This window comes from Campylobacter sp. TJR-1 (assembly GCF_032840035.1).
Lineage (GTDB): Bacteria > Campylobacterota > Campylobacteria > Campylobacterales > Campylobacteraceae > Campylobacter > Campylobacter fetus.
The window spans coordinates 57,672-115,342 of record NZ_JAWIZX010000006.1 but is presented as its reverse complement, the minus strand read 5'-3'; the positions used below and the strand labels follow the sequence as shown (position 1 = coordinate 115,342).

Below are 57,671 nucleotides of genomic sequence, written 5' to 3'. Positions count from 1 at the left end.
TTATAGCTTATGAGCCTATTTGGGCTATCGGCACTGGAAAAAGTGCTAATTCTGTTGTTATAACAGATATTTTGGATTTTATATCTACAAAAACAACTGCGCCGCTGCTTTATGGTGGAAGCGTAAATGAGAAAAACATATGCGATATAAAAGCTATAAAAAACTGTAACGGAGTTTTGGTAGGAACTGCAAGCTGGGACGTAAAAAACTTTATAAATTTGATAAAAGCTTAAATAAAAAGGAAAAAACAGTGGTAATGAACGGCAAAAAAGGACTTATAGTCGGTGTAGCAAATAAAATGAGCATAGCTTACGGTATAGCAAAACAGTGTAAAGAGCAAGGTGCGTCTCTAGCTTTTACTTTCGTAAGCGATGCTATCAAAAAGCGCGTGGAACCAATAGCAGCTGAGCTTGGAAGTTCACTTGTATATGAGCTTGATGTAAACAATAAAGAGCATTTAGACTCATTAGCAAGTAAGATAAAAGCTGATTTTGAGGGTATCGATTTTATCGTTCATGCTGTTGCTTACGCTCCTAAAGAAGCCTTAGAAGGCGAGTTTATAGATACTACGAAAGAAGCCTTTGACGTGGCTATGGGTACTAGTGTGTATTCGCTTATAAGCCTTACTAAGGCTGTTCTGCCTGTGCTAAAAGAAGGCGGTTCCGTGCTTACTTTGACTTATCTTGGCGGGACTAAATTTGTACCGCATTACAATGTAATGGGAGTTGCAAAAGCGGCTCTTGAGAGTAGCGTAAGATACCTTGCGCGTGACCTCGGAAAGAAAAATATCAGAGTAAATGCTATATCAGCAGGTCCTATAAAAACATTAGCTGCTAGTGGAATAGGCGATTTTAAAATGATACTTAAATGGAATGAATGCAACGCACCGTTAAAAAGAAACGTTAGCATAGATGACGTTGGCAAAAGCGGAATGTATCTTTTAAGTGACCTTGCTAGCGGTGTTACAGGTGAAATTCATTACGTTGATGCAGGGTATAATATAATGGGAATGGGCGACGCCGTAGTAGGCGAAAACGGCTCTACGGTTCTTGCGTGGGATGAATGCAAAGAATAAGCTAAATTCATAGCTAAATTTATAGTCAAATTTGAGTAAATTGCTTAAATTTGACTATCTGCTTTTACTTAAAAAAATCACAAATATCACAATCAAAAAGTTTAGAAAGTTTAAAAAGATGAAGCAAGTTAAAGTGCTTTCCATGAGCATTGTTTTCCATATTGGCATAAAATCCACTAGAAGCTTGACCTATACTAAGAGCAGTTTCAAGCTGACTTAAACCAAGATTTTGTCTTATTCTTTTTACATTTTTTGCTACTAAATCAAAAAATTCTTCATTTTCTTGCTCGGTTGTTACTTCTGGTAAATTTAGCATTATTATTCCTATAGAAAACTTTTCTATAAGTTTAATTAGTATATAATATCTTTACAATCTGTTATAGAAATCATTTCTATAGAGATAATTTATAAGGAGAATATATGGAAACTAGTAGTTATTTTACACTATCAGAACAATTACAGATAGCTATAAAAACTCTTCAAAAAGGCAATATAGAAAAGTATTCAGATGTTGCATTGCATCTGTGCAAGAAGCTTTGCAGACTTTATATTAATGAATTAAAAGATCTTATGGGTCATAGTTCATATAATTTAGATTATAGCGATCAAAAATTATTTCACGATTTACATAGTATTGATGATAGTAGTGAGTATATAGCAACTTTGGAGATTTTTGCTGAGTTTGCTAATGAGCTAGAGAAAATAGATGAAAATTCAATAAGTGAAAATAATCAAATTTTAGAAAAATATGGTACAGAATGGCTAAAAAAATCAATTGATGATATGAGTTTAATCTCTGATTATATTGAAACATTAAGGAAAAAAGCATGAAAAAAATAATATTTTATCTGCTTAGCATGATTTCTTTTGCTTTCGCAGATATTTATAATGAGATCGAAAACAAGGTTTTGCAATTTGTCAAAAACGATGAATTTCTTTATAAAGATGAAGATGAATTTGGTTTTAAAATAGAAAATAAAGATGAAGTTGCTATATTTAAAATAGAAAATTATGTGGATAATGAATTCAAACCTCATAGTGATATTTTAAATTTAAAACTATCAATAATAAATAAAAAAATAAACAAGATCAATCCGAAGTCTATCGCATTTGATGAGCTAAGATTAAATAAATTGGAATTACAAAATGAAATTAATAAGCTACAAGAAAACCGAGCAAAACTAAAAAAAGATGCTAGTGGCGAGTATTATAAAAAAATTTCGCAATGGCCCATAAGGCAGCTTTCGGTAGTATAGTTCCTATAGATCACTCCAGCCCGATTAAAGATTATACAACAACTGGTGCATTTTTGGATGGATATTATAGTTTTTGTATGTATATTTTTATGTGGTCTGATTCATTACATAATAATTTTAAAGAAAAGAAATATAAACTGAATTATACTGAATTATTTGATGCTAATACTTTAAAAAGGATTGCAGAAGAAGAGGGTGGGTTTAGTTATGTGTATATTAAATGTCTATCATATCACTTTAGAGACATGATTGTAAGAAATTTCTTTATAATTTTATCTCTTATAACTTACATTTTTGTAGTGGCATTGATAAATAAAAAAATTAAATCTAAATATCCAAACAAAAATAATTAGTAGTCATTTTTTATAATCTCAGGTTCGCCAAAAAGTCTTGAAAGCTCTTTTATATTTGATTTCAAAGCAGAGTTTTCATCGTTTTTAATATTATCTAAGCTAATTTTAGCTGGCTCTTTTGCTGGTGTTTGTGTGTTTTGCAAATTTGCTTCTAAATTTGTGGGTTCTACATCGTTTTTACTTACTTCCAAATTTACAGACGTTGCTAAAAGCTTTTGCATACCGCTAGTTACTTTTTCTTCGACGCTTTTTGGCTCATCTGCTTTTTTGATTTGGATTTTGGCGTCTTTGCCAAATATTTTTCTAAGAATTTCTAAGATTATTTTAGATGATTTTCTTAAAATCTCTTGATTTTGGCCATTTGCATTTGAACTTAAAATCAAAGAATTATCACTAAAATCCACAAACTCTATGCACTCATCAAAGCACTTTCCAAGCTCATAATCTCTATCATAAATCCCAGCTACAAACATCTCATAAGGAGATTTTTGGGCTGGTTTTTGAGGTATTATTTGGGCTGGTTTTGGTGTCAAAACGTTGCTTATGGATATCGGTTTTGGAGCTAAATTTTCATTGATGGCGTCATTTATATCTGTTAAATTAAACGCTTCAAGCATCATAAAAAGTGCTATATACAGTGTAAATTCCGAGTCGCTTCCAGATCCTAGCATACTTTTTGCTTCAGATAAAATTCTGAAAAATCTCTCAAAAATAAGAATCGAAAATTCCGAGTTTTGATTTATAAATTTATCTTTTAAATTTATTATAAGTTCGTCTATTATAAGTTCGGCGTCACTCCCGCTTAACTCTTTTAATAAATTTAAAAGAGCATTTCTATCTCTTGAAGCTACTATCGATAAAACTTCTTCTATCTTTGATGGATCAAGCAGACCGAGCATATCTGCTACTGCTTTTTGCGTCACGAATTCGTGAGAAAATATTATGGCTTGATCAAGCAAAGTAAGGGTATCTCGCAAGCTTCCGGATCCACTTCTTGAAAGAATTTCTAGTGCTTTTGGCTCAAATTTTATGCCCTCTTTGTTCATTATGAACTCAAGATGTTTTAAAATATCATGTTTTGATATCGGTTTAAATCTGAAATGCTGAGTACGCGATAGTATGGTGGCAGGTAGTTTTAAAGGATCTGTTGTAGCTAATATAAACTTTACATATTCAGGCGGTTCTTCAAGTGTTTTTAGCAGAGCATTGAACGCTTCTCTAGTTAGCATATGAACTTCATCAATGATAAAAATTTTAAATCTAGCACTTGAAGGAGAGTATTTCGTATGTTCTATAAGCTCTCTTATATCATCGATTTTTCTATGACTTGCGGCGTCCATTTCTATAATATCTAAATGTCGCCCCTCATTTGCCATTACGCAGTTTGCACATACTTCACACGGATGAGATCCAATACCTTGTTCGCAAAGCAGAGCCTTAGCAAAGATTCTAGCGCTACTTGTCTTACCGCTACCTCTAAGTCCGGAAAATAGGTACGCGTGTCCTATTCTTCCTGAGTTTAGAGCGTGAGATAGACTATTTGCTACTATATCTTGACCAATTAGCTCATCAAAGCTTTTTGGACGGTATTTTAGTGCTAAAGCTTTCAAATTTTAGTCCTATTCGTTCATTATACTAAGAAGTTCTTTGTTATCTCTCGTTTTTAACATTTTTGAATATAAAAATTTAAGTGCTTCTATATCATCCATTGTCGCGATAATATTTCTTATAGCCCATATTTTACCAAGATCATCTGGTCCTTGAAGAAGTTCATCTTTTCTTGTTCCGGATTTAAGTATATTTACAGCCGGATAAATTCTTCTATCGCTGATAGTTCTATCAAGCACTATTTCACTATTTCCGGTACCTTTAAACTCTTCAAATATCACATCATCCATACGTGAGCCGGTATCTATAAGGGCTGTTGCGACTATGGTTAAGCTTCCACCGTTTTCTATATTTCTTGCTGCTCCAAAAAATCTTTTTGGCTTATGCAGCGCGTTTGCATCTACTCCTCCGCTTAGTACTTTTCCGCTACTAGGAGTGACCGTATTATAAGCACGCGCAAGACGAGTTATGCTATCAAGAAGTATAACCACGTTTTTCCCCATCTCTACTGAACGTTTTGCCTTTTCTATGACTAGCTCGGCAACTCTTACGTGATTTATAGCCGGCAGGTCAAAAGTAGAGCTAAATACCTCTCCTTTTACTGAGCGTTGCATATCGGTAACCTCTTCTGGACGCTCATCTATAAGAAGAACTATTAGTTCCATCTCGGGATGATTTCTTGTTATACCGTGAGCAAGCTCTTTCATAAGCTCTGTTTTACCTGTTCTCGGAGGAGCTACTATAAGACCTCTTTGACCTTTCCCAATAGGAGTAAATAGATCCAAAACACGCCCTGTTAGTTTCATAGGGTCATATTCGAGTTTTATTTTTTCATTTGGAAAAAGCGGAGTTAGATTGTCAAAAAGTGGTCTTTCTTTTGCTTCTGCTATGGATTTGTAATTTATCGCTTCTATTTTTAATAAAGCGTAATATTTCTCTTGCTCTCTTGGTTCTCTTACTTGTCCGGTAATGATATCTCCTACTCTAAGAGCGAATTTTTTAATCTGGCTTTGGCTTACGTATGTATCGTTTGCCGAATCGCTTAAATTCGCATCAGTAGCTCTTAAAAATCCGTATCCGTCACCTACTATTTCTAAAATTCCTGTAAATAATATAAAACCGCCTTGCTTTGTTTGAGCCTTTAAAATTTCAAAAACAAGCTCTTGGCGTCTAAATTCTCGTGGATTTTCAACGCCGACTTCATTTGCTATGGCTACTAAGCTATCAAGATCAAGTTGTCTTAATTCTTCAATTTTATATCCATCAACTGGAATGTGTGTACGAGTGTGCTGTTTTTTTGCACCCGACGAACTTTGGTGGGATTGGGCATTATCTTTATTTTCCATTAAACCTCTTTAAATTTGTGATAATATGCAGTCACAATGAATAGTAATTATGTAGTTTTAATACTGGGATTTTATACAAAAATTATAAACTTGTCAAGATCATCAGTGCAATTTAAATTTTACAAGCGTTTATAAATTAAGTATTTTTCTTGTAAAATATTTTTTATTAATTATGATTAGATAAAAAAGGAATTCGATATGAAAATACCGACCTTTGATATAGGAATTACTAGTATTTGCTGGTATTTATGTGAGCAAAATGATAAAGAGTATAGGATGATCGATTGCGGCGTAAGGATATAAATTCTCTCCAAAATTCAAAGAAAAAGTTTTGGCTATAAACCGACTTTTATAGTAAGCACTTTTATACTAGTGCTTTCAAGCCTAGTTTTTTACGACTTATAAACACTCTAAAAGATAAATTTATATCATTCAAAAGCGGTATCATACTACCGCTTCGCTTTTATCTAGTAGCCTTTGCTATTTAAATCAGCGTAATTTTCACAGCCAAGTTGCGCTCCCATATCACAGTCTTACCGTATAGCTCTTTTGCTTTTGATCTATTTTGTTTCACGCCTTTACCGTTTTCATACAAAAATCCAAGACCAAAGCAACCACCAGTATCTCTGGAGTCGCAAGACTTTTGATATAGCTTTGCAGCCTTTGTGTAGTCTCCGCTTCTATACGCCTAAACCCGTCTTAATTGTTCCCAGCCATAGCCACTATGGCTAAAGCGACCAAACCAAAAATGATCCTTCTCGCAAACTCTCCTTTTTTTGTTTTGCTATTTATAATGCGTAATTAAAGTAAATTTAAACTTTATTTCATATAAATTTATATTTTAGTTATTTTTTAAAAGACATAAAAAGATAAAGCGATGACAAATATTAGATTCACATAAATTTATGCATTATTTTATACCGATTTTTAGCCTTAAAACTTTCTTTTTTAAATTTATTTGTGACAAAAATAGAACAAATTATATATATTAAGCAATATTTTTATATAATCAAAACAAATTTAAAATATGGACTTTTATGGGTAATTTTGTCTGTTTGCATTGTAAAGGCGAGTTTGATGATAGCGGAGCGATAAAAGATAATGATGGGTGCGAGTTTTGTTGTAATGGCTGCAAAAACGTATATTCGTTTTTAAACTCAAACGGTCTTGGCGAGTTTTACGAGAGACTTGGTAGAGAAAAACACATAAAAGCTTCAAACCAGACTTTAAGCGAAGAACCGTGCAAAAGTTTTTATAAAAATTATGTTAAAAGCGATGGTGGATTTTGTGAAATTTATCTTATTATAGAGGGAATTCACTGCTCTGCTTGTATCTGGCTAAATGAAAAAGTCTTAGCTCATACCGATGGTATCATAGAAGCAGAGTTAAACTCGGCTACAAATAAAGCTCATATAAAATGGGATGACAATACAGTAAAACTTACTGAAATTCTAAATAAAATAAGAGCCATAGGATATAATCCGATCCCATACGATCCAAATAAAGCAGAGCTAAGAGCTAGCACGAAGCGTAGAGAATTTTACGCAAAAATGCTTGTCGGTCTATTTTGTACGATGAATATAATGTGGGTTGCTATCGCTTTGTACGGTGGATATTTTAGCGGAATGAGTCAAGATGTGAAAGATATTTTGCATTTTGCCGAGTTTGTTTTAGCAAGTCCTGTTTTATTTTATACCGGAAGTGAGTTTTACCGCTCAGCGTGGATGAGTTTGAAAAACAGAAGTGCCTCTATGGATCTAAGTGTCGCAGCAGGCGCATCCATAGCATATTTTTACTCCGTTTATGCTATGCTTTTTAGGCAAGGCGAGGTATATTTTGACTCAGTAGCTATGATAATAACTTTTGTTTTTATAGGGAAATTTTTAGAAATTGTTAGTAAAAAGCGTTCAATTGATAATTTAGATAGTCTAAGCTCTATGCTAGTTTCTGAAATTTATGTAAAAAATGGTAATGATTTCGAGCTAAAAGATGTCAATGAGGTAAAAGAGGGCGATATTGTAATGGTTCGCCCGGGCGAGAGAGTTCAAATAGACGGCGAGATTTTAAACGGAGTTGGGAGTTTTGATTATTCTAGTCTTAGCGGCGAGAGTGCGCCTATACTGTTAAAAACCGGAGACAATATAACAAGCGGCGTCATATGCGTGGATGGAAGTGTCGAGTATAGGACATCTAAAAGTTTTGAAAGCTCGGTGTTAAGCAAGATAATAGCTCTACTTGAAAAAGCTAGTTTCAAAAAACCGCGCATAGAGGAGTTGGCAAATCAAATTTCGGCTAGATTCTCATTTGCGATATTAGCGCTTGGATTTGCTACTTTTTTATTTTGGTATATTTATTTTGGAAGTATTCCAAATGCCGTTGTTGTAGCTGTTAGCGTCATCATAATAGCTTGTCCGTGCGCTCTTAGTCTCGCTACTCCTGTTGCTACTTTGATTGGTTTAGGAGTAGGACTGAAAAAAGGTATCGTTTTTAAAGAAGCTAGAATTCTGGAGAGTTTGGCAAAGTGCGAATGCGTGGTATTTGATAAAACAGGAACGCTTTCAAAGGCAAAGTTAAATTTGATAAAAGCTACTAAATTTACCGAATTTGATCAAAATCTTTTGTATTCGCTTTTAAATGTTTCTACTCATCCTGTTAGCGTTGCTTTAAAAAATAGTTTAGACGGTAGTATTTATCAGCTTAGCGATGTGAAAAATATATTAGCGCGTGGAGTAAAGGCTAAATTTAAAAATATATCTTTAGCCGGAGGGAGCAGTGAGTTTATGCGAGAATTAGGATTTGGGGAGTTTGAGAGTGAAAGTTTGAGTTATTATTTTGCTATAGACGGTAAAGTAGCTGCCTCTTTTGAGCTTGCCGATGAATTAAGAGACGATGCAAAAATCGTGGTAAATGATCTTATAAAATCCGGATATAAAGTAGTGATGTTAACTGGAGATAAAAAAAGCGTAGCTAACAAAGTCGCAAATGAACTTGGCATAAGCGAGTTTTACGCAGAAACGACTCCTATTGAAAAGTCACGTATTATCAAAGAATTGAACAATAATATGCAAGTCGTGATGGTTGGCGACGGTATAAATGATGCTGTAGCTTTAAGTAGTGCTAAAGTAGGGATTTGCCTTGGAGGCGGAGCGCAAATCAGTGTTGAAAAAAGTGATGTCGTACTTCTAAATGATAGCTTAAAAAGCTTGAAAGATGCTCTTGATATTTCTAAATTTACATTTAAAACAGTAAAGCAAAATCTTGGATTTTCCCTGTTTTACAATGCTATTACCATTCCTCTTGCTATGGCCGGTTTTATTATACCTTTGTTTGCGGCTTTATCTATGTCTTTTAGCTCTATCATTGTCGTTTTAAATTCTGCTAAAATAAGAATTAAATTTAAAGGATAAATATGGGAATGATAATAGCCATTATGCTTGGGATTTCTACTTTGCTTGGAGCGCTTGCTCTTTTTGGATTGCTTTGGGGGATAAAAAATAGACAATTTGATGATTACGCTAAATTTTTAGACGGTACAAAATATGATAGCGAAGATACGTTAAATGATGCTTATAATATGGAAAAAAGACGAAATGAACTGATAAAGAAAAAAGAAGCGGACGGCTATCGTCCGCCTGATTAAGACTTATTTTAGAGTTGAGATATAGTCATTTACCGCCGCCATATCTTCTTCGCTTAAAGTAGCCATTTGACCTTTCATTATGCCGCCCATTCCGAATTTGCCTTTGCCTGCATTTAGAGTACCTGCTTTATACTCTTTCATATCAGCAAGTCTAGTAGCTGCATCAACTTCAGTCAATACCGGAACTTTATTTAAATATTTTTTTTCAGCTTTTAGACCATGACATGTTGCACATTTTTTATATATTGTTGCACCATCAGCTGCAAATGCACTACACGCAAATGCACCACACGCTAAAACTAGTAAAAAATTTTTCATTTAATATCCTTTAATTACAAAATATCGGTAATTATAATAATAAAAGACTAAATTTTGGATTAATGATAAATTCAATATGTTAATTTATAAAAATAAATTTGTATTAAATTTAGAATAAATTTATACAATAGTATAATAAATAAGATTTAGATATTTATATATTATTAAATTTTAATAATTAGAATTTAGTAGATATAAAATTATTTAAAAGGATTATAAAAATATTAATGAAAAGGTGTATATGTATAGTTGCAGCATCTGTGTTGCAAGTTTGTGCCGTAAGCGATCTTGAGCTTATAAATGCACAAAGCGCTTATGATGACGGGATTACTGGTAGCGGTATAAAAGTAGGCATTATAGATGGCGCTGTTAGAAGCGATCACCCTAGCTTATCTGGTAAGTTGATTGAACAAATTTACTCAAAAGATAAGTATGGGGCTTATACGCCTGATTTTACTATCGATACTCACGGTAGTCACGTGGCTGGAATTATGGCAGGAAAGTATATAAATGCTTCAAATCCTTACGGAGTAGCCTATGATGCTAGTATTTATGCTGCGCAGATAACGGGTCATAATAACATAGGTACTCTAACTCCTCCAAATATATATGACTTTTTTGTCGATAAAGATGTTAGCGTTATAAACAACAGCTGGAATGCAAATATGTATCCGATAGTAAGTATGCAAGGAAGTACTTATTACGTGAAATCGCTAAGCTCTAGGGATGCTAATTTTTTTATTCGTCAAGCTTATGGTAATTCAAAACCATCTGAAAATCTATCAAGATTATCAAGGGATAAAAACACCTTAGTTGTTTTTGCTGCCGGAAATGAGGGGATTGTTTCTCCCGGTCTTTTTGGTACGCTTCCTTATTACGATGAGTCTTTTCGTTCGTGGTTAGTAGTCGGTGCTTTAGATAGTGCTAATATATCAAAAGATAGCAACGGAAAGATTATTATAAACTCTAAAGGATCTCCGGAATTTAGCAACGGACTAAAAGGAACGCAAAATTACTCTTTGGTTGCACCAGGAACGAATATCAATAACGTAAATTCTCCATATATGATACGACCTTCTTTTGGTAGAGTCGATAGAAATCTTTATACCAAAAAAAGCGGAACTTCAATGGCTGCTCCTATGGTAAGCGGTGCAGCGGCTTTGGTTGCCCAAAAATTTCCATTTCTAAACGGTAAAGAGATAGCCGATGTGTTATTAAGCACGGCAAATAGAGACTACCAAGCCCCAAAAGTCGTCATAAAAGAGACTAACGGTCTTGATAGCGATAGAAATAGTCCGTATTTTGACACTAAAAGAAATTATTATGCTATATTTTATATAGATAACCCTATACCAAGAAAAGATGACGGAAGTATCGATAAAGATCAAATCAACATTGATTTGATGAGTGCTGGTTATGACAGAGCGTTAGTTGCGGGATTATCGCAACTTAATAATATCAAATATCCTACTTTGTCATCTCATGTATTAGTTGATGGTGGATACGCCGCAGTATGGGAGATAAAAAAAGAAGATATGTTTGGGCAGGGAATTTTGGATGTTAAAAAGGCAATGGGTGGATTATCCGTTCTTGATGCAAATCGTTTAAGTCATAGTGATATCGTTCAAAATTACAAACAAGAATCCAGCGCCGTGTATTATAAATTAGATACTAAAGGAATGGATGCAGAATTTAGCAATGATATCTCGCAAAGAAAATGGGATAGTTCAACTCACAACGCCGGCGCTTTAAATTTACCTATAGGGCTTGCAGATTTAAATGTTGGATTTATTAAAAACGGAAACGGAGTATTGAAATTAACCGGAGAAAATAGCTATTTAGGTGCAACTATCGTTAGACAAGGTGGCTTAAATATCTCTAAAAGAGCCGACCAAAGCGGAGGATTTATATCAAGCAATGTATATGTAGAAAATACAGCTAGTCTTAGCGGCGATGGAGTAATCGATAGGAATTTATATAACGATGGTATAGTAAGACCGGGAAATCAAGATTTAAGCGATTTAACAGTCAATGGAACTTATGAACAAAGTAGTGCTGGCACTTTGCAGCTGGATTTCGGAGACAAGAAAAACTCAAAGCTAATTGCTGCCAATTATAATATACAAGGAAAACTTGAATATATACCTCTACCTGCTTTTTATACTAGCGGTAGTTATGTTAGTATCGATTTAGGCGGATTAAAAGCGCATTTAAACGATTTTTCAAATGTTGCGGTTGTCGGTAATAACGCTATAAATTTCATAGCGGTTTTAGATGAAGATAAAACTTCTATAAATAAACCAGATCTTCCACAACTAGATATAAATGAGCAAGATAAAGATAATGCCGCAGATCAAAAACCAGATCAAAATCCAGATCCGATTTTGCCTGAGCCTGATAAAGATCCAAATCCGAGTAATCCTGTTCATCCTATAGAGCCGGCTCCAAAACCGTCTGATAAAGAAGATAATATTTCTGGTCCGACGCAAGATGAAGTAAATAAACCGGATCAAAATCAAGATAAAAATCCGGATTCAAATAATAATTTAATTGTAACTCCTACCGTAAAACCAGATGCTTATAATAGACCAAATAGCGATATCGGTGCTGCTTTAAGAGAAATTCGTTCTATGGCAAATTTAGATAAACGCTATAAGGATTATTTTGCTTTTTTAGATAATGCGGATTCAAAAAACTTTGATAAGGCTTTAAAAACTATGGAGTCTATAGATTATATGAGTAACACGGCTCAAATAGTTAACGGACATCATCAATTTAATCAAAACAGTATGCTTTTTGCGTTAAATCCTACTTCTCAAGGTTTAAGTTTAGCTCGTAATTTTGAAACCGAACCGATTTTGTTAGCCTCTTTAGCCTCGGATATAGCTATTGATCTTGGCATAAATTCATATGATGAAAAGCGCTATATTTGGTATATGAGTCCTAGTTATAAGAAGATTAACGGAGATAATTATAGCGGTAAATCATATGGTCTTAACTTTACTATAGGGGCAAAACCAAGCGATAATTCGCAGTTAACTTTTAATACTAGTTATTTGGAATCTAAGTTAAATTTTGAAGATTCGAATTCTAAGAGCAAATATGTTAATTTCGGCTCAAATTATATTTTGGATTTAGATAGCGTAAAAGTCTTAAGTGGAGCTAGTTTAGGATTTGGGCGCAATACTATGCAAAGAGGATTGTTGGGTAGCAGCGAGATTTTAAGCGGTAGTTATAATAACTTTTTAGCTTCGGCCGAATTTGGTTTGGCAAAAGATTTAAAAATAAACTCATTTACCATAACTCCGCTTTCGTATTTTAGCTATAGTTATATTTTTCAAGACTCTTTTAACGAGAGCGGAAATGTATTTGCGAAATCTTATGACAAAATCAGACATGATAGCACGTCTATTACCGCCGGAATTAATCTATCGTACGATTTGGATAAATTTGATGTTAATACTAAGCTTTCTGGATTTGTTATTTATGAGTATAGATTGAGCGGTAAGGATCTGAAAAATAGAGTTAAATTTAGAGATTTTCAAAATCAAACTTTTACTCAAAGATATGCTTTAAATAGAGATCTTGTATATTTAGGATTTAGTTCGCAGTTTGATTATACTAACTCATTTTTTATGCGTTTTGACCTTATAAACGAGATTGCTAAAGATCAGTATAATTTTAATATTTTAGCAAATTTAGGTTTTAAATTTTAAAAATTAGTTTTTAGATTTAATTAAATTTAAAAGAAATAGCAGGATTATCCTGCTATTTTGAATTATTTTAATGTTGAAATGTAGTCATTTACCGCAGCCATATCAGCTTCGCTTAAAGTAGCCATTTGACCTTTCATGACACCGCCCATTCCAAATTTACCTTTACCATCATTTACAGTGCCTGCTTTATACTCTTTCATAAGAGCGAGTCTCTCAGCAGCATCTACTGTGGTAAGTACAGGAACTTTGTTTAGATAGCTTTTCTCAGCTTTTTGACCATGACAGGCCTTACATTTGTTAAATATAGTAGCACCATCAGCCGCAAAAATAGAGGTAGTTCCTAAGCCTATTGCTAGTATAGCTAAAATTTTTTTCATAATTTTTCTCCTTAAATAAAAATTTAGTATTTGAAATTATAAACCCGATAATATAATCAATAATAAACAAGAGTATCGTATTTAAAATAAATCATAAAAATTTAATGTAAAATCGTGTAAAATGCACTTTATGAAAAAAATAAAAGCGGTTTTTTTAGATAGAGACGGAGTTATAAACAAAGACTTAGGATATGTTAGCAAAATAGATGATTTTGAGTTTTGTGATGGTATTTTTGAAGCTTTGCGCGGATTTTTGAAGCTCGGTTTTGCGCTATTTATAGTTACAAATCAATCTGGCATAGGAAGAGGATATTACACTAGTGATGATTTTTTAAATTTAACTAAATTTATGCTTGATGAATTTAAAAAAGAGGATATTTATATAAAAAAAGTATATTATTGTCCTCATTCTCCAGAAGAGAACTGCGATTGCAGAAAGCCAAAGCCAGGTATGATTTTAAAGGCTTTGAGCGAATTCGACATAAATTTAAAAAACTCAATTATGATAGGTGATAAAAATAGCGATATGTTAGCCGCAAACTCCGCAGGCATTAATAATTGTTATTTAATCGGTGAAACTAGCAGCCTAAAAACTGCTTTAGACGTGTATAAGTTAGTATTTAAGGAATGTATATGAAAATAGTAGTAACCGGAGGAGCCGGATTTATCGGTTCAAATTTAGCCAAATATTTTATGAATGATAATGAAGTTTTGGTTGTGGATAAATTTAGAAGTAATGAAGTTTTTAGCAATGGAAATTTAAAAAGCTTTGGGCATTTTAAGAATTTAATCGGCTTCAAAGGCGAGATTTACTGCGGCGATATCTGCTCTAAAGATACTTTAAAACAGATAGAGAGTTTTAACCCAGATGTTATATTTCACGAAGCAGCCGTCTCAGATACTACCGTGAGCGAACAAGACGAGATAATAAAAATAAATTTAAACTCGTTCAAAGATCTATTAGAAATAGCTAAAAACTGCAGTTCAAAAATGATATACGCAAGCAGCGGCGCCACATACGGTAATGCTCCAAGTCCTCAAACCGTCGGACGTTTTGAAAATCCCGGAAATGTTTATGGCTTCTCTAAATTGATGATGGATGAGCTAGCTAAAGAGTTTTATGCTAAGTTCAAAACTCATATCGTTGGACTTAGGTATTTTAACGTATATGGCGGAGGTGAATTTTTCAAAAACAAAACCGCATCTATGGTTTTGCAGTTCGGACTTCAAATTTTAAGTGGTAAAACTCCAAAATTATTTGAAGGTAGTGATAAAATTTTAAGAGATTTTGTTTATATAAAAGATGTTATAAATGCAAATAAACTAGCCATAAATGGTATAAGCGGAATTTATAATGTAGGAACGGCAAATCCTAGGAGTTTTCAAGATATCGCCGATATTTTACAGCGTGAAATCGGTGTAAATTTAGGAAACGAATATATAAAAAATCCCTATACTGCTCAGTATCAGTTTCATACCCAAGCAAATATCGCTACTACAAAAAATGGATTAAAATATGAGCCAAAATGGAGTTTAGAAGATGGAATTAAGGATTATTTGCCGGAGATTAGGCGTATTTTTAAGGAAGAATTAAATGGTTAATGTTTTAGTAGTGGGAGATCTGATGATAGATCATTACGTGTGGGGAAGTTGCGATAGAATCTCCCCAGAAGCTCCCGTGCAAGTAGTAAATATCAAAAACGAAACTAAACGCTTGGGGGGTTTAGGAAATGTTGTTTCAAATTTGAAAACTCTTGGCAGCGAAGTAGGCGTTATAAGTGTTGTCGGTGATGATGACGTTGGTGATGAGATACTTGAACTTCTAAAAGATAGAGGCGCTAAAACCGAGCTTATCATCAAAGAAAAAGGACGAAAATCCAGCCAAAAAAGTCGCATTATGGTAGCTCATCAACAAGTACTTAGACTAGATACCGAAAGTGTTTGCGAGATAGGCGTGAGCGATGATATCATATCTAAATTTGAAAATATTTTGAGTGGATATGATATCGTTTTGCTTAGTGATTACGGAAAGGGCGTATTAAGTCCATATCTTACAAAAGAGATTATAAGAATCACGAAAAAATCAGGGAAAATGGTTTTAATAGATCCAAAAGGCAAAGATTACTCAAAATACAGCGGCGCTACTTTGCTAACACCAAATAAAAAAGAAGCTAGCGAGGCGCTAGGATTTGGGATAAATGACGAAGATGATTTAAAACACGCTTTAAAAATGCTTAAAGATAAATTTAAGCTTAATTATTCGTTAATTACTTTAAGCGAAGATGGAATAGCGCTTTTAGATGAAGATGTGAAAAAATTTCCGGCACTCGCAAAAGAAGTATTTGACGTAACAGGAGCAGGCGATAGCGTGCTTGCTACTCTTGGATACTGTCTTGCTAGCAAAATGAGTTTAGAAGAGTCTATAGAAATAGCAAATTTAGCGGCTGCTGTGGTAGTCGGTAAAGTAGGAAGTGCGGACGCTAGTTGGGGAGAAATCGAGAATTTGAAGTCTAAGAAAAGCGGCTTTGAACGTAAGATTATAAGTCTTGACGAGTTATTAAGAGTGGATAGAAGCGGTAAAACTATGGTATTTACAAACGGTTGTTTCGATATACTTCATTTCGGACATATTAGTTATTTACAAAGCGCAAAAAAGATAGGAGATATGCTTGTTGTAGGGCTAAACTCCGATAGATCTGTTAAAGAGTTAAAAGGAGACAATAGGCCAGTAAATGCCCAAAGCGACCGAGCAAGTATGCTAGCTGCTTTGGAATTCGTGGATTTTGTCGTGATTTTTGATGAGGATACGCCTTTAAATTTGATAAAAACGTTAAAGCCCGATATTTTAGTAAAAGGCGCCGATTATACAGGTAAAAAAGTTGTTGGAAGCGAGTTTGTTCGTGAAGTAAAGTTGATAGATTTTGTAGATGGAAAGAGCACCACGAATATAATTAATAAGATAAAAGGATGAAACCTGTGAGAGTAGTCGGGCTAATAGGCGGTATGAGCTGGGAGAGTACTCTTACGTATTATAAAGTATTAAATGAAGAGATAAGAGATAGGCTAGGAGGCTTGCACAGCGCTAAATGTATAGTTTATAGCTTAGATTTTCATGAAATAGAAAAATTTCAAAGCCAAAACGAGTGGCAAAAAAGTGGTAAAGTATTATTAGACGCAGCTTTAAATTTAGAAAAAGCCGGTGCCGAGTGTGTGATGATCTGTACGAATACTATGCATAAAGTTGCCGATATGATAACTGCTAGTTTAAAAATACCTTTTATCCATATCGCCGATGTTACTGCTCAAGCTTTGAAGCAAAACGGATCTAAAAAGGCGCTTTTGCTTGGTACCAAATACACCATGACAGAGAGTTTTTATAAAGATAAAATATCTAAAAATTCCATGGAAGTAGTAGTTCCAAATAAGTCTGATACGGATTTTATAAATAGCGTGATTTTCAATGAATTATGCATCGGCAATATAAAACAAAGCTCTAAAATTGAATTTATAAAAATAATAAACGAGTCAAAAAAACTCGGTGTAGATAGCGTCATACTAGGATGCACCGAGATAGGTCTTTTAATAAAAGATGACGATTGCGATATAAAGATATTTGATACGACGCTGCTTCATGCTAAGGCCGCGGCTGATTTTTCTATAAATTAAGGAGTAATTATGAGTATATTTTTAAATGAGTTAGAAGCTCACAAAGAGACTTTAAACATGGTTTATGAGTTAAATGAAAATGTTTTAAAAGCGTGTGAAATGGTGGTTGAAACTTTAAAGAACGGCGGTAAGGTTTTAATATGTGGAAATGGCGGAAGCGCTGCAGATTCTCAGCATTTTGCAGCAGAACTTACCGGGCGTTATAAAACAGAGAGAACTCCGCTTGCCGGGATCGCTCTTAGCACTGATACTTCGGCTCTTACTGCGATCGGAAACGACTATGGCTATGATGAGGTTTTTGCAAGACAAACAGCAGCTTTAGGCAGACGCGGTGATATTTTGATAGGAATTTCTACTAGCGGAAATAGTGCAAATGTTTTAAAAGCACTAAAAACGGCAAGGCAAAATGGACTAAAAACACTTGGGCTAAGCGGTAAAAGCGGAGGCGCTATGAATGATTTGTGTGATTTAAATTTGATAATACCTGCTAATGATACTGCTAGGATTCAAGAGATGCATATTTTAGTGATTCATACTATTTGCGGGGCTGTAGATTTAGCGTATAAATAGCATCTAGCACCATTTTTGGTGTTAGATTTTTCATGCATTCGTGCGAGTTCAAAGGACAAACTCTCTTCATACAGGGCATACAGTCTAAATCAAGATGCAATATCTTTGCATTGTTGTTTTTATATGGAGAAGTTTCTTTGAACTTAGTAGGTCCAAAAAGCGCTATAGTCGGCACCTTAAAAGCCGCTGCTATATGCATAGGACCGCTATCGTTGGTGATAAACATATCAAGACCCGCTATAAAGCTTGCGAGCTCGCAAACGGTGGTTTTGCAACATAAATTTTGGTATTTAACTCCGTTTTTTTTAAGCTCTAATGCTATTTCATCGCAGATATTTTGTTCATTTTTCCCTCCAAAAACGACAACTTCATAACTCTCTTTTAAATTTATCGCTACGTTTGCAAAATACTGCGGATACCATCTTTTCGCACTTCCGTAGCTTGCTCCTGGATTTATTCCTAGAGTTTTGTTTTTAAATTTAAAAGGAGTAAAATATAACTTTAGCTCATCTGTGCTTTTTTTTAAATTTATACAATCAATAATAAAATTTATATATTTTTGCACTTGATGAATTTCGTTTTTTGTAGGTGTAAAAATAGCTTTTTTGTCTGCTTTTATAAATTTAAAAAATACTTTTGAGTAGAAATGACTTCTAAAACTTATGGCTATATCAAATTTATCTAAATTTAAAGCTGTTTTTAGCAGATAAAATAGTCTAAATCTAGCTTTTTTTGAATTATCGATAATAATATTTTCACGGTTTGGATAAGAGCTGTAAATACTCGTGCTAATCTCTGAGCCAAAAAAAGTTATTTTACAGTTTGGATAGTTTAGAGCTAGACTTTGCACGGCGGCGCTCGCCATCACGGAGTCACCTAGCCATGTCGGCAGTTCAATTAGTATGCGCATTTATGATTTCCATCGTTTTTTTAGCGTTATCTTCTATGCTGAATTTTTTTGATAATTCTAAATTTGAAGTTTGTATTTTTGAAAGCAGTTTGTTGTCTTTTAAGATTTTTTCTATGAAATTTGCTATCTCAAAACTCTTAGGATGATCCATGATAAAATCTTTATCAAGTATCTCGCTAGCACCGTTTTGTCTAGTTGTTATGCAGACGCATCCATAGCTAAGGGCTTCTAAAATAACGTTAGAAAACGGCTCATAATGAGTAGGAAATATAAATATATCAGCACCTTCATAAAAGTCGTTTACGACTCTTTGTTTGCCTGTAAATATGGCGTTTATGCCTAGTTTTTTTGCTAGATTTTTATATTTTTTTATATTTTTATCACTACCTACTATAATTGTGTTTATGGCTAGTGATATTTTTGAGATAATGCTTAGAAACTCGCTTACTCCTTTTCTTTTAAAACCGCTTCCTACAAAAAGTAGTATAGGAAGCTCGTAATTTAGCCCGAATTTCTCGCAAAGTCGCATTTTTGCACTTCCTTTTTCTACTTTTGTCGGAAGATTTATACCGTTGTATATAGTTGTTATTTTATCTTTATCGATACCGTACGTATCTATGATTTGCTGTTTTATCAAATTTGAGTTTGTGATTATGCTTTTGGAATTTAAAAAGCATCTTTTCTCAAGATAAACATATACAAAATTTAAAGGATTAAAAAACCAAAATGGTTTTAAAGATCTATAAACTTTATGCACCCCATCGCCCGCCCTGTAGATATCGGCTGATGTGACTCTGTCTAAACTGAAGTATATTTCATCTTCATTTTTTTCGTTTTTTACTTGAGCATTAAATTTAAGTGCTTTTAGCCATGAACTTAACTTTTTATTTCCTTTAAAACTTCTTATCTCTGAGTTTATGCCTGAGTTTTTAAGGGCGTTTTTAAGTCGTGTCAAGTACCTTTCAGCCCCACCAGTAGCACTTGGATCTGTTCTTAGAAATACTATCTTTTTCATTCAATCATTTTAACATAAAAATAGCTGTTTTTACATTATTTTTTAATATAATGTTGGTTATAATACAATTATTTCATAAGGAAAATCGTGAGCAAAACAAGGCTTTTTAAATATTTTGATATAGTTATTTTGATACTTTTGGCGCTATTTTTTATAACTGAGCATCATTTTAAATTTACCGCCGTTAAAAATATATCTCTTTACCTATCATTTTTGCTTGTTTTTTGCTTGTTTTTGATAGATAAAAAAGCACTATTTTTAAATTTAAAAACAAATTTCAATAGTGCAAAACCAGCATTTTTGGCTATTATATTTTTTATTATCTACGTTGCCGTAGTATCGTTTTTTCCATATGATCCTAGATTTAATTCGTTTAAAGAGGCTTTTAGCGAGTTTGGAAGAGGCTCTGTATTTTTGATAGTTATTTTATGCTGGTTTGATGGTAGCAAAGATAAGATAAAATTTATGTTTTATTCTGTTATTTTAGCTTTTATTTTTGTTACGATTTCTTACTCTAAACCTCTGTTTTTTAATTTCAATGATATCGATGCGGAGACGTTTGAGAGCGGAAGGATTATTAGCAGAGCTTACGCTGATTACGTAGATAGATTTTTAGCTTTTGGACTAATATCTATGCTGTTTTTTAGATCAAATTCGATACGGTTTTTATCGCTGATTTTATGTATAATTTTACCTATAATTATGGACGTTTTAGCCGGAGCCAGAGGTAGTTATTTGGCTGGATTTGTCTGTATCGTTCTATTTTTTATTATTAGTTATCAAAATGGATTTAAAGAGATTTATAAGAAAAATTTAAAATACATAGTAGTTTTTGCAGCCATCTGCTTTTCTGCTATTTTTTTGATACTTTTTGACTCATCTATCGCTAAATACAAGCTTTCGCAAGGATCATATAGTTCCGGAAGAGATCTTATACTAAAAGAGAGACTTCCGCTTTTGCTAAATAGCCCAAGAGCTTTTGTCGGATTAGGGTATGGCAAAGATCAGTATGACTCATTTTTACGTGATGAAAATGACAAAGGAGCAAATATCTCTATGATGCAAATTCATAAAGATAGCGGGGAGAGATTTTGGTGGAACGATGAACCTTTTTTTGTGGGAAAATACTATTATTACGGTGTATTCGGCACATCAATGTTGGTTTTTATAGTGCTTTGGCTTGTTTTGGTATCTTACTCTAAATTTAAAACAACAAGAAATCTTATGTATCTAGCTATATTTTTGTCGGTGATTGCATATTTTGGAGTGAGAGGGCTATTTGAATCAATTAACTTACGAATATTATATATGTTTTATATGGTTGGATTTGTGATGATGCTTAACTCATACTATAAAAAGGATAGTGATGAAAATTTTGCTTATAAGAAACGATAATATAGGTGATCTTATCTGCACGACTCCTGCTATAGAGGCGCTTAGAAAACATTTTCGTAACGATCAAATCGATATAGTAGTAAATAGTTATAATGAATGCGTTATAAAAAATAATCAATTTATAAATAAAATTTATAGTTATACAAAACCAAAGCATAAAAAAGGAATCCTCCAGAAGATAAAAGCCGTTTTTGGTAAAGCTAAAATGCTGTTTGAAATTTATAAAACCGGTTATGACACTGCGATTATATTTCGCACCGGCTACTCCGCTTCTGCCGAATTATTCGCTATAACTAGTAGAGCAAAAAAAATAATCGGAGTAGGTGACAAAAATGGCAAATCACACGTTAGTGATAAAATATTATTTTCAGGTGAGCATGAAGTTATGTTCTGTTTTGAGTGTTTAAAGTCGTTTGGAATATGCTATAACGGTGAAAAAACACTTTTCGTACCAGATAGTATGAGTGAGCAATATAAAGATTTTGTATTTTTTCATATTAGTTCAAGGATCCCTCAAAATATGCTAAATGACGAGCAGATTTTGGGCATATCTGGGTTCTTAAAATCCAAATTCGATAATGTTGTTATAACGGCTGAAGATTCTGATTTTGGACAAAATATATCCAAGAAAAGCGGTATAAAATACCTAAAAACATCAAGTTTTAAAGAGCTTGCGAACTTTTTAAGCGGCGCAAAGCTGCTTTTGTCGTGCGATGGCGGTGTTATGCATCTTGGACCGGCGCTCGGTGTAAAAACTATAGGAATACTCGGAAAAACAAATATAAATCGTTGGTCGCCGTGGGGAGCAAAATGTCTTCAAGATGAGAGCCTAGTAGCTTCAAATTTAAATATACAAACGGTATTTGACGCAGTTAACGAGGTGATAAAATGATAAATATATTAGAGCTTGAAAGCTCACTTGGATTTGGTGGGCAAGAGCATAGAACTATGCGTCTTATCAACGCGCTTGATGAGAGTAAATTTAAAGTATTTTACGGATTAAACAGAGGGTCAAAATCTCTTGAAAAACCTATAAAATGCAGCTTCGTGGAGTTTAATCTAAAAAAAGTTTATAATATTTTTACTATTATTAAAATTTGCTGGTTTGTTAAGAAAAACGGCATTAAGATTATTTCTACACATTCTGGAAAAGATGGAAATATCGGCTCTATCGTTGGTAAAATTTGCGGCGTAAAAGTCGTGCGTACAAGACACTTGCAAACTCCTATAAAATCACCATTTAGTTATAATCTTAGCTCAAAAGTAGTAGCCGTTTCAAATGCTACTAAAGAGTCTCTAGTAAGACGTGGTGTAAAAGAGAATTTGATAGAAGTTATCCGCACAGGTGTTGATACTCAAAAATATACTAAAAATTTTAAATTGAATTTAAAAAAAGAGTTAGGGTTGAGTGAAGAAACTGTATTGATAGGCATAGTAGCAGTTCTAAGAGCGGCTAAAAATCATAAACTTTTAGTAGAAGCTTTTAACGAGTTAAACTTACCTAAAACAGCTTTGGTTATTATCGGCGACGGGCCTCAAAAACAGAACTTAGAAAATCTTATAATCGGTAGAAATAACATATTTATGCTTGGAAATAGAGATAACGTGAGCGAGTTTTTAGGTTCGCTTGATATCTTTGTGTTGCCATCAAATATGGAGGCTCTGGGCACTGCTATCTTAGAAGCAAGTAGCGCAGGAGTTGCTTGCATAGGAAGTAGAGTCGGAGGCATACCAGAAGCTATCAAAGACGCTCAAACAGGACTTTTGTTTGAAAACGGAAATTTAGAAAGTCTAAAAACGGCTTTGAAAATTTTGATAGAAAACACAGATCTTAGAGCTGAGTTTGCAGAAAACGGTATAAAATATGTAAAAGATAGCTTTTCTACTGAAGTTATGGCAAAAAAGACGCAACAAATTTATGAAGAGCTGGTAAATGAAGATTAATTTTTATGAGTTGGTCGTTAAATTTTTACTTAGAAATAAAAAAGTTATAAAAACCAACTTGGTAAGCGAATCTTTTAAAACCGTCTGTTTTTTTAGTAATACCGCCATAGGAGACACGCTTTTTAACATTCCTGTTTTTAGGGAATTTAAAAAGGTATATCCAGATAAAAAAGCCATAGCTCTTTTAAACCCATCAAACGCGGATCTGTTTATAAATAGTCCGTTTATAGATGAAATAATTTTATACAATGGTAAATGGAGCGGTTTTTTCAAGACTTTAAATATATTGAAATCCAAAAATATAGATATAGCTTTTTTGCTTCATTCAAATGAGCCTCAAGCTACGCCATTAGCGGTTCTTAGCGGTATAAAATATATTTTTAAATTGCCAAATTCTAAAAATGAATTCAACCATTTCCACTCAAACTCTACCTTGGCTTATGGCAAACTTAGGTATATTGTTCTAAATAGACTGGAGCAGCTTAGTTTTATAGGAATTAACTCTGATAATACGAGACTTGAGCTATTTTTGGAAGATAGTTGTTATAAAAACGTAGATAAAATATTAAAAAGAAGCGGCGGCGAGAAATTTATCGGTTTTCAAATGGGTGCTAGTACGGTTTCTAGACAGTGGTTTTTACAGCGTTGGAAAGAGCTTGGAGATTTGATTTTAAAACAGACTAATGCAAAAATAGTTTTAACCGGAAGTCCCAGTGAAAAGCATATGTGCTACGCTCTTGAGAAATTGCTTGATAGTAAAAATGTTTTGAATTTAGCTGGCAAATTTAGTATAAAAGAAGCATCAGCGTTGATAGATAGGCTTGATATTTTTATCACTCCAGACACGGGACCGCTACATATAGCAGCTGCACTTAGAACGCCTACTATAGCATTATTTATCGTAGCAGAGCCTGAAAATTCAAATCCAAATTTTGATACCGATATACATAAATTTATAAAAAAAGAAAGAACTTGTGAAATTTGCGTTTCAAAAAGGTGTAAATATCAAGCTTGCATGTTACAAATAGAAGCAAAAGAAGTTTTTGATATACTAAAAGAGATGATATGAAAAAGATTTTATTTATAGATACCGGGCTTGAATATGGCGGCGGAACGAAAAGTTTTTTATATCTTTTAGGTGCTTTATTAGGCAAAAATGAGTATAAAATTTATGTATATTTTGAAAATGATTATATGGTTGGTGATAAAAAAATATCGCAGATAATCGATAAAATGGGTGCTACTTTTATATATTTTAAGCCTAAAAATAGGATTTGTAAAATGAAAAGAGAGATTTTAAGGGTGTTTTCGAAAAAACTTTTGGATAAAGTTTTGTATACAAATGATCTAAAATTTGCTTTTGATCTGCTAAAAAGTCTGAGCATCCATGCCGTGCATCTTAACAATCATTTTTCAACGAATTTGGCTTACAATGAAGCTGCAAATTTGCTTGGCATAAAAGTTATCCAGCATTTAAGAAAGAATTCAAAAATAGAAGATTTTAAGCTATCTAAGCTGAAAAAACTCAATTTTTTAGCTATTAGCGTTTCAAATTCAACTTATGATTTTTACGCTAATCAGATAGAAATTTCTAAAAATATCGTTTATAATCCTGTTATTTGTAGCGGTTTAACCACGAATAAACACTCGGATAATTCTGATATTTCTATCATTATGCCGGCAAATTTCTTGAGTCTTAAAGGACACAGCCTTGTTTTCGATGCTTTTTTGAGTTTAAAAAGAGATGATATTAAGCTTTATCTAGCAGGAGGCGAAGTGGATAAAAAACTTATCCAAAAACTTCAGGTGTTAGAAAAACAAGGTAAGGTAAAATATCTTGGTTTTGTAAAAAATATGGATAAAATTTATGCAAAGAGCGATTATATTCTTGGATTTTCAAGTGATGAGGGATTGCCTAGAGTTGCTATCGAAGGACTTAGCATCGGACTTGGAGTGATATATTCTGATATACCAGTTATCAGAGAAATTTATAATATTTCGTCAAATAAAGATAATTTTCATATAGTAAAACGCGATAGTGTTTCTTTGTTAGAATGTTTGAAAAAGCTTAAAAAGCCAACATCCAAAGAACCAGATATGTCTATAATATCTAATTTCAGTTTGGAAAACTATCTTTGTCAGATAGAAAAGATTTATAAAGATTATTTATAAATTCATATATATTTTTTTCATCTTTTTGAGTGATTTCAAAATACTTTTTAGCATCCGCTTTATAAATCGTATCAAAAACAGCACTAAACGGTGGTAAATTTGATTTTATGATAAGCGAGTTAAATACGCCTCTTTGTTCGCTTGCAAAACAAGGCCCCATAAAACATATGGTAGGCACTTCCATAGTGTCTGCGATGTAGTAATTTCCGGTATCACTTGAGATATAAAGATTCATTTTTGATATGTAAAAAGGCAGTTCGTTAAGGCTGATTTTATCTACTAACGATACTATTTTTATATTTTTTGTGTCGGTATTTTTAAGTAAATTTATCTCATCTCCGACTCCAAAAATGTAAATTTCAACATCGAATTTGCTTAATATTTCAAATATTTTATCCCATGTTTGAGGAATTATCGTTTTCATTTTATTTCCGGCACTAAGACTCAATCCGATTTTGAATTTATTCTCATTTATAAATAAATTTTCATACTTTTCGGGTATAAATAGTGGTTTTTGAACCATTTTTTTAACTTTAATCATATCTTTTTGAAGCTCATTTTGAAAAAGTTCTAAATCAAGCATTTTTAAGTATGTTTTAAGCGTTAAATCTTCTTTTGTATGGTGAATAACCTTGGCATTTTTTGAAAGTAGGTAAAAAAGAGAACTGTTTTTGTAGTGACTGATCGTAATTATATGATTTGAAAAAGCGAATTTAGCTAGAAATAAATTTAGATTATTTGGCATCAAAACATAAATTTTATCATAGCTTTTAAAAAATAGTTTAAAACCCAAAATAAACTTTTTAACCCCTTTTTTATATCGGTTTATTATAAATTTATTTTCTATTCTAGAGTCGTAATTTGCAAAATTAATATTAATTTCATCTAAAACAATATCAAATTTACCACCTTTAGTGCTGCTAGCTTCGCCAAAAATAATTGTAGAGTTGGCATAATCTCCGATTTTGGCTGTTTGAATAATTAATATTTTATCTGTTTTTTTGCGAAAAAATGCTAAAATCAATAAAAAAGGATATAGTAAAAAGTAGTATATAACGTACAAATTCAACCTCTGTTTTTTGTAAGAATACTATTTTTTTTATTATAAAAAGATTAGATATGAGTATAACCGTTCTTATGTATCATCATGTTTTGCCAAAATCAGGATTTATCGCTAGCAGTCTTAATGAATTTGAGTCTCAAATGAGGTTTCTTAGTCAAAATGGTTATAAAACTTTAAGTTCAGATGAGTTTTTGAAATTTAAAAAAGGTGAGCTTAAACTACCTAAAAAGAGTATTTTTATAACTTTTGATGATGGTTGGCGAGATAATTATTACTACGCTTATCCTATTTTGAAAAAGTACGGTTTAAATGCGACTCTGTTTTTAGTGACTAGCTGGATAGAAAAAGCAAGTGAGCAAAATGCACTTAGAAAAGCTGAGTTTAGACCGTTATCGCATAAAGAAGCAAAACAAAAAATTATCAGCGATACTGCTGGTTTGTTTTTAAACTGGGACGAGGTGGAAAAAATGAAAGATGTTTTTGATTTTCACTCTCATACTAATGGACACGATGATGCTTATTTTGGAAATTTAAGATTTGAAGATGATATTTTTGCTTGTAAAAAGATCATAAAAGATCGTTTAGGATTTGATGACGCCCATCTTTGTTGGCCGCGCGGGCAATATGATAAAAGCAGATTACAAGCTGCAAAAGAGATCGGTTATGAGATATTTTATACCACAAAACGAGGTATAAATAAACCTGATAATAATTTAAAATATATAAAAAGAGTTGCAGTTAAAAAAGATGATAAGTGGTTAAAAAAGACGCTATTCATATATCAAAATGATATTTTAGGAAGCTTTTACTCGGCTTTGAAGAATTGAGATATGCTGTTTTTTATTAAATTTAAATCTAAATTTATAAGACAATCGCTCCTTTTTGAGCCATTACAACCATCTTTTCCGCAAGGAACGCAATATAGGTTTTTTTGAATAACTTTGTGTTTGCCCATTGTTTGAATACCGTTTTTTTGCGTATATCCGCTTTTTAGACAAGAGTTATCCCAAGGTCCCCAATGAAATGCCCCGCTAGGTCCAAAAAACGCTATGCAAGGCACATTATTTGCCGCTGCTATATGCATGATCGCAGTATCTACTCCTATAAATAGTTCCGATTTTGAGCTTAAAAACGCTACTTCTTTTAAATTTAAATTTCCTAAAAATAGTACCGGTTTTGCACTGCAGTTCTTAAGTATATTTTGTATTTTTTCAAGTTCGACCGGGTTTTTATCACAGGTTAATACTACTTTGTGATTTAAATTTAGTTCACAAAAATCTATGATTTTAGCCAAAGTTTCATCATCTATACATTTAAAAAGCCATCTGCTCATAGGATGAATATGAATAAATCTATTTGGTATATTTTTAAATTTAGAATCTTGTGAATAGTCATCAAAATAGATTTTAACTCTAGCGTTTTTTGGCTCATATCCTAAAGCTTTGAGTGCGTCCAAATTCGCTAGTACCGTATGCGTAGATCCTTGTTCTTTTATTTTGTGAGTTATAAATTTATTAAAAATACGATTTTTAGCTAAGTATGATACGACTGTTTTTGCACAGCAAAATTTAGCTATGATGAGACCTCGGTCTCCTTTTGTAGTTTGGATAACGATATCGAATTTCTCATTTTTTAGAGATTTTGCAAATTTATACTCAAGATAAATACGCCTAAAAGCATTTTTCTTTTTTATTTCATTTCTATCGTAAATATGTATTTTATCTATATTTGGATTGCCTTCTATCATCGCCTCGCAGCCTTTATTTAAAGCAAAATGTATCTTTGAATCCGGATAATAGTGTTTTAAATTTTCTAACAAAGGAGTCGTGAGTAAGACATCGCCGATATTTCTAAATTTCATTACTAAAATTTTCATTTTATATACTTCCAAAATGTATATTCGCTATAAAGTTTTGCGATGACAAAGCCATTCCAGCCCTCTAAAAAACCGCCTTTTAAAATATATAATTTAAAAAACGTCCAGCAAGGATTAAGTACGGCTTTTATTTTATTTGATTTTTTATTTAGGCTTGAATAGCTATTTTGTTTATTTATAAACTGCTCCACGCTCTCATAGGCATGGTGGATGAAGTGATTTTTTAGTACTCCTATTTTTGAGTTGGTAATCACGCTTTCATGCACGCTTCTACCGTCAAATTTAGCATAATTTTTATTGAAAAATCTTATCGTATAGTCTGGATAAAGGCCCATTTTTCTAATCGGCTTACCAAAAAAATAGTTTAGTCTAGCAACTTTATATACTTTAAATTTATGATTTTTAAGCTCGTTGGTAATTTCGTTTTTAAGCTCGTTGGTAACAACTTCATCGCTATCAAGCACAAATACCCATTCGTTTTTTGATAAATCAACACCGAGCTGTTTTTGTGCACTAAATCCAAGCCATTTTTGGTGAGTGATTTTAACGTTTTTAAATTCAGAACAAATACTTAAAGTTTCATCGTTTGAGCCGCTATCTACCACTACGACTTCATCGGCCCAAGATATGCTTGATAGCACTTCTTTTATGTATTTTTTACTATTGTAAGTCAGCACTACAAAGCTTATCATTTGTAAATTTCTTCATAAAAATGTTTAAATTTTTTATGCATCCAAAAGTATTCGTCCGGTTTTTCTTTTATCATCTGTTCAGTAGCATCGCTTTGAGCTTGAGTCGCTTTTTGAAGCTTATCCCCTTCATAATTTTCAGCTAAAATCTCTTTAAAAAAGCAAATTTCGTTTTTATCCCTTGAAATACGTTTTATAAAAGCAGGAATGATGATGGCTCCTGTTTTGTTAGCAAATATACTAGCAGCTGGGGTGTGCATGATCTTTTTGCCGAAAAACTCACACTGAACTCCATCTTTTTTGGCTGTATTTTGATCTACTAAAATTCCAAGCAGACGCCTATTTTTAAGAGCTTTAAGAATATCTCTAGCGCCGCCGTCTTTTGGTATAAGCTCTATGTCAAATTTTGTTCTATTTTTGCTTAAAATTTGATCCATAACACTGCTATCAAGGTTTCTGCCGACTATAGAAACACTACCAAACTTTGCTGCCATCGCAAGACTGAAAAGCTCCCAGTTTCCATAATGCGCTGTTTGTACTATGATAGGGCGTTTTGTGTCTAGCGCGTCTAGCAATATATCTTCATTTTTGAAACTAACTTTATTTAGTATATTTTCTTTTGTGCTATCTTGATTTCGTAAAAAATCAGCTCCGAAATAGCCGAAATTTCTGTACGTTGCTTTTATAATTTTTTCTATTTTTTGCCCTGTAAATTCCGGAAAACACATTTTTAAATTTACTCTCATGATGTTTGTATGTTTTTTATCGAATTTATAAAAAATATACGCAAGTGCCGTAAAAAACGGACTTTGCAATGATTGTGGTGCGTAAGTTACTACAAATTTAAAAAATTTATATAAAAACAGATAAATTATATCACTCATCAATCAGCCTTTTTGCCTCTTTTATAACTAAATTCGGATCTATATCACATACGCAAAAATCACTTTTATCAATGCATTTTGCATCTATCTTTTTTCCTGTGTCTAGTACTATATTTTTATCTGTTTTATAAGCGTTTCTTTTGCTTGGGCGATTTCCGAAAATAGTTATAGAAGCTCTATTTTGCGCCCACGCAATGTGAGTTATACCGCTATCGTTTCCTATGACTAAATCGACTTTGTTTATAAGATTTATCATACGATTTAAACTAAGTGCAGGAAGTAGTTTGGCGTGAGTATTTTTTGTAAGATCTAATGCTTCAGCCTTTTCTTTTTCTGAGCCAAAACTTATAAAGATATTATACTTTTTTAATCCGTTTATCACCGTTTTAAATTTGTCGTAGCGTTTGCTTTTTTCGCTTGCAAAAGGTGCTATTAGTAGATTTTTACTGTTTTTATCTAAAAAATCAAAATTATCGTCGTTTACTTTAAAGCATGGTATTTTATTATCTATTTGGCTTGTTGTAAATTTAAAATTAAGGGCTTTGCTGGCTAGAGTTAAATTTCTAATTATTATATTTTCATTATAATCGCAGTTGATTTTTGCATTATAAAACATGCTGCAAAGTGGCTCTTTTGCGCTAAACTTATCAAATCCTACCAAATTTTTTCCTAAAATTCGCCCGACGATAGCTGATTTTATAAGTCCTTGAAGGTCGATGATGATATCAAATTTATTTCTAAATTTAGATAAAATTTTGTAAGTTTTTACAAATTTTTTATCTTTTAAAGGAAGTTTTATAACTTCTTTTATATCAGGATGCGAGTCTAAAATAGAGCCGAATTTTTCATCTGCAAACCACGAAATTTCGGCTGCTTCGCAATATTTTTTTATAAATTGCAAAACTACGGTTGCATGTACTATATCGCCAAGGCTGGAGAGTTTTATGATGGCTATTTTCAACTATTTTTCCATTGTTTTTTGGTATGATTGTATAAAAAATATTCTAAAAAGTAGGTAAAATGGCAAGAAGTGAATATATATGCGTGTTTGATTGCGAGACCGTACCAGATAGCGATACTTTAAGACGTGTTTTTGGCTACGAAGGAAGTGATATAGAAGTAGCAAAAGAGGCTTTTAAAACTCAATTAGAAAAAAGCGGAAGCGAGTTTTTGCCTGTTTGTTTTCATGAAGTCGTTGCCATATCGGCTGTTATGGCGGATAAATTTGGTAGATTTTTACGAGTTTCTACGATGCAAGGTAAAAATGAAGAGGAGAAAATAACTAAATTTATAAACTTCATAAACGAGCATAATCCTCGTTTGGTAAGTTTCAACGGTCGCGGTTTTGATCTTCCTATGCTGATGGTGCGTGCTATGCGGTACAATCTTCAAGCCGAGCCGTATTTTAGTACAAGCGATAAAGAAAACGGGAAGGATAAATGGACAAATTACAGAAGCAGATATGATGGCATTTTTCATCTTGATTTGCTTGATCATATCAGCGATTTTAGAGCTGTTAGTGGACTAAAATTAGATACTCTTTGTGCCTCTTTAAATCTCCCTGGAAAATACGACGTGCATGGAGATCAGGTTATTGACATGTTTTATGAGGAAAAATTAGACAAAATAAATGAATATTGCGAGTCTGATACGCTAAATACATACTGGTTGTTTTTAAAATATGAGTTGCTGCGCGGAAAACTAACTAAAGATGATTATGCTAATTATTTATCTCAAATGAGCGATTATTTAAAAGATAAAAAAACAGACATGAGCTATACGCCTGTGTTTTCTAAATTTATAGACGATGAATTAGGTAGACTTAAAGATAGCTTATGATATTTTGGTGTATAATTTTCTAAATTTAAAAAAGGTTCGCGATGAGAGATATAAAAATAGGGATTATCGGTCTTGGATACGTCGGAATGCCTTTAGCTGCGGCATTTAGCGACGCTTTTAGCGTTGTAGGATTTGACCTTAATGAAAAAAGAATAAACGAGCTAAAAAACGGTATCGATAGAACTCTTGAATTAGATGAAGAACAGATGGCTAAAGTACTAAAAAACGGTATGAAATTTAGCGTAAATTTGGACGATATAAAAGAGTGCAACTTTTACATAGTTACGGTTCCAACTCCGATCGATAAAAATAATCGTCCTGATCTTACTCCGCTTTATAAATCAAGCGCGAGTTTAGCCAAAGTGCTTAAAAAGGGCGATATAGTAGTGTATGAAAGTACCGTTTATCCGGGTGTCACAGAAGATGAATGCGTGCCTGTGCTTGAAACTAGCGGGCTGAAATTCGGTGTGGATTTTGAGTGCGGATACAGCCCTGAGCGTATAAATCCGGGTGATAAAGAGCACACGGTCACGAAAATCAAAAAAATCATCTCCGCAAGTAGTTCTGCAGCCCTTAAAACAGTAGAAGACGTTTATAGCAAGATCATTAAAGCAGGAGTTTATAAAGCTAGTAGTATAAAAGTAGCCGAAGCCGCAAAAGTCATAGAAAATACGCAGCGCGACATAAATATTGCCTTTGTAAATGAGCTATTGATGATATTTGACAAGATGAAGATAGATACCAACGAAGTGCTTGACGCTGCCGCGACTAAGTGGAACTTTTTAAATTTCCGCCCAGGACTCGTGGGAGGCCACTGCATCGGTGTAGATCCATACTATCTTACGCATAAAGCCGAAGAGATCGGCTATCACCCAGAGATCACTTTAGCAGGACGAAGAATAAATGATAATATGGGAATTTACCATGCAAATCAGTCTGTTAAAATGATGATAAAAAACGGATTAAAAGTAAATGGTGCTAAGGTTTTAGTGCTTGGAATCACTTTTAAAGAAAACTGCCCCGATATCCGCAATTCAAGAGTTATTGACGTGATAAAAGAGCTCAAAGAGTTTGGTTGTAACGTAGATGTTTATGATCCTTGGGCGGACGCAAACGATGTGAAAAAAGAGTACGGCGTAGAGCTTTTAGAGAGTTTAAATTTAAGCGGACACGACTGCGTGATCTTAGCTGTGGCACACAAAGAGTTCGCTAAAATAGACTTCGGCAGATGTTTATCTTATAAAATCAAACGAATTTAAAGGCATTTTATGAAAATTTTAGTTACTGGAACAGCCGGATTTATAGGATTTCATCTAAGCCGTGAGCTTGCAAAGCGTGGCGATGAAGTGGTCGGATTTGACTGTATAAATGATTATTACGATATAAATTTAAAATACGCAAGGCTAAACGAGCTTGGTATAAAACGTGAAAATATAGAAGAAAACGTAGCAGTTAGATCCAGTATTTATCCAAATTTAAGCTTCATAAAAGCCGATTTAAGCGATCTTAAAACTATGCAAAAGCTTTTTGAAAACGGCTCGTTTGACTGCATAGTAAATTTAGCCGCGCAAGCAGGAGTTCGCTACTCTCTCATCAATCCGCACGCCTATATAAATAGCAATATTTTAGGTTTTACAAATATTCTTGAATGTTGTCGTAATTATGGTGTGAAAAACCTCGTATATGCAAGCTCAAGTTCGGTTTATGGACTAAATGAAAAAATGCCGTTTTCCACTCACGAGAGTGTAAATCATCCCATCAGTTTGTACGCCGCGAGCAAGAAATCAAACGAACTTATGGCGCACACTTATAGCCATCTTTTTGGACTTAGCACGACCGGACTAAGATTTTTTACCGTTTATGGCGAGTGGGGACGTCCTGATATGGCTCTGTTTTTATTTACCAAAGCTGCCTTAGAGGGCAAAGCTATCGATGTTTATAATTATGGAAAGATGAAAAGAGACTTCACTTACGTAGCTGATATCGTAAAAGGCGTAATGAAATGCGTGGATAACCCGGCTATTGCGAATTTAGCGTGGGATGCAAGCCATCCTGATCCAGCTACTTCAAACGCGCCTTATAAAATTTATAATATCGGAAATAACTCTCCAGTCGAGCTAATGGACTACATAAAGGCGATCGAGATAAAACTAGGACGTGAAATTAAAAAAAATCTTATGCCGCTTCAAGCAGGTGATGTTCCTTCGACTTACGCCGATGTAAGCGATCTAGTAGAGGATTTTAACTATAAACCAAATACTAGCGTAAATGATGGAGTTGCAAGATTCGTGCAGTGGTATATGGACTATTATAAAGTAAAAATTTGAAGTTTTTAGCTCTATTATTAATCGCTTTTTTAATTTTAAAAGCTGAAGTTATGCTATTAAAAGAGTATAATGATGAAAATTTAAGCGGTTGGTTAATGAGCGAAAAGTATGATGGCGTGAGAGCTATCTGGGATGGCAAGAGTTTGAAAAGCAGAAATGCTAAGATCATCAAAGCTCCAAAATGGTGGCTAAAAGATTTTCCGAATTTCGCTATAGACGGTGAGCTTTGGAGCGGACGAGGCGAGTTTGAGTTTATCGGCTCCGTGATTAGCTCTTTTGATGATAAAGGTTGGGAAAATATCAAATTTATGATATTTGATGTGCCAAACGCTAAGGGAAATTTGCGCGATAGACTAGAAGTGCTGCGTGAGTTTTTAAGTCAAAATTCAAATGAGTTTATACGGGTAATAGAGCAGATAAAAATAGACTCAAACGAAGACGCTTTTGCGTTTTTAGATGAGGTCGTTAGCGGTGGCGGCGAGGGCATAGTCGTAAGAAATGAAAACGTACCTTATAAAAATGGTAGAAGCGGCGAAATTTTAAAGCTCAAAAAGTTTAAAGATAGTGAGTGTAAAGTCGTCAAACTGCAAAACGGTAAAGGTAAATTTGAAGGACTTTTAGGTTCGCTGATTTGTGTTGATATTTTTAGTAACATATAGTTTAAGATAGGTTCTGGTTTTAGTGATGAGCAAAGATCAAATCCGCCAAAAGTCGGCACTATCATTACTTATAAATATCAAAATTTAACTAAATACGCTAAGCCTAGATTTCCCGTATTTTTACGTGTTAAAAGCGATAATAATTTAACAAAATAAAGGATAAAATATTAAAAAAGTATGTTTTTTAGCTGTAGTATTTGTCATAAGCGCCGGCGCATGGCCTATAAACGAAGCGAGTAACGCTTTTGAGAGAAAATATCATAGAGAAGGCTCAATTTATAGACAATTAGGGCAAGGAAAATGGGAATGCACTGATAGATATTCTAAAGATTCAGCTGAGCTTGAGTGGTGTATAAAAGGCTGGGAATATATGGATGAAAAGCTGGAGAGCAAGAAGAGGGATTGGTGAGTTTAAAAAGATAAAAATCTCATCTTTGGCTCAATGCCTACTTAACTTATATGTGAAGTTAAAATAATAAGGTAAAAAATGGTAACAAAAGAGAATTTAGCCCAAGTACTAAAACTTTTAGAATTTAAACAAAACGGCGAGATTTTTAGCAAAACTTACGCAAACGACGCAGTCATAAAAGTAGATTTTAAAAATTTAAAAATAATCTATCCACTAGAGATAAAAAAAGGCGATGAGACTACTTGCAACTTTTCTCATACTGAAAATTTAGTCGTTTTAGAGTGCGTAAATCGTCTGCTTGAAAAAGGCTATAAGCCTGCAAATTTAGAGCTTGAACCGCGTTGGCAGCTTGGGCGAGATGCCAAAAGCGGCAAAGCTGATATTTTAGTAAAAGATGAAAACAATTTGCCATATTTAATAATTGAGTGTAAAACCGCCGGAAGTGAATTTAGCAAAGAGTGGAATAGAATGCAAAATGAGCCTAGCCAGTTAATCAGCTATCATCAACAAGAGCGTAGTGCAAAGTTTCTAGCACTTTATACAAGCGATTTTAAAGACAATGAGCTTAAATTTGAAAATTATATTTTAAATTTTAACGACAATGAAATCTACTTACAAAGTCAAGGCTTTGCTAAAAGTTACCAAACAGCCACAAGTGCCGAAGAGATTTTTAAAGTTTGGAGTGAAATTTACAAAGGCGATTACTCACAAGTTGGAATTTTTGAGATAAATATAAATCCTTATGAAGTTGGCAAAAGCGCACTTTGTTTTGATGATTTAGTAGAGCTTACTAGCCAAAACGAAGATGGCAAAAGCTATGAAGATGGCAAATATCACGATTTTGCCACGATTTTGCGTAAATACAACATAAGCGGTAAGGAAAACGCCTTTGATAAACTTGTAAATCTGTTTTTATGTAAAATTTACGATGAAACGCACAATAAAGAAAACTTACAATTTTGTTACCGTGGCGTTACGGCTGACAGCTTTGAAGCGATGCAAGAGCGTTTGATGAAGCTTTATAAAGATGCTATGAAAGAGTATTTAAACGAAGAAATCACATATGTAAGCGATGAACAAATAGATGAGCAGTTTAGCGACTTTAAACGAAACAAAATCAAAACTCAAACACTAAAAAACCAGATAAACGAATTTATCCGTATGCTAAAATTTTACTCTCATAGCGATTTTAGCTTTATTGAAGTACATAACAAAACTCTTTTTGAGCAAAACGCACAAGTTTTAAAAGCCATTATTAAGCTTTTTGAAAACCTAAGATTAACTCAAAATAAAACCAACCAGCTTTTAGGCAATCTTTTTGAGTTATTTTTGCAAAAAGGTATGAAGCAAGATGAGGGGCAGTTTTTTACGCCTATTCAAATTTGCGAGTTTATAGTGCATTCTTTACCGCTTAAAATGCTTTTTGATAATGGTATTCCAAAGGTGATTGACTATGCTTGTGGTGCGGGACATTTTCTAAATACGTATGCAAATATAGCTAAAAGTATAAGTAATGATTCTGAAGCTATAAACTCAAACATTTATGGCATAGAAAAAGAATATCGCCTAAGTAAAGTCGCAAAAGTAAGTGCTGCTATGTATGGGCAAAGTAGTGTTAAAATTTCTTATGCAGACGCTCTTGATGAGAGCAAATTTAAGGAGCGTGATTTTGACTTGCTTATAGCAAATCCACCTTATAGTGTAAAAGGTTTTTTGCAGACTTTATCAAAAAACGAATGCGAAAAATACGAACTTTTTAACTATATAAATTTAGAAAGTTCAAATGCTATCGAGTGTTTTTTTATTGAACGTGCAAACAGACTTTTAAAAAGCAATTCAAAGGTTGCTATTATCTTGCCTTCAAGCATTTTAAATAAAGACGGCGTTTATGAAAAAACTAGAGAGATAATTTTAAGAAATTTTGACATCATCTCTATAACCGAGTTTGGTTCAAATACCTTTGGCGCTACTGGTACAAATACCGTAATTTTATTTTTAAGTAAAAAGCAAACTTATGTAAATGGCTTTAATTCTCAAAGTTATGAAAACTTAAAAGAAAATATAGAAAGCTCGCTAGATTTTTCTAATCTTTATTTGCTTGAGGTCTTGCTAGCGTATTGCGAATTTATGGGTTATAAAAAAGATGAGTTTAGAGAGTTTTTAAGCGGTGGTTATGGAGAAATTTATAGCCACGATATTTTTAAAGAGTATTTAAACGAATTTAAAAACTCATCCGCGCTATCAAATTTAAAAAAATCTAAACGCTATAAAGATAGCAATGAAAAAGAAGCTTTAGAGCAAAAAGAATTTTTGAACTTTTGTCTAAATTTAGAAAAAGAGAAAATTCTCTTTTTTAGCTTATTAAAAGATACAAAAACTCTCATCATAAAAAGCCCGAGCGAAAACAAAGCTCAAAGCAAATTTTTAGGCTATGAGTGGAGCAATCGCAAAGGAAGCGAAGGGCTAAAAGAGCTACAAACGCCCTATTTTTCGCCGCTTTTCGAGCGTGAAAATTTAGATAATCCTGAAAAACTTTGCTTTTTAGTAAGACGTGCTTTTATCTTAAATGATGACTTTGAAAAACAAAAATCAAAAGATCCATATGTTAGTTTTAGCCAAAATTTACAAATTCCTGCGAATTTAAGCGAATTTGCCTTTACCACGCCGCTGTTAAAATGCCTTGATTTTACGAGTGCGAAATTTAATAAAGCCATAAATTTAAATATTGCAAGTAGCAAAAATGGCGTAAATTTAAATCCTTTTGAAGGGTCTAAATTTAAGCTTGTAAAACTTGGAGAAATTTGCGAAATTTTAACAGGTTTAACACCAAGCACACAAAAAAAGAATTTTATGGTTCTGATTTTCCTTTTTATAGACCAGCGGATTTAATTAATGGTAGAAATGTTAATTCATCTGAAGTTATGGTCTCAAAACTTGGATATGAAAGTCAGAGAGCTTTACCCAAAAATCTATCTTAGTTAGTTGCATTGGAACAATTGGAAGAGTTGGGATGATTGAAAAAAGTGGAATTTTTAATCAGCAAATTAATGCATTATTGCCAAATAATAATAATTATATAAGTGAATTTTTATTTTATTTGTTTGATACTAATTTTTTTAAACAATTATTAATTCAGCAGACACACAATACAACAGTTCCAATTATAAATAAAAGTAAATTTTCAAATATTAAAATTCCGCTTCCGCCGCTTGAGGCTCAAGAAAAAATCGTTAAAGAGTGCGAAGAGGTAGAAGAGAAATTTAAAACTATTAGAATGAGTATTGAAGATTATAAAAGCTTGATTAAAGAAATTTTAATTAAAAGTTGTGTAATCACCGATGCTAGTTTAGAGATAGGGGGGGGGTATGAGCAAAATTTAGCTCAAATTTTAAACGATTTACCATCACCGCAAAATTATGGCTTAAGCGAGTGGGAAAGCGTAAAATTAACAAATAAAGATTTTATATTAAAAATCGGTAAGCGTGTTTTAGATAAAGATTTAACGCAAGATGGCATAAATGTATTTAGTGCAAATGTTAAAGAACCTTTTGGAAAAATAAATAAAGATTTAATAAAAGATTTTAGTCTTGATAGTGTTTTATGGGGAATTGGTGGAGATTGGATGACAGGATTTGTAAAAGCAAATGAACCTTTTTATCCGACTGATCATTGCGGAGTTTTAAGAAGTAAATCACATAAAGCAAAAATTTTAGAATTTGCTCTTTTTGAAGTTGGTGCTAAATTTGGATTTTCTAGACAAAATAGAGCATCAATTGAAAGAATTTCTAATTTAACTTTATCACTTCCGCCGCTTGAGGCTCAAGAAAAAATCGTTAAAGCCATTGAGTTTTGTGAGGGTGAAATTTCAAATTTAAATAATGAGTTAAAAACGCTAGAAAACGCCACAAGCAAAATTTTAAAACGTGAATTATTTTAGGCTATTTAAGTCTAAACTAGCTATAATAATCACTAAGATTTAAAGTAAAACGAAGGCGAAAAATGAATATCTTGATAACCGGAGGAGCTGGATATATCGGCTCTCACGTTTTAAAATCTCTGTTAGAAGAGGGTGGGCATAACATAACTGTCATAGATAATTTCTACACAGGAAGTAAAGAGGCGTTAGTAACGCTTGAAAAAGTTGGAAAATTCGAGTTTATAAAATGCTCTTTAGAAGACACTTCTAGCCTTAGGGAGATTTTTAGAGGGCGTAATTTTGAAGCAATCATACATTTTGCAGCATATATAGAAGTGTTTGAAAGTATGGTAAAACCACTGAAATATTATCTAAATAACACGGCAAACGCCGCAAATTTAATAAATTTAGCTGTTGAACACGGTGTGAGTAAGTTTATATTTAGCTCGACTGCTGCTACTTATGGGGAGCCTAGTAGCGGCGTAGTCGATGAAACAAGCGAGCAAAATCCGATCAATCCATACGGTAGAAGCAAGCTCATGACTGAGTGGATCTTAAAAGACGCCGCGCTTGCAAACAGGGATTTTAAATTTGGCATTTTGCGTTATTTTAACGTAGCTGGAGCAAGCACGGACGGGCTTATCGGTCAAAATTATCCAAACGCGACTCATCTTATCAAAGTAGCCACTCAAACGATTACTAGAAAAAGAGAAAGTATGAGTATTTTTGGGAGTGATTACGCTACAAAAGATGGAACTTGTGTAAGAGATTATATCCATATAGAAGATCTTGCAAATGCTCATTTGGCCGTACTTGAATATCTAAAAACAAATGATAGTGATATATTTAACGTGGGCTATGGTAGAGGATTTAGCGTAAAAGAAGTCGTTCAAACGGCTAAAAAAGTTGGCGGAGTGGATTTTAAAGTATTAAATGCCCCACGCCGCGAAGGAGATCCAGCTATGCTTATATCAGACGCTAGCAAGCTTAGAAATAAAACTAGTTGGAAACCGACTCGCGAGAGTTTGGAGCTCATCATCAGCTCAGCTTTAGAGTGGGAGAAGAAACTAAAATAGCTAACTGTTTAGTTTAAATACCCAAAATTTACTTATTAAAAAGCCGCTTACAGTATATGCGGCTCCTGCAAATAGTTGAGCTATATATGCATTTATACCTAAACTCAGACAAATTTTAAGCATTAATAGATTTAATACATAAGAGATAAGCATCGCTATTATAAATTTTATAAACTCTTTTTTGTTTCTATTTTTTGTATTAAAAGTAAAAAATTTATTCATAAAATATGAGAAAATAATTCCGCAAATATAGCCTATTAAATTTGAGATTTCCGCGCTATATCCAATATACATAAGGGTAAATATAACCCCAAAGCCAACAATAGTATTTAATACTCCTACACATAAATATCGTAAAAAATATGAATTAGATAGTTTCATTTATAAAAACTCTATAACAAAACAGTTGTTATCATATTTTGTGATTTTATGGAGCGGATTTTCTACGATCTCAATTGGCTTTTTATTTTTTTGTCCGCATAGGCCTTTTGAGAGTATCGGTGTCCAATGTTCATAATGAGCCATAAGTCCATAAGAGTTGAACAGCCAATTTGCATCTAGCATATTATCTATAGCGTGATTTCTCATTATTATAGGAAATGTTTTTGACGTGTTTAATGCTATTGGAGACATAAAATTGTTTTTATTTACTTCAGAGGTAAAGCCAAATTTATTATCTTTTGGTATCATTTTATAAAAATCATGCAGCATAATCTCAACTCTGTATTTTGCATATTCTGTTTGCTCTTTTAATACATTTGCCCAAGCAGTAGCTTCTATTATGAGTGAATAAGCTAATATAAAACATATAGTTTTGCTAAAAAACTTATATATTTTTATATCTATTTTAAATAAAAATACAAATATAATTGCTAGAAACATACCTATACCATTAAAAGTTCTATCACTAAAAATCTGTTTTTCTAATACCAAATAAGCCCCATAAGATAATAAAATTCCAGAGATTATAAATCCTAAACTAGCGATAAGAGTCCAAAATCTACATATTTTAGATACTTTTATACAAGCAAATAAAAATCCAATTATCCCAAGTGCAAATATAGGTACAAAAATAGTATGTTTAAAAACATCTTCATATATTTTCAGTACCGTTTTTAAATTTTTACTTACTCCTGGAATCAGGTTATTTAATTCAAATGTGCTTTTTGATGCGTACCATTCTCCGGAAGATTCATTTAAAATAAAAAACTTATATATAAGAAGTGATGAAATATATGCCAATATAAGCAACATAGCACATTTAATAATCTGCTTATAATCTTTACCTTCTAATATATAACTCAATATTATAAATAAAGATAACATTATATACACCGCATTTCCTGTTTGATATGTGGTTAAGGTCAATTCTAAACACAAAATAGATATTATAAAAAATGCTATTTTATTTTTTAAAAATAGAAAAGGAATGATTGGTGAAACTAATGATATCGCCATAAACACACTATCAAATTTAAAACTCATATTTTCTAAAAAAAATGGACTAAGCCCCAAAGGTAGGCTAGCAGCAAGTCCCCAAAAATTATATTTTTTTAAAATAGTTTTTACTAAAATCATTGATCCGATAGACAAGATAGCAATTGCGATTATCTGTAAAAGAGGGGATATTTCCACATTTCTATTTAAACTTATATGAAATATTTTTGATAAAAACTCTGATGAAAATCTGCTCCATATCTGAAATCCAAAATCTCCATATGTAGCTCTATGATAGTCATCGCCATAATTAACATTATTTACTATTAGTGCAAAATATCCTGTAAAATATAGCCCAAAAATGAAAATAAAATATTTATAGAAGTGGTTATACTTGAAAAAATTTTTAACAGTTGCTATAACAAATAGTAGCTCTTTTTTTAAAGTTTGTTTTAAATTCACTGTGCTAAATCTCCTCTTCAACTATATAATGCGGTCTATCTTTTACTTGTTCATAAATTCTTGCAATATATTGCCCTATAATTCCTAAAAATATTAGCTGTATTCCTCCTAAAAATAGTATTATAGTAAGCATTGAAGGGTAGCCTTTTACGGTATTTCCATTTATGATAGTATCAAAAACGATAAAAATTCCATAAGTTCCGGATATAAAACTTATCATCAACCCTATCCAAAATGATATTTTTAGAGGTGTAGTCGAAAAACTTATCATACCTTCTACGGCATATTTAAATAACTTCATATAACTCCAGCTAGTTTTACCGTTAATTCTTGGGGCATAATCATATTCTAACGCTATTTTTTTAAATCCTACCCACTCAAACATGGCTTTGCTAAATCTATGATATTCATTCATTGCTACTAAGATATCGACAACTTTTTTATCCATTAATCTAAAGTCGCTTACCCCCGGCTTTAATTTTACGTCTGAGATTATATTTGAAATTTTATAAAATATTTCACTTAGTCTGCTTTTCAAAAAGCTTTCACCTTTTCTATCTTTTCTTATAGCATAGATGATATCTGCTTCATTGCTATACCAAATTTCATACATTTTTTCTATCAGATATACAGGATGTTGTAGATCTACGTCTATTAAGACTATGCTGCTATTTTTTGCCATTCTAAAACCTGCTAAAATAGCGGCTTCTTTACCAAAATTACGCGAAAATTTAATAAGGTGAGTATTATTAAATTTATTACATAATTTTTTTATTTCTAAAGCTGTTTTATCTTGACTTCCATCATCTATAAAAATAATTTCATATTCAAAGTTTGAGTTTATTTTGTCTTTGATATTTGTTAATATTTTTATGATTTCGTTTTGAAATATGGATATAGAAGCTTCCTCATTGTAACAAGGAACCACAATAGACACACTGCCTTTATCTAAAAAACGGCAAGGTATTTCGCACTCTTTCTTATTGCTTGTTTTAATATGTTTCATTAAAATCAACCTTAAAGCTTTTTGTTTATTATACCTTATATGAAAATATTTTGCTATAATTATCAAATAAATTTTTAGGAAATTTTGCATGAAAATAGCAGTAGTAGGCACAGGATATGTTGGGTTAGTCAGTGGAGCTTGTTTTGCGAAGATGGGTAATGATGTTATTTGTATAGACGTCGCAGAAGAAAAAATACAAAATCTAAAACAAGGTATTATTCCTATTTACGAACCAGGTCTTAAAGAGATAGTAATCGAGTATTATGAGAAGCAAAATTTAAGATTTAGCACGGATATCAAAGAAGCTTTAAGCTTTGCTAATGTTGTTTTTATAGCAGTCGGTACGCCTATGGGCGGAGATGGACAAGCAGATTTAAGATATGTTTTACAAGTTGCAAAAAGCATAGGCGAACATATGCAGCATCCCCTTGTCGTGGTCGATAAAAGCACTGTTCCAGTAGGAACAGCACATAAAGTAAGCGAAGTTATATCAAAAGAGCAGCAAAATAGAGGCGTGGAGATCAAATTTGAAGTAGTTAGCAATCCTGAGTTTCTAAAAGAAGGAGCTGCCGTTGAGGATTTTTTAAAGCCTGATCGTGTTGTGGTAGGAGCTAGTAGCGAGTTTGGATTTAACGCCTTAAGAGAGCTTTACGCGCCGTTTATGAAAAATCATAATCGTCTTATAGAGATGGACGTAAAAAGTGCTGAGATGACGAAATACGCCGCAAACTCTATGCTTGCTACCAAAATAAGTTTTATAAACGAGATGGCTACAATCTGCGAAAAAGTCGGAGCCGATATAAATATGGTTAGGCGCGGAATCGGAAGCGACTCTCGCATAGGGTATAGTTTTATCTATCCTGGATGCGGTTATGGCGGAAGCTGTTTTCCAAAAGACGTTGAAGCACTTATCTACACCGCTAAACAAAACGGTATAGATCCGCTAGTTTTAAAAGCTGTGGAAGATAGAAACAAAGCTCAAAAAAGAGTGATTTTTGATAAGATAAATGCATATTTTAACGGTAATTTAAAAGGTAAAACTATAGCGATTTGGGGGCTTGCGTTTAAACCAAATACCGATGATATGAGAGAAGCGACTTCTATAACTATTATAAATTTGCTTATAAAAAACGGAGCTAAAGTACAAGTTTTTGATCCAAAAGCTTACGCTGAAGCTAAAATTTATTTTAAAGATTTGGATGTGATTTATGCTCCAAACAAATACGACGCGCTAAACGGAGCTGATTGTTTGGCTTTGCTGACTGAGTGGAGTGAGTTTAGATCTCCTGATTTTATAGAGATGAAAAATCGCCTTAAAACTCCTACTATATTTGATGGGCGAAATCAGTATGATAGAAATATTTTAAAAGAGTTGGGATTTATATATTTTGAGATAGGTGTTGCCGATGAGTTTTGAATTTAAAAAAGCGTCTAAAAGATGAGTTTATTTACTCATAAACATAAGTTTCATTTGCAATATAAAATACATAATTCTATGGATTTTGAAAGTGCGAAGTCTTTTGCCTTAAAGACGAATTTATTCGTCGGTAAAATAAAGTGATCTGTTTGCAATGGCTTTAAATCTTATAGCAAGTATCGTAGTTTTCAGCCTTCAGATGCTTATAAATTTCTTTTTAACTCCTTTTATCTTAAAGGTTTTAGGAGATGAAGCGTACGGATTTTTAGGTCTTGCAAACTCATTCGTAAATTACGGTTATATCTTAACTTTGGTTATAAACTCAGTCGCGGGACGCTTTGTAGCGTATGAATACCACAGAGGAAATCTCTTACAAGCAAGTAAATATTACTCGTCCGTGCTCGCGGTAAATTTTATATTTTGCATTTTTATATGCGTGGTTTGCTCTGCTTTTATACTAAATTTAAAAGAGTTTATAAACGTTTCAGAAGCCCTAGTGGACGATGTTAAGCTCACTATGGCGTTTTATTTTATAAATTTTTGTTTGGGGCTTTTTAACGCGGTTTTAACTATAAGTGCTTTTGTGAAAAACAAGCTTTATATGATATCTGTTAGAAATGCCGTTTCAACTGCGATTTTTGCGTTTGTTTTGGTGGTACTTTTTTATATTTTTAAACCGATGATCTATTACACCGCGATTTCTGCGCTGTTAGCGTCGATTTTCGTATTTATTAGCGCGATTTATATAACGAAAAAACTGCAAACCGGGCTTAAGTTTAGGCTAAAGTATTTTAGGCTAAATCTTATTAAAAAACTCATAAGCTCCGGAACTTGGAATAGTTTTAATATGCTAAGTCATACTTTGATCAACGGTATTGACTTGCTACTTTGCAATATCTTTATAAACGCAGCTTCGATGGGAATTCTCTCGGTTTCAAAAGCCGCCATTTTGATAGCGGAGTCATTTATAGGTACCGTGGGCGCGACTTTTATGCCTAAATTTATAGAGCTATACTCAAAACAAAGTATAAATGATCTCATAAACGAAGTGAAGTTTTGCTTAAAAACGTTGTCTTTTATAAGTATCTCTCCAGTGGCTGTATTTGCAGTGCTTGGAAGTGAGTTTTACACTCTTTGGTTGCCTTTTAAAACTTATTATGAGATAAGTTTTATTTATAATCTTTCTCTCATCGCTCTAATGCCCGTGATTTTTATAGCGGCTATGCAGCCTCTTCTTAGTTTAAACACGGTCACAAACAAGCTTAAACGCCCGGCCGTTGCAAATCTCATCATGTCTTTTAGCGTTGTTGCTTTTCAGCTGATTTTCATAAAAGATTTCGGGCTTTACTCTATCGCGATTTGCGCAAGCGCTGGATATTTGGCTAGAATAATTTTGTTTGATATACCAAATGCCGGAGTAAATTTAAATCAAAAAATGAGTCTATTTTATCCGGTATTTTTAAGAAATGTTTTTGTTTTTGCTGTTGTTTTGGTATCTATATTATTGCTAAAAGATCTTGTAGAGATAAAAGGTTGGTTAAGTTTTGTTTTAGCGGGAACTATTTTTTTACTTCTTGGTTATGTAATTAGTTTCTTAATCGTTTTTAATAAAAATGAGAAACTGCTTTTAAAGCCTAAAATTTTGGCTATAATTTATAAATTTAAATAAGCAATCAAGGATTTTAATGAAAGTTTTATTTATCATCTCAACTCTTAGAGCAGGCGGCGCCGAAAGAGTGGCTAGTCTGCTTGCTAGCGAGTTTGCCATTGGTAATGATGTTAGCTTAGCTAGGTTTGATAATGAAAAACCTTTTTATGAGATGCATGATAAAGTAAAACTTTTAAGTCTTGATTTAGGTACTGGGGATTGTGGATTTTTTGGGAATTTTAAAAAGCGTTTTAGCAAGATTTTTACGATTAGAAAGCTTATAAAAAATGGTGAGTTTGACTGCGTGATATCTTTTATGGATAGTACGAATTTACTTGTTTTGCTTGCAACTCTTTTTTTAAAGACCAAAATAATCATCTCTGAACATAGTTATCATAAATTTTTAAGTTTTAAATGGAGAGTTTTAAAGCGCTTTATATATCCATTTGCAGATGGACTTTCAGTGCTTACAAAAGAGGATTTTGAGTATTATAAATTTGTAAAAAATAGATCCGTAATATATAATCCAATGTTTTTTAATGTAGATATAGACGCAAGTAAGCCTGAAAAAGAAAATATAATTATTTTTGTAGGAAGACTTATAAAAGCTAAAGGGTGCGATGTTTTTTTAGAAGCTTTAAGTCTTATAAAATATGAATTAAAAGATTGGAAAATTCTTGTTTTGGGAGATGGAGATGAGATTTCAAATTTAAAAAATTTAGCAAAAAATAGAAATTTAAATATAGAATTTTGCGGTATGGTAAATAATATATCTAATTACTATAAAAAAGCTAAGATTTTAGTTCTAAGTTCTAGGAGTGAGGGTTTGGGCAATGCTTTTATAGAGGCGATTTTTTATAATATTTTAAGAGTATCCACCCCTACAAGCGGTGCAAAAGAGCTTATAAAAGATGGATTTGACGGACTTATAAGCGAGGATTTTAGCGCTGAGAGTTTGTCTAAAAAGATAAAAATGTCTCTTAGCGGCTGTGATAGTTTAGTCGAAAATGCGAAATTAAGACAAAGTGAATTTGAGATAAAAAATATATATAATAGGTGGTTGAATTTGATAAAAGAAGCAGCAAATTGAATATAATCTTTTTTATTTCAGCTCTTAGAAACGGTGGAGCTGAGCGAGTATTGCAAGTTTTAAGTAGTGAGTTTAGTAAAAAACATAGTGTAGAAGTAGTCTACTTTGAAGAAGATAAAAAACACTATGAATTTTTAGTTAAGACAACTCATTTAAATATATATCATAATACTACAATATTATCTAAATTTAAAAAGTTTTTTACTATTAGAAATTTTATAAAAAGTAAAAAACCAGATCTTATCATAAGTTTTATGGATCAAACAAATATAAATTTAATAATATCAACTATGTTTATGTCTCGTACGTTGATAATAACCGAGCATGTTAGCCATACACTTTTAAAGTCTAAAATTTGGCGCTTTATAAGGGATTTTAGTTATAGATTTGCAAGTGGATTAACCGTTCTTACTAAAGAGGATTTTGAGTATTATAAATTTGTAAAAAATAGAGCTATAATGCATAATCCGATCTTTCATAAGCCAAAAAATACTAAATACTATAAAGAAAGTATAATTTTAAGTGTTGGTAGATTAGAAACAGTGAAAGGATATGAAAATTATTTTAAAGCTTTAAGTCTCATAGATAAAAATATACTTGATAAATGGGATATTATTATAGCCGGTAATGGTAGTTTGGAAAATAGCCTTAAAAATCTAGCTATAAATTTAAATTTAAAAATAAATTTTGTGGGTCATCAAAAAGATATAGGCAGTTTGTATGAAAGAGCAAAAATTCTAGCTTTGCCTAGCATGAACGAGGGATTTGGAAATGTTCTTATAGAGGCTTTATTTTACGAGTGTGCAAGAGTATCCACCCCTACAAGCGGTGCAAAAGAGCTTATAAAAGATGGATTTGACGGACTTATAAGCGAGGATTTTAGCGCTGAGAGTTACGCAATAACTCTTGAAAAACTTTTAAAAAATGATGGAATGTGTCAAAATTTAGTACAAAACGCAAATTTAAAAAAATCGAAATTCGAGATAGAAAATATCATAGATAAATGGTATAAATTTATAAAAGAGTGCGAACAATGAAAAAGTTAAGTGTTTTTATATATTCTATGGCGGGCGGTGGAGCCGAGAGGGTTGTAAGCAACCTTTTGACTGAGCTTATAAATTCGTATGAGGTGCATTTGATCCTTATGAACGATAGGATATTTTACGAGATTCCAAAAGATGTAAAAATTCATTATCTTGAAAGCTCAGAACCGTTTGAAAATGGACTTTGGAAACTTATCAAACTTCCATTTTTAGGGCTAAAATATAAAAAACTTTGCCAAAATCTCGGTATAGATTTGCATTTTGTCTGGATGAATAGACCTTGCTATATTGCTGGATTTGCCCGTATTTTCGGAGATAAAAAGCCGCTCATACTAAATGAATGTTCAACTCCTAGCGTGCTTTATAAAGATTCTAGTTTGAAGTCGAAAATAAGTAAATTTTTGCTTAAAAAACTTTATCCAAAAGCTGATTTTATATATCCAAATAGTATTGGAAATTTAAATGATTTAAGAGATAATTTCGATATAGATCCAAAAAAAATGCGCGTTCTTTATAATGCTTTAAATTTAGATGAGATAAGAGAAAAAAGCAGAGATTTAATAGATGAAAAAGAACCTTTTTTTCTAAGTGTAGGAAGACTTGATAGCGGTAAAAATCATGAGCTTTTGATAAGATCTTATGCAAATTTAAAAAATTGCGATAAAAATCTTTTGATATTAGGCGAGGGAGTTTTAAAAGAACATTTGCAAGGTGTTATAAATGAGTTAAATTTAGAAGGTAGGGTAAAGCTTTTAGGATTTGATAATAATCCGTATAAATATATGTCAAAATGCTATGCTTTTGTTTTCGTTAGCCTTTTTGAAGGTTTTTCAAATGCTCTTATAGAAGCTCTTGCTTGCTCTAAACTAGTTATTTCAAGTGAGCATAAAAGTGGCGCAAGAGAGCTTTTAGGTGATGACAAATGGGGAGTTTTGGTTCAGGTAAATGATGAAATTGCTACAACTAAAGCTATGCAAAAAGCTTTAGATGAGCCAGATTGGGTGAAAATTTATGAAAAAAACGCTATTATAAGAGCTTCATTTTTTGATAAAAGAAAAATCGCAGATGAACTTATAAAAGATTTAGAGGAAATTTATGAAAAACTTGGGTAATTTTTTTATGATATTTAGATCAAATACTCTGTTTTTGATCATTTTAGCATATATTTTTAGTGTAATTTGTAGATTTGAGTGGATATATTGGGCGAGCGGTTACGCTGAGTTTTTTTGGAACAACCAACTTATGATAAGTACAAATGACGGATATGCGTACGCTGAGGGCGCTAGAGATATGATAGCTGGCTTTCATCAGCCAAATGATCTTAGCTTTTATGGAACTCCGCTGTCTTCTATAACATATCTTTTGGTCGAGATTACGCCATTTTCTCTAGAAACCATTATGGTATATTTAAGTGTATTTTTAGGCGGTCTTGTGGTAATTCCTATCATACTAATGGCGCGTGAAATCGGTGAGATTAAAGCCGGATTTATCGCCGCACTGCTTGCTAGTATAGCAAATAGCTATTACAATAGAACAATGGCCGGCTATTATGATACTGATATGCTTATTATCTCGCTTCCTATTTTTACGTTTTGGGGTATTGTGAGATTATATACAAAGCGTGATTTGAAATCGTTTTTGATCATTTCATTTTCTATGCTTATTTATAGCTGGTGGTATCCATCAAGTTTCTCTTTGAATGTGGCTATCACTTTGTTTTTTGGACTTTATACTATTATTTTTGATAGAAAAAATATCTTAAATTATCAAGCTGTTTTATTTATGATTTTAGCTATTAGCGGGGCTGAGTATTTTATAAGGGCGATTTTGATTTTGGCTCTATTTGTATTTATTAAATTTAGACCAAATTTGATAAATACAAAAGTTATGATCTCTTTGTATGCCGCTGTTTTGTTGTTTTTTATATATTTTGGCGGATTAAATCCTATCTGGTTTCAGCTCAAATTTTACATATTTAGAAGCGTTAGCGATAGCGATGGCGTTATGTTTAAGTATTTTAACGTAAATCAGACTATTATGGAGTCTGGAATGATAGATTTCAGATTTTTCGCTCAGAGAATAAGCGGCGATATTTTCGTGTTTTTAATAGCGCTTATCGGATATGTTTTGCTTTGTTTTAAATATCGCATATTTTTAGTTACTTTACCTATGATCGGTCTTGGGTTTTTGTCTTTAAAGGGCGGACTTAGATTTACCATTTACGCTGTGCCTATGATGGCTTTTGGATTTGGATATGCTTTGAACTGGATTTCAAAATTTATAAAAATAGATAAAAAACATAGAAAAATATCTCTCTACGCAGTAACTTTTTTTAGCTTTTTACCTGTTATTTTACTTGTTTTACTGCAAATTTACGAGGGGATATATTTGGATGAATTTAAATTTTTATTTCCTATTTTTGTAGTTGCTTATATACTTTTTTACTTTAAATTTAGGCGTGAAATTGCCACTATGGTTCTATTCCCATTAAGTTTATTTGCACTTACGCCATCTCTTATACATATCTATGAATACAAGCCTCTAACCGTATTTATGAATAGCGAAGTTAAGGTTCTAGACAAACTAAAAACTATCGCAGACCCCGAGGATTACGTAGTAGCTTGGTGGGATTATGGTTACGCCATTCGCTATTATAGTGATACAAAGACTCTTATTGATGGAGGAAAGCATCTAGGTAGAGAGAATTTTGCCGTTAGTTGGGCTCTTAGCAGACCTTTTATCTCTTCGGCAAATATGGCGAGACTTGAGGTGGAATATACCGAAAGAGGATTTGAGCAGAAATTTAATTCAAATTTAAATGAGATGCTAAAAGATTATAATGCTTCAGACGTAAATGGTTTTTTGGCTAGTTTAAATGATCAAAATTTTACTCTTCCTGAAAAAACTAGAGATATTTATTACTATCTTCCAGATAGAATGATGGGCATTTTTCCTGTCGTGACTAAATTTTCTAGGTTGGATTTAGTAACTGCCAAAGAGTTTAGAGACGCATTTTTCATAGTATCTACTTCATTTGCTCAAGGCGGCGATGGAGTCGTACTAAGCGAAGGTATAACCATAGCAAATGATGGAACAAAGATATCTTTTAGCGGAAAAACATTTAGAGTAAATAGCTATATAGAGACAAAATACGATAAAAATATGAATTTAGAAAAACAAATTCATCATATAGATGATAACGGCGGCTTCTACGTAGTTTATATGGTTGATTATGGCAGATTTCTTATTATGGACAAGGAGATGTTTAATTCAACTTATATTCAGCTGTTTGTGCTTGAAAATTACGAAGGTTCGGACTACGAGCCTATTATATTAGATCCAAGCGCTAAGGTGTATAAACTAAAGAGATAATATTATGAAAATAGGTTTTTTATCACATTCGGATTTGAGTATTTATTATTTTAGAGCTCCTATAATGCGAGCTTTAAGGGACAGAGGACATAAAGTTTTTGCTATTGTTCCAAATGGTAGATATATAAATAAAATAAGCAGCGAGTTTCAAACTGTAATTTATGATCTTGATAAAGCTAGTTTAAATCCTTTTAGGGTTTTAAAAGACACAAAAGATCTTGCAAATATCTTAAAGCCTTTAAATTTAGATATGATTCAAACTGCGGCTCATAAATCAAATGTTTTTGGTACGTTTGCTGCTCAAAAAGCCGGTATCAAGCATATTTTAAATTTAGTAGAAGGAATGGGCAGCTTCTACACAAAAAGTGATATAAAGACTATAGTCGTAAGAAATGTTATAGAAATGTTATATAAACATGCGTTTAGTATAAGTGATGCTTGTATATTTGTTAATGACGCCGATCCTGATTATATGTTAAAAAAAGGAATTATAGACTCTTCAAAAGTAAGACGCATAAAAAGCGTAGGAATCGATGCTAACGAGTTTGATCCAAGTATAGTTAGCGCTCAAGAGTTTGGTCAAAAAAAAGTAGTTTTGATGGTTGGAAGAGCGCTTTTTGATAAAGGTATAAGAGAATTTTACGAGGCAGCCGATCTACTTAGTAGTAGAGATGATTGCAAATTTGTATTTGTAGGCGATACTTATGAGGGAAATGCTAGTAGCGCTAGTAGTTTATTTTTACAAAATCAAAATGTAACATGGATAAAGTGGAGTGATAGGATAAGAGAGATTTTAAAAGGATCATATATCTATGTATTACCTAGCTATAAAGAGGGATTTCCAAGAACTGTTTTAGAAGCTATGAGTATGGAAAAGGCTTGTGTGGTAAGCGGATGCGATGGATGTTTGGAGGCTGTAAAAGACGGAGTAAACGGACTGATTTGCAAAGTAAAAGACTCAAAAGATTTAGCTAGTAAGATAGAAACTCTTTTAGATAACGAACATCTTGTAAAAAAGATGGGGAAAAACGGTCGAAATTTAGTCTTAGAAAATTATGATGAACATATAATAACTAAACAATATCTCGAAGTTTATAAGGAATTTATAGATGTATAGAGCATTTTTTAAACGTTTTTTGGATTTTTTTGGATCTTTGGTTTTGATATTTTTAACGAGCCCTATTATGATATGGGCATATTTTGCTATAAAAAAGCGTTTAGGAAGTCCGGTGATTTTCACTCAAAATAGACCTGGGCTGGGCGAAAAAATCTTTCAAATTTATAAATTTAGAACTATGAGCGATGAAAAAGATGAAAACGGCAAACTTCTAAGTGACGAGCTTCGTTTGGGCGAATTTGGTAAAAAATTAAGATCTCTTAGTATAGATGAGCTACCGCAGCTTTTTAATGTTTTAAAAGGTGATATGAGTTTTATAGGACCAAGACCTTTACTCATCCAGTATTTGCCGCTTTATAACGATGAACAAAAGCTTCGACACACGGTAAGGCCAGGTATAACCGGACTTGCTCAAGTAAATGGTAGAAACGGTATTAGCTGGGCGAAAAAGTTTGAATATGATAGCTACTACGCTAAAAATTTAAGTTTTTTAATGGATGTAAAAATAGCGTTTTTAACGGTTAAAAAAGTTATTAAAAAAGATGGTATAAGTAAAGAAGGTATGGTTACTACTGAAGAGTTCAACGGAAATAATTAGGTTGAAATATGAAAAAAATTTATATTTACGGTCATAGTGGACATGGCAAGGTAGTTTCTGAAATAGCAAAGTTAAATGGCTATGGCGAGATCATTTTTTTAGACGACGCAAGCGAGTTTAAATTTAAAAAAGAACTCCCAAAGCATGATATAATAATAGCCATAGGCAATGCTAGAATAAGACATAAATTACAAACAATGGTTTTACAAAATGGATTTAACGTAGTAAATTTAATCCATCCAAACGCCGCTATCTCTCAAAGCGCTAAATTCGGAAAAGGTATCGTAGTAATGGCAAACGCAGTAGTAAATGCGAACGTTATATTAGAAGATGGAGTTATAATAAACTCAGGCGCGATAATAGATCATGACTGTTTTATAGGCGAATTTGCTCATATATGCCCGGGAGTTTCTTTGGCCGGAAACGTAAGCGTAGGGAAGTTTAGCTGGATAGGAATAGGAAGCTGTGCGATACAAGGCGTCAAAATAAAAAACGACATTATGATAGGCGCGGGAAGCGTAATTGTAAAAGATATTTTAATCGGAGATAAAGCATACGGAAATCCGTGTAAGGTAGTTTCAAAATAGTTTTTTAAATTTAAAAGCTGCACGGCGATCACGCAGCTTTTATTTGTATTTAAATTACATATCTCCAAAAAGAGCTTTTAGATTTTTTAAACCCTCTTCGTTGCTTACTTCTTGAGTAGGAGCGCCGATCTCATGAAGTATAATTTCAAATCCGCTTAACATACTTGCTAATCTTATATTTATACCGCTAACGCCGATAGCTTTACTTTTTTGTTCTGGCACTAAAGAAACAATGGCTTTTTTATCGTCTATTTTTACCGAGCTTACTATGGCAGGAGCTAGAGCTCTTGCAACAAATATGGCCGGTTCGCTGCTATACTCTATGGCGTCTATATTTTCTCCGTTTAATTCACTGCTTACGGCGTTTATTCTAACACCTTTTATCCCAACTGTAGCTCCGACTGCATCTATGTTGGGGGTTGTAGAAAATAGTGCGATTTTTGCTTTTTTACCTGGTATCCTAGCACTATTTTGGATTATAACGCCTCCATCTTTTATCTCTGGAACTTCTGCTTTTAAAAGTGCTTCTAAAAATTTTGGTGATGTACGCGAAAGTTCCACTTTTATACCATCTTTTTTATCTAAACGAACACTTTTTATGACTGCTTTTACTACATTTCCTACTTTAAATTTTTCATTTTTTATACGATTTTTCATACTCATTACGGCTCTTATCTCGTCAATCTCTACAAAAGTATTTTCTTCTGCGTCGACTCTTGTAACGGTGCCAAATACCAATGTGTTTATTTTAGAGTTATATTTTTCATAAATTTTTTCTTCAATCAATCTTTGAATATGGTATTCTATCTCGCGAGATAGTACCCCGGCTCCGGTTCTACCTAGTTCATCAATGTTTAGTTCATAGTTCAAGCTATCACCTATTTCGAGCGTGGCATCTAATTCGTGAGCTTTTTTGAGGCTGATAAAATGTTCTTCGTCTAGTCTCTCGTCACTATCTTCTACTACTAAAATTTTTTGATATAAATGTATAGCTTTTGTATTTGGGTCAAGACTAGCTTCATACTCACACTCATATCCGTACAATCTTTTTGCCGCATTTACGAATGCTCTTATGATTCTCTCTTTTACATCTTCGAAATTTAAGCCTTTTTCATTTGCTATAGATTCGATGATATCTGAAATTTTTTCCATAAAAAACCCTTTTGTTTATGCTGAAATTTGAAAATAATAAATTGGGGATTTAAAATTTGCAAGTGGACTGATTATAACTAAATTTAACTTTTATTTTCTTTAAAATTAATGTTATCAAATTCCGGTATTTTCAAATTTAAACGAATTTTTATCGCAATTTTGATATACTCACCAGCTTAAAACAGTAAAAAAGGACGGAAAATGGAGTTAAAGCTAGCAAGAACAGAACTTGATAATAAGCCAAAAACAATAAGTTTAGATAAAATAGAAGCAGCTATAGGCAAAGATGGCGGCAAAATTTTTTATTTCGATAAAGATAATTCGCACAAAGAGCTGATAGCTTTAGTAGAATATTTTGAAGAAAGAGGACTTAGCGTCTATCACCGTACAGTTAGATATGGACTTGATGAAAATGACTATATGTATGAGGTGCATATCCTTTGAGTGTCAAAAAGAAACTGTTTATAGAGACTTTAGGTTGCGCGATGAATGTTCGCGATAGTGAGCATATCATTGCCGAACTAAGTCAAAAAGAAAATTACGAAGTTACTAATATTATTGAGGATGCTGATCTCATACTCATAAATACCTGCTCAGTTAGAGAAAAACCGGTTCATAAGCTTTTTAGCGAGGTCGGAACATACGAAAAAGCTAAGAAAAAAGGGGCAAAGATAGGAGTTTGCGGTTGCACTGCAAGTCACCTTGGAAGTGAAGTTTTTAAGCGCGCTCCATATGTAGATTTCGTTCTTGGCGCTAGAAATATATCTAAAATAACAACAGCGCTTAATACTCCAAAATTCGTAAGCGTAGATATAAATCACGATGAGAGCGAGTATGCTTTTGGAGATTTTCGCTCAAGTCCTTATAAGAGCTTTGTAAATATTATGATAGGTTGTGATAAAAAATGTACTTATTGCATTGTTCCACAAACCAGAGGCGATGAGATAAGCATTCCAAAAGATATTATTTTAAAAGAGGTGAGAAAAGCAGCTTCTTCTGGCGCAAAAGAGATATTTTTGCTTGGTCAAAATGTAAATAATTACGGTAAAAGATTTTCAGGAACTCATGAAAAGATAGATTTTAGCGACCTTTTAAATTTAATAAGCGAAGTTGATGGCGTAGAGAGAATTCGTTTTACCAGTCCTCATCCGCTGCACATGGATGATAAGTTTTTAAAAGAATTTAGCACAAATCCTAAAATTTGTAAATCCATGCATATGCCTTTGCAAAGCGGCTCAAATGAGATTTTAAAAGCTATGAAAAGAGGATACACGAAAGAGTGGTTTTTGGATCGCGCTTTAAAATTAAGAGAGATTTGCTCCGATGTTACTATTTCTACAGATATCATAGTAGCGTTTCCAGGTGAAAGCGATAGGGATTTTGCCGATACTATGAGTGTTGTAGAAAGCATCAAATTTGAACAGATGTTTTCATTTAAATACTCATCTCGTCCGCTAACTCCTGCTGCAAGTATGACGAATCAAGTAAATAGCGATATAGCAAGTAGGCGCTTAAGTACGCTTCAAGCTAGGCATACTGAAATTTTAGATGATATTGTAAAAGCTCAAAAAAACTCTATTCATGAGGTATATTTTGAAGAACTTAGAGCAAACAGTAGCGTAGCAGGGCGTACATTTAACAACTTTTTGGTGCAAACTAATGGCAGCGAAGAGTTACTTGGAAAGATACTAAAAGTAAAAATTACGGATCCAAAAAGAATGGTTTTATATGGTCAAATCATTTAAAGATAAATTTTTTATCAAATTTGTCGAGTTGTCAATCATATCTATTATGCATATCATATATATAACTTGTAAAAAAGAGTTTAAAGGCAAAAGTATCTCAAAAGAGCCTTGCGTAATTCTTTTTTGGCATGGAAAGCTTGTGATGCTTCCGTTTGTATTTAAAAAATGGTGGGATACTAAAAATGTAAAAGTCATGATTTCAGACCATAAAGACGGAGAAATGGTAAATGGCGTTTCTTATCATTTTGGCATAGGTACTATTAGAGGAAGTACTACAAAAGGGGCTTTAAAGGCACTTTTAGCTGCTTTTAGAACGATAAAAGAAGGAGCTGACGTTGCCATAACTCCAGATGGTCCAAAAGGTCCTAGGCATAGTATTTCAGATGGATGTGTCGCTATTCCTCAAAAGATGAATGTAAATATCGTAATTCTCAATTACGAAGCCAGTAAATTTTGGCAATTTGGCAGTTGGGATAAGATGATTTTACCAAAACCATTTAGCAAAATAACCTATACCCTAAGTGAGCCGTTTAGCATATCAGGGCTTAGTATGGATGACGCTAAAGCACTTATATTAAGCAAAATGCCTAACTAAATTAGTGTATAATATAATTTTAATGCTAAATTTGATAACATATGTAATTAAATTTTAAGGCAAGGTATGGCTTCTTGGATTAGAAAGTTTTTATCAACTCTTTATGTAAGTGCGGTTATAAAAGATAATCAATGCTATACATATGCTAGAGCCATTAAAAATGGTAAAATTATAAAAAATTTAGAAGCCGTATTTGACTGTACAGATGGTAGAGTCGATATTAAATTTAACGAATATTTAAAAAAGCGCGAAAGCGAGTACCACTCGGTATATCTATCTGTTTTATTAAATAGTCCAAAGCAG

Annotated in this window: 57 protein-coding genes (2 of these 57 cut by a window edge); 40 read left to right on the top strand and 17 right to left on the bottom strand. The window is 32.8% G+C overall.

The genetic code is table 11. The features are described from left to right. Window positions 1–233, top strand: the 3' portion of a protein-coding gene (locus RVY88_RS07845; protein ID WP_065843841.1) for a triose-phosphate isomerase. It extends 436 nt beyond the left edge of the window; 233 of the gene's 669 nt are visible here — the last part of the coding sequence; the start codon falls outside the window, past its left edge; its stop codon occupies window positions 231–233. Window positions 234–250: 17 nt separating this feature from the next. Further along, window positions 251–1,075, top strand: a complete 825-nt coding sequence (gene fabI, locus RVY88_RS07840) for an enoyl-ACP reductase FabI (RefSeq protein ID WP_162167456.1) — start codon at window positions 251–253, stop codon at window positions 1,073–1,075. A 64-nt stretch (window positions 1,076–1,139) separates the two neighbouring features. On the opposite strand, the gene RVY88_RS07835 is transcribed toward fabI, so the two are convergent. Then, window positions 1,140–1,391 carry a helix-turn-helix domain-containing protein gene (locus RVY88_RS07835; protein WP_002850301.1) on the bottom strand — a complete coding sequence of 84 codons (252 nt, stop codon included), beginning with the start codon at window positions 1,389–1,391 and terminating at the stop codon, window positions 1,140–1,142. 104 nt (window positions 1,392–1,495) lie between these two features. Here RVY88_RS07835 and RVY88_RS07830 point away from each other — a divergent pair, with 104 nt between their 5' ends. From RVY88_RS07830 to RVY88_RS07820, 3 genes are read left to right on the top strand one after another with little or no spacing between them, the layout of a single operon-like run. Then, window positions 1,496–1,906, top strand: a complete 411-nt coding sequence (locus tag RVY88_RS07830; RefSeq protein ID WP_002850299.1) for a hypothetical protein — start codon at window positions 1,496–1,498, stop codon at window positions 1,904–1,906. Next, window positions 1,903–2,331, top strand: a complete 429-nt coding sequence (locus tag RVY88_RS07825; protein ID WP_147542981.1) for a hypothetical protein — start codon at window positions 1,903–1,905, stop codon at window positions 2,329–2,331. The genes RVY88_RS07830 and RVY88_RS07825 overlap by 4 nt, the downstream gene beginning before the upstream one ends. Then, the gene (locus RVY88_RS07820) at window positions 2,301–2,684 is read left to right on the top strand and encodes a hypothetical protein (RefSeq protein ID WP_035169262.1); all 384 of its coding nucleotides are present in this window, start codon (window positions 2,301–2,303) and stop codon (window positions 2,682–2,684) included. The genes RVY88_RS07825 and RVY88_RS07820 overlap by 31 nt, the downstream gene beginning before the upstream one ends. Here RVY88_RS07820 and RVY88_RS07815 read toward each other — a convergent pair. The 3 genes from RVY88_RS07815 to RVY88_RS07805 all read right to left on the bottom strand — a co-directional run bounded on the left by RVY88_RS07815 (window position 2,681) and on the right by RVY88_RS07805 (window position 6,233). Next, window positions 2,681–4,294 carry a DNA polymerase III subunit gamma/tau gene (locus RVY88_RS07815; RefSeq protein WP_010403398.1) on the bottom strand — a complete coding sequence of 538 codons (1,614 nt, stop codon included), beginning with the start codon at window positions 4,292–4,294 and terminating at the stop codon, window positions 2,681–2,683. The genes RVY88_RS07820 and RVY88_RS07815 overlap by 4 nt on opposite strands. A 9-nt stretch (window positions 4,295–4,303) precedes the next feature. Beyond that, the gene (rho, locus tag RVY88_RS07810; RefSeq protein ID WP_002850294.1) at window positions 4,304–5,638 is read right to left on the bottom strand and encodes a transcription termination factor Rho; all 1,335 of its coding nucleotides are present in this window, start codon (window positions 5,636–5,638) and stop codon (window positions 4,304–4,306) included. A gap of 484 nt (window positions 5,639–6,122) precedes the next feature. Beyond that, entirely contained in the window at window positions 6,123–6,233 is a 111-nt protein-coding gene (locus tag RVY88_RS07805) for an SEL1-like repeat protein (protein WP_144686099.1), read from the bottom strand. Window positions 6,234–6,675: 442 nt separating this feature from the next. Here RVY88_RS07805 and RVY88_RS07800 point away from each other — a divergent pair, with 442 nt between their 5' ends. Both RVY88_RS07800 and ccoS read left to right on the top strand, forming a co-directional pair. Beyond that, a complete protein-coding gene (locus RVY88_RS07800; RefSeq protein ID WP_002850290.1) occupies window positions 6,676–9,045 on the top strand; it encodes a heavy metal translocating P-type ATPase in 2,370 nt (789 codons plus the stop codon). A gap of 2 nt (window positions 9,046–9,047) precedes the next feature. After that, window positions 9,048–9,278 carry a cbb3-type cytochrome oxidase assembly protein CcoS gene (gene ccoS, locus RVY88_RS07795; protein WP_010390783.1) on the top strand — a complete coding sequence of 77 codons (231 nt, stop codon included), beginning with the start codon at window positions 9,048–9,050 and terminating at the stop codon, window positions 9,276–9,278. 3 nt (window positions 9,279–9,281) lie between these two features. On the opposite strand, the gene RVY88_RS07790 is transcribed toward ccoS, so the two are convergent. Continuing rightward, the gene (locus RVY88_RS07790; protein WP_002850288.1) at window positions 9,282–9,596 is read right to left on the bottom strand and encodes a c-type cytochrome; all 315 of its coding nucleotides are present in this window, start codon (window positions 9,594–9,596) and stop codon (window positions 9,282–9,284) included. Between the two features lie 227 nt (window positions 9,597–9,823). Here RVY88_RS07790 and RVY88_RS07785 point away from each other — a divergent pair, with 227 nt between their 5' ends. Continuing rightward, the gene (locus RVY88_RS07785) at window positions 9,824–13,312 is read left to right on the top strand and encodes a S8 family serine peptidase (RefSeq protein ID WP_162167455.1); all 3,489 of its coding nucleotides are present in this window, start codon (window positions 9,824–9,826) and stop codon (window positions 13,310–13,312) included. A 62-nt stretch (window positions 13,313–13,374) separates the two neighbouring features. On the opposite strand, the gene RVY88_RS07780 is transcribed toward RVY88_RS07785, so the two are convergent. Next, window positions 13,375–13,689: a c-type cytochrome gene (locus RVY88_RS07780; RefSeq protein WP_002850286.1), complete on the bottom strand. Its 315-nt coding sequence runs from the start codon at window positions 13,687–13,689 to the stop codon at window positions 13,375–13,377. Between the two features lie 130 nt (window positions 13,690–13,819). Between RVY88_RS07780 and gmhB the strand changes: the two genes are divergently transcribed. Genes gmhB through gmhA form a run of 5 tightly spaced genes read left to right on the top strand, consistent with a single transcriptional unit; the run spans window position 13,820 to window position 17,925 of the window. Next, window positions 13,820–14,326, top strand: coding sequence for a D-glycero-beta-D-manno-heptose 1,7-bisphosphate 7-phosphatase (gene gmhB / locus RVY88_RS07775; protein WP_010404164.1), 507 nt, complete (start codon window positions 13,820–13,822; stop codon window positions 14,324–14,326). Further along, window positions 14,323–15,291, top strand: a complete 969-nt coding sequence (gene rfaD / locus RVY88_RS07770; protein WP_002850283.1) for an ADP-glyceromanno-heptose 6-epimerase — start codon at window positions 14,323–14,325, stop codon at window positions 15,289–15,291. The genes gmhB and rfaD overlap by 4 nt, the downstream gene beginning before the upstream one ends. Further along, complete coding sequence (gene rfaE1 / locus RVY88_RS07765; protein WP_011732197.1) at window positions 15,284–16,660, top strand: D-glycero-beta-D-manno-heptose-7-phosphate kinase; 1,377 nt, start codon at window positions 15,284–15,286, stop codon at window positions 16,658–16,660. The genes rfaD and rfaE1 overlap by 8 nt, the downstream gene beginning before the upstream one ends. A gap of 5 nt (window positions 16,661–16,665) precedes the next feature. Next, window positions 16,666–17,355, top strand: a complete 690-nt coding sequence (locus tag RVY88_RS07760) for an aspartate/glutamate racemase family protein (protein WP_202930991.1) — start codon at window positions 16,666–16,668, stop codon at window positions 17,353–17,355. 9 nt (window positions 17,356–17,364) lie between these two features. Next, a complete protein-coding gene (gene gmhA, locus RVY88_RS07755) occupies window positions 17,365–17,925 on the top strand; it encodes a D-sedoheptulose 7-phosphate isomerase (RefSeq protein WP_002850280.1) in 561 nt (186 codons plus the stop codon). Here gmhA and waaF read toward each other — a convergent pair. Together waaF and RVY88_RS07745 are read right to left on the bottom strand one after the other, a co-directional pair. Next, window positions 17,891–18,835 (bottom strand): lipopolysaccharide heptosyltransferase II, encoded by a 945-nt coding sequence (gene waaF, locus RVY88_RS07750; RefSeq protein WP_002850278.1) that lies wholly within the window; start codon window positions 18,833–18,835, stop codon window positions 17,891–17,893. The two genes, gmhA and waaF, sit on opposite strands and share 35 nt — an antisense overlap. Next, the gene (locus tag RVY88_RS07745; RefSeq protein WP_162167453.1) at window positions 18,819–19,850 is read right to left on the bottom strand and encodes a glycosyltransferase family 4 protein; all 1,032 of its coding nucleotides are present in this window, start codon (window positions 19,848–19,850) and stop codon (window positions 18,819–18,821) included. Before RVY88_RS07745 ends, waaF begins: the two co-directional genes overlap by 17 nt. Before the next feature lie 87 nt (window positions 19,851–19,937). Between RVY88_RS07745 and RVY88_RS07740 the strand changes: the two genes are divergently transcribed. Genes RVY88_RS07740 through RVY88_RS07720 form a run of 5 tightly spaced genes read left to right on the top strand, consistent with a single transcriptional unit; the run spans window position 19,938 to window position 25,361 of the window. Next, on the top strand, window positions 19,938–21,245 hold the full coding sequence (locus tag RVY88_RS07740) for a hypothetical protein (protein WP_002850276.1): 1,308 nt from the start codon (window positions 19,938–19,940) through the stop codon (window positions 21,243–21,245). Beyond that, complete coding sequence (locus RVY88_RS07735) at window positions 21,217–22,137, top strand: glycosyltransferase family 9 protein (protein ID WP_162167452.1); 921 nt, start codon at window positions 21,217–21,219, stop codon at window positions 22,135–22,137. Before RVY88_RS07740 ends, RVY88_RS07735 begins: the two co-directional genes overlap by 29 nt. After that, window positions 22,134–23,189 (top strand): glycosyltransferase family 4 protein, encoded by a 1,056-nt coding sequence (locus tag RVY88_RS07730; RefSeq protein ID WP_162167451.1) that lies wholly within the window; start codon window positions 22,134–22,136, stop codon window positions 23,187–23,189. The genes RVY88_RS07735 and RVY88_RS07730 overlap by 4 nt, the downstream gene beginning before the upstream one ends. Next, on the top strand, window positions 23,179–24,258 hold the full coding sequence (locus RVY88_RS07725; protein WP_162167450.1) for a glycosyltransferase family 9 protein: 1,080 nt from the start codon (window positions 23,179–23,181) through the stop codon (window positions 24,256–24,258). The genes RVY88_RS07730 and RVY88_RS07725 overlap by 11 nt, the downstream gene beginning before the upstream one ends. Further along, the gene (locus RVY88_RS07720) at window positions 24,255–25,361 is read left to right on the top strand and encodes a glycosyltransferase family 4 protein (RefSeq protein ID WP_065844728.1); all 1,107 of its coding nucleotides are present in this window, start codon (window positions 24,255–24,257) and stop codon (window positions 25,359–25,361) included. Before RVY88_RS07725 ends, RVY88_RS07720 begins: the two co-directional genes overlap by 4 nt. Here RVY88_RS07720 and RVY88_RS07715 read toward each other — a convergent pair. Beyond that, window positions 25,306–26,424 (bottom strand): glycosyltransferase family 9 protein, encoded by a 1,119-nt coding sequence (locus RVY88_RS07715; RefSeq protein ID WP_038453996.1) that lies wholly within the window; start codon window positions 26,422–26,424, stop codon window positions 25,306–25,308. The two genes, RVY88_RS07720 and RVY88_RS07715, sit on opposite strands and share 56 nt — an antisense overlap. Window positions 26,425–26,480: 56 nt before the next feature. Between RVY88_RS07715 and RVY88_RS07710 the strand changes: the two genes are divergently transcribed. Then, complete coding sequence (locus RVY88_RS07710; RefSeq protein WP_042960173.1) at window positions 26,481–27,251, top strand: polysaccharide deacetylase family protein; 771 nt, start codon at window positions 26,481–26,483, stop codon at window positions 27,249–27,251. Here RVY88_RS07710 and rfaQ read toward each other — a convergent pair. The 4 genes from rfaQ to waaC are packed head-to-tail and all read right to left on the bottom strand — an operon-like array spanning window position 27,230 to window position 30,834. Then, on the bottom strand, window positions 27,230–28,300 hold the full coding sequence (gene rfaQ, locus RVY88_RS07705; RefSeq protein ID WP_002850269.1) for a putative lipopolysaccharide heptosyltransferase III: 1,071 nt from the start codon (window positions 28,298–28,300) through the stop codon (window positions 27,230–27,232). The two genes, RVY88_RS07710 and rfaQ, sit on opposite strands and share 22 nt — an antisense overlap. Beyond that, window positions 28,297–28,992 carry a glycosyltransferase family 2 protein gene (locus RVY88_RS07700; protein ID WP_002850267.1) on the bottom strand — a complete coding sequence of 232 codons (696 nt, stop codon included), beginning with the start codon at window positions 28,990–28,992 and terminating at the stop codon, window positions 28,297–28,299. The genes rfaQ and RVY88_RS07700 overlap by 4 nt, the downstream gene beginning before the upstream one ends. Beyond that, entirely contained in the window at window positions 28,989–29,873 is an 885-nt protein-coding gene (locus tag RVY88_RS07695; RefSeq protein WP_162167449.1) for a lipid A biosynthesis lauroyl acyltransferase, read from the bottom strand. Before RVY88_RS07695 ends, RVY88_RS07700 begins: the two co-directional genes overlap by 4 nt. After that, a complete protein-coding gene (gene waaC / locus RVY88_RS07690; protein ID WP_002850263.1) occupies window positions 29,866–30,834 on the bottom strand; it encodes a lipopolysaccharide heptosyltransferase I in 969 nt (322 codons plus the stop codon). The genes RVY88_RS07695 and waaC overlap by 8 nt, the downstream gene beginning before the upstream one ends. Window positions 30,835–30,893: 59 nt before the next feature. Here waaC and RVY88_RS07685 point away from each other — a divergent pair, with 59 nt between their 5' ends. From RVY88_RS07685 to galE, 8 genes are all read left to right on the top strand, one after another. Beyond that, entirely contained in the window at window positions 30,894–31,712 is an 819-nt protein-coding gene (locus RVY88_RS07685; RefSeq protein ID WP_011732190.1) for a 3'-5' exonuclease, read from the top strand. Window positions 31,713–31,753: 41 nt separating this feature from the next. After that, entirely contained in the window at window positions 31,754–32,971 is a 1,218-nt protein-coding gene (locus RVY88_RS07680) for a nucleotide sugar dehydrogenase (protein WP_162167448.1), read from the top strand. Between the two features lie 9 nt (window positions 32,972–32,980). Beyond that, window positions 32,981–34,039 carry an NAD-dependent epimerase gene (locus RVY88_RS07675; protein WP_162167447.1) on the top strand — a complete coding sequence of 353 codons (1,059 nt, stop codon included), beginning with the start codon at window positions 32,981–32,983 and terminating at the stop codon, window positions 34,037–34,039. After that, window positions 34,036–34,698, top strand: a complete 663-nt coding sequence (locus RVY88_RS07670; RefSeq protein ID WP_317051290.1) for a DNA ligase — start codon at window positions 34,036–34,038, stop codon at window positions 34,696–34,698. Before RVY88_RS07675 ends, RVY88_RS07670 begins: the two co-directional genes overlap by 4 nt. A gap of 6 nt (window positions 34,699–34,704) precedes the next feature. Further along, a complete protein-coding gene (locus RVY88_RS07665; RefSeq protein WP_317051294.1) occupies window positions 34,705–34,854 on the top strand; it encodes a hypothetical protein in 150 nt (49 codons plus the stop codon). Between the two features lie 331 nt (window positions 34,855–35,185). Beyond that, on the top strand, window positions 35,186–37,996 hold the full coding sequence (locus tag RVY88_RS07660) for a restriction endonuclease subunit M (RefSeq protein ID WP_202930990.1): 2,811 nt from the start codon (window positions 35,186–35,188) through the stop codon (window positions 37,994–37,996). 121 nt (window positions 37,997–38,117) lie between these two features. Further along, window positions 38,118–39,044: a restriction endonuclease subunit S gene (locus tag RVY88_RS07650; RefSeq protein WP_410494537.1), complete on the top strand. Its 927-nt coding sequence runs from the start codon at window positions 38,118–38,120 to the stop codon at window positions 39,042–39,044. Between the two features lie 62 nt (window positions 39,045–39,106). Beyond that, on the top strand, window positions 39,107–40,099 hold the full coding sequence (gene galE, locus RVY88_RS07645; RefSeq protein ID WP_002850245.1) for a UDP-glucose 4-epimerase GalE: 993 nt from the start codon (window positions 39,107–39,109) through the stop codon (window positions 40,097–40,099). Here the strand turns inward: galE and RVY88_RS07640 are convergent, their stop codons facing one another. From RVY88_RS07640 to RVY88_RS07630, 3 genes are read right to left on the bottom strand one after another with little or no spacing between them, the layout of a single operon-like run. After that, on the bottom strand, window positions 40,100–40,480 hold the full coding sequence (locus RVY88_RS07640) for a GtrA family protein (RefSeq protein ID WP_162167446.1): 381 nt from the start codon (window positions 40,478–40,480) through the stop codon (window positions 40,100–40,102). Continuing rightward, a complete protein-coding gene (locus RVY88_RS07635; RefSeq protein ID WP_011732184.1) occupies window positions 40,481–41,998 on the bottom strand; it encodes a glucosyltransferase domain-containing protein in 1,518 nt (505 codons plus the stop codon). A gap of 4 nt (window positions 41,999–42,002) precedes the next feature. Then, complete coding sequence (locus tag RVY88_RS07630) at window positions 42,003–43,004, bottom strand: glycosyltransferase family 2 protein (protein ID WP_002850239.1); 1,002 nt, start codon at window positions 43,002–43,004, stop codon at window positions 42,003–42,005. Between the two features lie 88 nt (window positions 43,005–43,092). Here RVY88_RS07630 and RVY88_RS07625 point away from each other — a divergent pair, with 88 nt between their 5' ends. The 9 genes from RVY88_RS07625 (at window position 43,093) to pglD (ending at window position 53,876) form a co-directional block, all read left to right on the top strand. Continuing rightward, entirely contained in the window at window positions 43,093–44,421 is a 1,329-nt protein-coding gene (locus tag RVY88_RS07625) for a UDP-glucose dehydrogenase family protein (protein WP_038453992.1), read from the top strand. A gap of 154 nt (window positions 44,422–44,575) precedes the next feature. Then, a complete protein-coding gene (locus tag RVY88_RS07620; protein WP_162167341.1) occupies window positions 44,576–46,090 on the top strand; it encodes an oligosaccharide flippase family protein in 1,515 nt (504 codons plus the stop codon). 16 nt (window positions 46,091–46,106) lie between these two features. Beyond that, window positions 46,107–47,159, top strand: a complete 1,053-nt coding sequence (locus RVY88_RS07615) for a glycosyltransferase (RefSeq protein ID WP_144686127.1) — start codon at window positions 46,107–46,109, stop codon at window positions 47,157–47,159. Then, window positions 47,156–48,196 carry a glycosyltransferase gene (locus RVY88_RS07610; protein ID WP_011732182.1) on the top strand — a complete coding sequence of 347 codons (1,041 nt, stop codon included), beginning with the start codon at window positions 47,156–47,158 and terminating at the stop codon, window positions 48,194–48,196. The genes RVY88_RS07615 and RVY88_RS07610 overlap by 4 nt, the downstream gene beginning before the upstream one ends. Beyond that, entirely contained in the window at window positions 48,193–49,314 is a 1,122-nt protein-coding gene (locus tag RVY88_RS07605) for a glycosyltransferase (RefSeq protein WP_065843737.1), read from the top strand. Before RVY88_RS07610 ends, RVY88_RS07605 begins: the two co-directional genes overlap by 4 nt. Beyond that, the gene (locus RVY88_RS07600) at window positions 49,298–51,574 is read left to right on the top strand and encodes an STT3 domain-containing protein (protein ID WP_162167340.1); all 2,277 of its coding nucleotides are present in this window, start codon (window positions 49,298–49,300) and stop codon (window positions 51,572–51,574) included. The genes RVY88_RS07605 and RVY88_RS07600 overlap by 17 nt, the downstream gene beginning before the upstream one ends. 4 nt (window positions 51,575–51,578) lie before the next feature. Beyond that, window positions 51,579–52,691, top strand: a complete 1,113-nt coding sequence (gene pglA, locus RVY88_RS07595) for a N,N'-diacetylbacillosaminyl-diphospho-undecaprenol alpha-1,3-N-acetylgalactosaminyltransferase (RefSeq protein WP_162167339.1) — start codon at window positions 51,579–51,581, stop codon at window positions 52,689–52,691. Then, on the top strand, window positions 52,684–53,289 hold the full coding sequence (gene pglC, locus RVY88_RS07590; protein WP_065844720.1) for an undecaprenyl phosphate N,N'-diacetylbacillosamine 1-phosphate transferase: 606 nt from the start codon (window positions 52,684–52,686) through the stop codon (window positions 53,287–53,289). Before pglA ends, pglC begins: the two co-directional genes overlap by 8 nt. A gap of 8 nt (window positions 53,290–53,297) precedes the next feature. Next, the gene (gene pglD, locus RVY88_RS07585) at window positions 53,298–53,876 is read left to right on the top strand and encodes a UDP-N-acetylbacillosamine N-acetyltransferase (protein ID WP_011732179.1); all 579 of its coding nucleotides are present in this window, start codon (window positions 53,298–53,300) and stop codon (window positions 53,874–53,876) included. A gap of 54 nt (window positions 53,877–53,930) precedes the next feature. On the opposite strand, the gene nusA is transcribed toward pglD, so the two are convergent. Next, a complete protein-coding gene (nusA, locus tag RVY88_RS07580; RefSeq protein ID WP_002850218.1) occupies window positions 53,931–55,028 on the bottom strand; it encodes a transcription termination factor NusA in 1,098 nt (365 codons plus the stop codon). A 201-nt stretch (window positions 55,029–55,229) separates the two neighbouring features. On the opposite strand from nusA, the gene RVY88_RS07575 reads away from it, so the two are divergent. The 4 genes from RVY88_RS07575 to RVY88_RS07560 all read left to right on the top strand — a co-directional run. Then, window positions 55,230–55,472, top strand: a complete 243-nt coding sequence (locus RVY88_RS07575; RefSeq protein WP_002850216.1) for an HP0268 family nuclease — start codon at window positions 55,230–55,232, stop codon at window positions 55,470–55,472. Then, entirely contained in the window at window positions 55,469–56,773 is a 1,305-nt protein-coding gene (gene miaB / locus RVY88_RS07570; protein WP_081305840.1) for a tRNA (N6-isopentenyl adenosine(37)-C2)-methylthiotransferase MiaB, read from the top strand. Before RVY88_RS07575 ends, miaB begins: the two co-directional genes overlap by 4 nt. Beyond that, window positions 56,757–57,368 (top strand): lysophospholipid acyltransferase family protein, encoded by a 612-nt coding sequence (locus RVY88_RS07565; protein ID WP_002850209.1) that lies wholly within the window; start codon window positions 56,757–56,759, stop codon window positions 57,366–57,368. The genes miaB and RVY88_RS07565 overlap by 17 nt, the downstream gene beginning before the upstream one ends. 66 nt (window positions 57,369–57,434) lie before the next feature. Beyond that, window positions 57,435–57,671 carry the beginning of a hypothetical protein gene (locus RVY88_RS07560; RefSeq protein ID WP_002850207.1) on the top strand. 765 nt of this gene lie beyond the right edge of the window, so 237 of the gene's 1,002 nt are visible here — the first part of the coding sequence; it begins with the start codon at window positions 57,435–57,437; the stop codon falls past the right edge of the window.

Coding starts and splice junctions, on each gene's coding strand:
- RVY88_RS07680 (WP_162167448.1), top strand. CDS start 31,754: ATGAGAGATATAAAAATAGGGATTATCGGTCTTGGATACGTCGGAATG.
- RVY88_RS07780 (WP_002850286.1), bottom strand. CDS start 13,689: ATGAAAAAAATTTTAGCTATACTAGCAATAGGCTTAGGAACTACCTCT.
- RVY88_RS07575 (WP_002850216.1), top strand. CDS start 55,230: ATGGAGTTAAAGCTAGCAAGAACAGAACTTGATAATAAGCCAAAAACA.
- RVY88_RS07735 (WP_162167452.1), top strand. CDS start 21,217: ATGAAAATTTTGCTTATAAGAAACGATAATATAGGTGATCTTATCTGC.
- RVY88_RS07630 (WP_002850239.1), bottom strand. CDS start 43,004: ATGAAACATATTAAAACAAGCAATAAGAAAGAGTGCGAAATACCTTGC.
- RVY88_RS07720 (WP_065844728.1), top strand. CDS start 24,255: ATGAAAAAGATTTTATTTATAGATACCGGGCTTGAATATGGCGGCGGA.
- RVY88_RS07605 (WP_065843737.1), top strand. CDS start 48,193: ATGAAAAAGTTAAGTGTTTTTATATATTCTATGGCGGGCGGTGGAGCC.
- RVY88_RS07725 (WP_162167450.1), top strand. CDS start 23,179: ATGAAGATTAATTTTTATGAGTTGGTCGTTAAATTTTTACTTAGAAAT.
- RVY88_RS07565 (WP_002850209.1), top strand. CDS start 56,757: ATGGTCAAATCATTTAAAGATAAATTTTTTATCAAATTTGTCGAGTTG.
- pglA (WP_162167339.1), top strand. CDS start 51,579: ATGAAAATAGGTTTTTTATCACATTCGGATTTGAGTATTTATTATTTT.
- rfaQ (WP_002850269.1), bottom strand. CDS start 28,300: ATGAAAATTTTAGTAATGAAATTTAGAAATATCGGCGATGTCTTACTC.
- RVY88_RS07835 (WP_002850301.1), bottom strand. CDS start 1,391: ATGCTAAATTTACCAGAAGTAACAACCGAGCAAGAAAATGAAGAATTT.
- RVY88_RS07785 (WP_162167455.1), top strand. CDS start 9,824: ATGAAAAGGTGTATATGTATAGTTGCAGCATCTGTGTTGCAAGTTTGT.
- RVY88_RS07640 (WP_162167446.1), bottom strand. CDS start 40,480: ATGAAACTATCTAATTCATATTTTTTACGATATTTATGTGTAGGAGTA.
- RVY88_RS07675 (WP_162167447.1), top strand. CDS start 32,981: ATGAAAATTTTAGTTACTGGAACAGCCGGATTTATAGGATTTCATCTA.
- RVY88_RS07600 (WP_162167340.1), top strand. CDS start 49,298: ATGAAAAACTTGGGTAATTTTTTTATGATATTTAGATCAAATACTCTG.
- RVY88_RS07615 (WP_144686127.1), top strand. CDS start 46,107: ATGAAAGTTTTATTTATCATCTCAACTCTTAGAGCAGGCGGCGCCGAA.
- RVY88_RS07820 (WP_035169262.1), top strand. CDS start 2,301: ATGGCCCATAAGGCAGCTTTCGGTAGTATAGTTCCTATAGATCACTCC.
- RVY88_RS07695 (WP_162167449.1), bottom strand. CDS start 29,873: ATGAGTGATATAATTTATCTGTTTTTATATAAATTTTTTAAATTTGTA.
- RVY88_RS07710 (WP_042960173.1), top strand. CDS start 26,481: ATGAGTATAACCGTTCTTATGTATCATCATGTTTTGCCAAAATCAGGA.
- rfaD (WP_002850283.1), top strand. CDS start 14,323: ATGAAAATAGTAGTAACCGGAGGAGCCGGATTTATCGGTTCAAATTTA.
- RVY88_RS07650 (WP_410494537.1), top strand. CDS start 38,118: ATGATTGAAAAAAGTGGAATTTTTAATCAGCAAATTAATGCATTATTG.
- RVY88_RS07660 (WP_202930990.1), top strand. CDS start 35,186: ATGGTAACAAAAGAGAATTTAGCCCAAGTACTAAAACTTTTAGAATTT.
- rfaE1 (WP_011732197.1), top strand. CDS start 15,284: ATGGTTAATGTTTTAGTAGTGGGAGATCTGATGATAGATCATTACGTG.
- RVY88_RS07830 (WP_002850299.1), top strand. CDS start 1,496: ATGGAAACTAGTAGTTATTTTACACTATCAGAACAATTACAGATAGCT.
- nusA (WP_002850218.1), bottom strand. CDS start 55,028: ATGGAAAAAATTTCAGATATCATCGAATCTATAGCAAATGAAAAAGGC.
- rho (WP_002850294.1), bottom strand. CDS start 5,638: ATGGAAAATAAAGATAATGCCCAATCCCACCAAAGTTCGTCGGGTGCA.
- gmhB (WP_010404164.1), top strand. CDS start 13,820: ATGAAAAAAATAAAAGCGGTTTTTTTAGATAGAGACGGAGTTATAAAC.
- gmhA (WP_002850280.1), top strand. CDS start 17,365: ATGAGTATATTTTTAAATGAGTTAGAAGCTCACAAAGAGACTTTAAAC.
- RVY88_RS07790 (WP_002850288.1), bottom strand. CDS start 9,596: ATGAAAAATTTTTTACTAGTTTTAGCGTGTGGTGCATTTGCGTGTAGT.
- RVY88_RS07685 (WP_011732190.1), top strand. CDS start 30,894: ATGGCAAGAAGTGAATATATATGCGTGTTTGATTGCGAGACCGTACCA.
- pglC (WP_065844720.1), top strand. CDS start 52,684: ATGTATAGAGCATTTTTTAAACGTTTTTTGGATTTTTTTGGATCTTTG.
- RVY88_RS07730 (WP_162167451.1), top strand. CDS start 22,134: ATGATAAATATATTAGAGCTTGAAAGCTCACTTGGATTTGGTGGGCAA.
- RVY88_RS07700 (WP_002850267.1), bottom strand. CDS start 28,992: ATGATAAGCTTTGTAGTGCTGACTTACAATAGTAAAAAATACATAAAA.
- waaF (WP_002850278.1), bottom strand. CDS start 18,835: ATGCGCATACTAATTGAACTGCCGACATGGCTAGGTGACTCCGTGATG.
- RVY88_RS07625 (WP_038453992.1), top strand. CDS start 43,093: ATGAAAATAGCAGTAGTAGGCACAGGATATGTTGGGTTAGTCAGTGGA.
- RVY88_RS07800 (WP_002850290.1), top strand. CDS start 6,676: ATGGGTAATTTTGTCTGTTTGCATTGTAAAGGCGAGTTTGATGATAGC.
- RVY88_RS07745 (WP_162167453.1), bottom strand. CDS start 19,850: ATGAAAAAGATAGTATTTCTAAGAACAGATCCAAGTGCTACTGGTGGG.
- ccoS (WP_010390783.1), top strand. CDS start 9,048: ATGGGAATGATAATAGCCATTATGCTTGGGATTTCTACTTTGCTTGGA.
- pglD (WP_011732179.1), top strand. CDS start 53,298: ATGAAAAAAATTTATATTTACGGTCATAGTGGACATGGCAAGGTAGTT.
- RVY88_RS07620 (WP_162167341.1), top strand. CDS start 44,576: ATGGCTTTAAATCTTATAGCAAGTATCGTAGTTTTCAGCCTTCAGATG.
- RVY88_RS07825 (WP_147542981.1), top strand. CDS start 1,903: ATGAAAAAAATAATATTTTATCTGCTTAGCATGATTTCTTTTGCTTTC.
- galE (WP_002850245.1), top strand. CDS start 39,107: ATGAATATCTTGATAACCGGAGGAGCTGGATATATCGGCTCTCACGTT.